This is a genomic window from Streptomyces sp. NPDC111516 (assembly GCF_055635345.1).
In genome coordinates this window covers 1-56903 of the sequence record NZ_JBVKBV010000017.1, presented here as the reverse complement: position 1 = coordinate 56903, position 56903 = coordinate 1, and the positions used below count along the sequence as shown (strand labels likewise).

The window sequence follows — 56903 nt, the reverse complement described above, 5'->3', positions numbered from 1 at the left end:
CGGCGACGGCGGCGCCGTGCTCCTCGATCTTCACGCCGTGAACCGGGTCCTCCAGGCGCGCTACGGGGCCGCCCTCGCGCCCACCGAGTGGTGGCTGCGGCCGGACTCGCGCGCGGCCAGCGCGGGCATCGCCACCGCTCTGCGCGCCCGGCCCGACCTCGATCCCGGGCAGATCGTCGTGCGCGACGAGATCGCCGCCGAGCTGCGCGACGACCCGTTCGGGGCGGGCCCGGAGGCCGCGTTCACCGCGGCGGCCGGGGTGGCGGCGGTGCTGGCCGCGCTCGGGTTCGCGGTGAGCGCGGCCGGGGCGCTGCGGGAGCGGGACGCCGAGTTCGCGATCCTGCGTGCCCTGGGCGCCCCACGCCGCCGGCTGGCCCGTGCCGTCGCGGCCGAGCAGGGCGTCCTGGTCGCGCTGGCGCTGGCCGTGGGCACGGGCCTGGGCATCGCCCTGACCCGCGCGGTGCTGCCGCTCATCGTCCTGACCGGCGAGGCCACCCGTCCGGTGCCGGAGCTGCTGGTGGAACTGCCGCCGCTGCGGGTGGCCGCCCTGCTGACGGCCGTGGCCGCCGTCCCGGTCGTCGTCGTGGCGCTGCTGGCGGTGCGCCAGGCCGATCCGGTGCAGGTGCTGCGGGAGGGGGAGTGACGTGGTGATCCCGTTCAGGCCTGTGGAACGTGCCGTTGCCCCCTGGGTCCGCACCCGTCTGCGGTCGGCCCCCGGTGCCGCTCTCGCCCTCGCGCTGCTGGTGGCGGTGACCGCCTGCCTGACCGCCGCGTTCCCGCGCGCGGTGGAACGGTACGAGGACGCGGGCCTGCGCCGATCCGTCGAACAGACGCCGCATTTCCGGAGCGTCGTCCGTCTGTCCGCCCCGGCGCCCCTGACGGTGGACCTGTCGCAGGACCAGCGCGAGCAAGTACTGCGCCCCGCCACCGTGAAGCACGACTACGACAGCATCCTCGGCACGGTCCGGCGCCCCTTCGTCCCCGACCTCAGCCAGTCGTCGTACGGTGTGACCACTTCCGTGAACCAGGAGGTGCCCGACCCCTGGCTGCCCCGGCCGAGCGGGCTGCCTGCCCGGGTCGCCCTCGTCGCGCAGGCGGGCCTGGCCGACCACGCCCGGCTGAGCGAGGGCCGTCTGCCACGAGCGTCCGGCACGGTCACCGCGATGACGCCCGAGGTGGAGGCGGCGGTCAGCGCGGACACCGCCAAGAGCCTGCACATCAAGGTCGGGTCGGTCCTGCACATCCCGGGCGCGGGCCGGGGCACGCTCGCCGTCCGGGTCACCGGCATCGTCGCCCCGCGCGACCGGGACGGCGCCTACTGGGCGACGGACACCCTGCTGCGCACGCCCGCGCTGATGCGGATATCGCCGGCCGACCCGGACTCGCCCCGGTACTGGCTCGGCGCCCTGCTGCTGGCACCCGAGGCCGCCCCCGTGCTCCTGCGCGTCGAGGAGCTGCCCAAGCGCTACTGGCGACTGGCCCCCGCCCCGAACACCCTGCACCACCGTGACCTGGGCGCGCTCGAATCCGCGATCGCCGCCCTGGAGTCGGGGCCCAGCCTCCAGCAGGTCCGCACGGCCGTCGAGCCCCGCACGGACGCCCAAACCGACCTCGACGACGTGCTCGCCTCCTACTCCCGCCTGCACTCCGGCGTCTCTGCGCCGATCTCGCTCGCGGCGTTCGGCAGCGGTACGGTCGCCGCCGTCGTCCTGGCGATGGCGGGCGGCCTGGCCGCCGAGCGCCGCCGCACCGAACTGGCCCTGCTGCGCGCCCGCGGCGCCTCGCTGCCGGGCCTCGCCGCCCGCCTGCTCGCGGAGACGGCGGTGGTCGCCGTCCCGGCCGGGGCGCTCGGCCTGGCCGTGGCGGTGTGGGCCCTCCCCGGCGCCCGGGCCCTGCCCGCCGTACTGGCCGCCCTCGCGGTCACGGTCGTCGCCTGCGCCGCCCTCCCCCTGCGCGCGGCGGCCGCCCACCGGCTCGTCCACATCCCCACGCTCCGCCAGGACGTGACGTCCGTACGACCGTCCCGGCGACGTATGGTCGCGGAGCTGACGCTGGTGACGGTGGCCGCCGGCGCGGTGGTGACCCTGCGTCGGCAGGGCACGTCCGGCGGGTCCGGCGATCAGCTGATCTCGGCGGCGCCCGTGCTGGTGGGGGTGATCGCCGCGCTGCTGCTGGTCCGCCTCTACCCCCTTCCCCTGCGTGGCATGGCCGGCCCGGCCGCGCGGCTGCGCGGTGTGGTGGGCCATCTGTCCCTGGCCCGGGCCGGCCGCAGCTCCGCGTCCGCGGTGCTGCCGCTGCTCGCCCTGCTCACCGCCCTCACCACGGCCTCGTTCGGCGGCTCGGTCCTGGCGGGCATCGGCGAGGCCCGGGACCACTCGGCGCTCCTCGCCGTCGGGGCCGACGCCCGACTGGAGTCGATGGTGGATTCCCTGCCCGCGGGGCTGACCGACCGGGTGCGCCGGGTCTCCGGCGTGCGGGACGTGGCGGCGGTGAGCGTCGCGTACCAGGCGAAGCCGAACGACGGGCGGCAGGAGGTGCCACTGGTGGGCGTGGATCCCGCCGGCTACGCGGAGCTGACGAGGCGGACGGGGCTCGGTGCCTTCTCCGAAGGAGTGTTGAAGAAGGGCCGGGGCGAACTGGGGGGCGGCGCCGTGCTGCCCGCCGTGGCATCGCCGAGCGTGGCGGACGCCCACGGCTCGGCTCCGTTCCCCGTCAGCATGGAGGACGGCAGCAGTGTCACCGTCCGCATCGTCCTCGTCCGGGACACCACTCCGGCCGTGACGGGCGCCGACTTCCTGGTGGTGGACCGCGCCGGCCTCGGCGCCACGGCGGCCAGGCCGACGACGCTGCTGGTGACGGGCCCGGAAGCGGACGGCCGTGCCCTGCGCGAGGCGGCCGGGGACGCGGTGTCGGTCCGCCTCCGCGCCGACGAGAGAGCCCGGTACGTCGACTCCCCCCTCCAGTCCGGCGTGGAGCACCTCTACACGGCGGCGGTGGCGGCAGGCGCCGGCTACGCCGTGCTCGCGCTGCTCCTGTCACTCCTGCGCGTCGCTCCCGAGCGCATCGCACTGCTCGCCCGCCTGCGCACCATGGGCCTCACCCGTTCGCAGGGCCGCCGCCTGCTCGTCCTGGAGTCCCTGCCCCAAGCCGTGCTCGCCGCCGCGGGCGGCGTCCTGACCGGCTGGGCCGCGATCCGCCTGCTTTCCCCCGGCATGGACCTGACCGCGGTGGCCCTGCCGCCCTCGGTCGCTTCCCTGAAGCAGACCCCGCTGCACACCGACGCCTGGTCGCTGACGGTGCCGGCGCTGGCCGTGGTGGCGGTGACGGTGGGAATCGCCGGCGTACAGGCGTGGTGGGCGGGGAGGAGAGGAGCGGTGCGGGAGTTGAGAGCAGGTGACACGAGGTGAGAAGGACACGCACCCCGTCCCCCGGCGGCCTCGGCGCCGGCCCTTGGGGGCTCCGGCGACTCCGGCCCCTGACCCCGGCGGGCTCGGCGGCCCCGGTCGCAGGCCTCGGCGCCCCCGGCCCCCACCGTGGCGGCCTCGCCCGCACGCGGCAGCCCCGGCGCGCATCCGGCCGGCCGCGGACCCCCATTGACCAAGGAGCCCGATGACGACGAATCCCACGCTCGCCGAACTGGCCGACAAGGCGACCGCCACCCGCGCTCGGCCCGCCTACGGCCACGACGCCCTCATCACCTGCGACCGTCTGGTCCGTATCTTCTCGGCGGACGGCGTGGAGGTGCAGGCACTCCAGGGCCTCGACCTGCTCGTCCGCGAGGGCGAACTCATGGCCCTGGTGGGCGCCTCGGGCAGCGGCAAGTCCACGCTGATGAACATCCTGGCCGGCCTGGACACCCCCACCGCCGGGGCGGCCCAGGTGGCCGGCCACAACCTGCTGGCCATGACCGCGAAGGACCGCCTGCACTACCGGCGCAAGGTGGTCGGCTTCATCTGGCAGCAGACCTCCCGCAACCTGCTGCCGTATCTCACCGCGGCCCAGAACGTCACCCTGCCCCTCCAGCTGGCGGGCGGGCGACGCCGCTCCCGGGCCCGTGCCGAACGTGCCCTGGAACTGATGGAGTTGCTCCAGGTCGCCGACTGCCGGGACCGCCGCCCGCATGAGATGTCCGGCGGTCAGCAGCAGCGGGTCGCGATCGCCGTGGCCCTCGCCTGCGACCCGGCGGTGCTGTTCGCCGACGAACCCACCGGCGAGCTCGACTCCCACACCGCCGAGCAGATCTTCGCCGCCTTCCGCACGGCGAACGAGGAGCTGGGCACCACAATCGTCATCGTCACCCACGACCGCGCCGTGGCCGGCGAGGTCCGCCGCACGGTCGCCATCCGCGACGGCCGCACCTCCACGGAGGTCCTGCGCCGCAGCGAGGTCGACGAGACCACTGGCCACGAGACGCTGGTGGCCCGCGAGTACGCAATGCTCGACCGGGCCGGCCGCCTCCAGCTGCCCGCCGAGTACACGAGGTCGCTGGGCATGCGCGACCGGGTGGCGCTGGATCTGGAGGAGGACCACATCACCGTATGGCCGGACGACAGCGGGCGCAGATGATCGCCGGCCGTGACCGAACAGCAGGTGCGCGGGCCGCTCGCCACATCAACACGCCTTGGCGGCCGGGCCTGCGGTGAACCCTGACCAACGATCCCGACCTATGTGACGAGGAGCAGGTCGGGGGACGTCATTGACGCAATCCTGACAGGCGACGGCTTGGCCTACTCCCCCGTCTCGTCCCGTATCTCCCCGTCGCGCAGTTCCAGCACCCGGTCGGCCAGGTCGAGCAGCGTCGCGTCATGCGTGGCCACCAGGGCGGTGACCTGTTCGCTGCGCACGACCGCCCGCAGCAGTTCCATCACGGCATGGCCGGTCTCCGCGTCCAGCTGGCCGGTTGGCTCGTCGGCGATCAGCAACGAGGGGTTGTTGGCCAGGGCGCGGGCGATGGCGACCCGCTGCTGCTGGCCGCCGGAGAGCTCGCCGGGCCGCTGGGCCGCGTGGTCGGCGAGGCCCACCAGGGACAGCAGCAGCTCGACCCGCTCCTCGCGCTCCCGTACGTCTGCCCGGCGCATGCGCATCGGCACGCCCACGTTCTCCGCGGCCGTCAGGATCGGAATGAGACCGAAGGACTGGAAGACGAAGCCGATCCGGTCCCGGCGCAGCGCCAGCAGGCCGTCCTCGCCGAGCTCCGACAGGTCCAGGCCGTCCACGGTGACCCGGCCCCGGTCCGGTGCATCGAGCCCTCCGACGACGTTCAGCAGGGTGGTCTTCCCGGAGCCCGAGCGCCCCTTGAGCGCAACGAGCTCACCGCGGGGGATGTCGAAGGAGACGCCGCGCAGGGCATGGACGGCGGCGGCTCCCTGGCCGTACGACTTGTGGACGTTCTCGACGCGCACCATGGTCCCCGCGACAACCTGGCTCATGTGTCCTCCCTTGATCCCCCGTGGGCCGGTCGCCAGTATCGCGGTCTTCCGCCCGGCCCTCAATGCTTCTACGACCCTTCACCCAAGGCGGAACCGATCTTTGGCGGAAGATACATCGGCCGAGGCCACAAAGTTCCGTCGGTGCTCCATGCCCTCCGAAGGACCCCATGCCGCGGGCGAGCTGTCGGGTCACGCAGGATTCGCACCGGCCACCCGGCGAATTCCCTGACGCATCGCCAGTTTCCCACCGGTCTGCATCTGCCTTCTGAGTCGCCCTCTCTCAGCGTAAAGTTCAGGTCAATGATGTCGATCATTGCGCTGACACCGGGGGATATCAGTGATTCGAGTACTGCTCGCGGAAGACATGCTCATGCTTCGCAGAGCCCTGGCCTCACTCATGGAGCTGGAGGCCGACATCAAGGTGGTGGCCGAGACGGACAACGGCGACCAGGTACTGCCGCTGGCCCTCGAGTTCCGGCCCGACGTGGCGGTGCTCGACATCGACATGCCGGGAATCGACGGCATCGAGGCCGCGGCGCTGCTCCACAGGGAACTCCCCGAGTGCCGGACCGCCATCCTGACCACCCTCGGCCGCCCCGGCAATCTGCGCCGTGCGCTCGCGGCGCATGCCTCAGGGTTCCTGCTCAAGGACACCGAGCCGGCTCGTCTCGCGGCGGCGATCCGCGAGGTGGCCGCCGGCGGCAAGGTGGTCGATCCGGAGTTGGCTCTCAGCGCACTACAGGGTGATGAGAGTCCGATCAGCGCCCGGGAGACCGAGGTCCTGCGGCTGGCCGCACAGGGCGAGGAGGTGCCGGAGATCGCCCGAGCGCTGTTTCTCTCCCCCGGCACCGTGCGCAATTACCTGACCGCCGCAGTGACCCGGCTCAATGCCCGGAACCGGATGGATGCTGTCCGGATCGCCCGGGATGCCGGCTGGCTGTGACCGTGCCCTCGAAGTTGTTCGCGCCGGCCTGCGCGGGGAGCACGACGGCCAGCTCGAACCAGCCGTCGGCACGCTCACCGGAGTCGAGCCGGCCACCGAGGGCCGCGGTCCTCGCCGCCAGACTGCTCAGCCCGTTCCCTCCTGCCGCGGCCGCACCGGGTGCCTCGGCGAAGGGAGCGGACCGCGCGTCCCTGAGACCGTCGTTGGCGATCGTGAGGCACACGGATCCCGCATCGGTGTCGGCTTTTATCACGCACTTCTGGGCCTTGCTGTGGCGCAGCATGTTGGTGACGCCTTCGCGCAGCACCGTGGCCAGGACCGAGTCCACCGCCGGCGACACCCGACCCACATCCACCTGCACCTCGGCATGTATACCCACGGCACGCAACAGCGAGGAGGCAGCCGGAAGTTCCCGGTCCAGGCTCATCCGCAGATAGCTGCCGGCCACCGAGCGCACCTCGGCGGAAGCCTGACGGGCCGCCTGCACGATCTCCATGATCTCGCTCTCAGCACGTTCGGGGTCGACACGCACCAGGCGGTGCACGAGTTCGCACTTGAGCGTGATGGTGGAGAGGCTGAAACCGAGCAGGTCATGCAGGTCGCGGGCGAATCGAACCCGCTCCTGGGCGAGGGTCACGCGCACCAACTCGTCACGGGCGGCCTGCACTTCACCGATGAGTCCCGTCAGTCGGCTCAGCCCGTACACCACGAGGCCGGTGAGAGCCGTGGCCACGGTGTTGTACGCCAGCTCGGCCGCCCCGTAGCCGACCAGGAACTGCACGGCCCCCGTCGCCGCCACGACCAGTGTGAAGGCGGCCCAGGCGAGCGCCGGGCGCAGCACCAACAGGCAGGAGGAGCTGAGGAATCCGGGCATGCCCAGCCAGGCCGCACCGAAGAAGGCGAACGGGCCGAATGTGAGCACCGCCTGGACGCCCAGGGTCACCCGGTGACGGGCGGCCCACCGGGGTGCCCGGGCCGGAAAAGAGTGGCAGAACTGGAGGCCGAGCAGCATCAGCATCAGGGCGCAGAACGCCGTGAGCCCCAGGACTCCGAAGTCACCGCTCACCGCATAGGTGAGAGCGACTCCGAGGAAGCAGAGGATGACCACGGAGGTGATGGCATAAGCCATCCTGGGTGCCAATTCGACGTTGCTGACCGGTCTTTGGCGCATCAGGCCAGCTGAAATCCACAGGCGGAACCATCGCACTGAAACCCCCCACTCGCATGCGATTTCGCTCGTGCTACAGCATAGGCCGGAACCGTCAACCGTGGCTGAATACCGACGAGCGCGCGCTCCGCAAGGCTCGCACCTGTCACATCATGGTCGTCCCTGCGTCAGGACCGGGGAGGGCTGAGACCACGAACTCGCCCACCCCCGGCTCGGCACGCCAGTCGAGGCCGAATGCGCGGGCAGCGGTCTCGGTGTCGCCGAAGGCCAGAGCACAAGGTCCGAGGCCCATGGCTGTGGCCACCAGGTACAGGGTCTGCTGCAGCGCCCCCACCTCCTTGAGCATCGCGCTGTAGGCGGTGCCTCGATAGGAGCCGGCCATTCGCTTGACGCGCGCCGTCATGCTGATCAACACCGACGGTTCCTGGCTCAGCCCGGCGTTCGCGGCGGCTTCGCCGAGCAGGCCGTCCACCAGCTCCGGCGCCGTGTCCAGCGAGAACAGCAGATGGTCGTGCGGGTCGTAGTGGTACACCCCGCGCCGGAGATCACCGCCGCCGGCGACGGTGAGGTGCAACTCCAGCGGATAGCACGAGCCGAGGCTCGGGTAGGGCCGGCCGCCGGTCGGGCGCACCGCGGCGGACCGGTGCAGCAGCTCCCCCAACTGATCGAGGGACAACGGCCCTCCGTCGTCCGGGCGCTCGGACCGTCGGGCCGCGAGGACCTCACTGAGGCTCGGCGCCCGCTCACCCGCCCCCTCACGGTCGGGTACCGGCAGTGCGATGGCCGTACCGCTGCCGACCGGGCCGACGCGCCCGCCCCCGACGTCGACGAACCTGCCGGCCTTCCCCACCGGTTCGTCGTGCGCCCCCGGTCGGCTGCGCTGGTGGACGAGCAGTTCCCGCGGCGACCAGTGCGCGAGGGCGGCGTCCTGGTCCTCGCCGAAGAGGAAGGCGACCGCGCTGTCGTCACGCGGAGTACCGGGCACCAGCATGCCGGCGGCCTCCAGATAGCCGACCGCGAGGGCCACCTCGGCAACCGGCAGCCCGAGCAGCCCGGACACTTCACGTACCGTCGTGGGCCGCGCGTAGCAGCTCACCAACCACCCTGCCTGCGGGGTGTGCAGAACCACGCGGTGGACGGCCAGCGGTGACTCCGCCACCCATCCCTCGGCCCCGGCCCGCAGGGTGACGTACCGGGACAACCGGTGCACGGCGTTCGCAGCGGGGCGGCCGGGCGTGAACCGGGCCCGCCGGGCAATGGGTACCACGGTCAGCTGGTGGGTTCCCTCCGCCCGGGCGAGCGTGCGCACCACCACGTGTTGCAGCCGATCGAGTACGTCATCCAGAGCGTCATGGTGGCTGCGGTCCTCGGCCGGTCCGGTGCCCTCGGTGAAGCCGGGCAGCACATTGTCGAGGGATACCGGGCCGTACGTCATGCGCTCGAGCGCCCGGCCGACCACGGGAGTGCCCGGGCCGAGGCGAATCTCTCCCCAGGGGGTGCTGACGACGCCGGCGCCCGGATCGCCCGGTACGGGCCGGAATCCGCAGTCCTCACGCAGCGACCACAGCGGCATGAGGGACGGGGTGGGGGGATTCATGAGCGAGACCTCGGGGGACGGCATGACGGTGTCACAGGAAGAGCGGGACCGGGTTGAGATCCTCGTATCGGATCGGGGTGGACCGGCGGCCCAGGCGGACCGGGACGTCGTAGAGGCGCCCCGGGGCGAAGCGGGCCCAGAAGGGGCGCAGGCCGGGCACCACCACCTTGACCACCGGAAGGCCTGTGTCGGCCCGGGTCTGGTCGAGCACCAGGAGTTCGCTGCCGAGGCCGCGGGCGAGTTGCTCGGCGGCCGCCACGTCGTCGGCCAGGTCGGTGCGCGGAGCATAAGGGAAGTCCCTGGGCGTGCGGCGCTCCACGGTCCGGCTGGGCAGCAGATACGGCTGGTTGTCGGTGGTAGCGGTCTGCCACCAGGACAGCACGGCGGCGTCGTCGCAGCTGTATCCGGTGTCGTCGGCCTTTGCCTGCGCGACCGGCGGCAGCATCTGGTTGAGCTCCGCCACGGCCCGGCGCAGGGCGATCCCTGGGTCGAAGTGTGCGCCGAAGCCGAGGGTGATGTCCTGGGCCCGCTTGTCGGTCCGCGCGGACAAGGCGGCGAAGACCGGGATGCCGAGGTCGCTGGTGAGGTCGAGGACCCACAGTCGCCGGCCGAGACCCTGATGTTCCTCGCGTACCCGCTGGACCCAGTGGTCGCCGAAGGCGTCGAGGTCCACGCCGGGCTGCTGGGTGCGGTTGTACCACCACAGGGCCACCGCGTCGCGTTCGACGAGTTCCAGGAAACCCTGGACGACGGCGTCCTCGCGGGAGCTGCCGGCCGCCGAGCCGTTGGACGTGGCGGCGAACGGGCCTTTGGCGCCCGGTGCGTTGTAGTAGAGCATCGCGGTGGGCACCAAGCGGTGCCGGTTGCCGGACAGGGACCACATCGGCGTCCAGTCGACCGGCAAGCCCTCGTCGAAGGGGTCGCAGACGCGGTGCGCCGATCCGTGCGTGGCGTTCCACCGGTCACGCTCGGCGTACTGGCGGGGGTGGAAGAGCTGGACGGTGTCCGGGTGCACGGCACGGTCGGCGATGTCCCGGTAGGCGGCCCGCACCGTGGGCTCGTCGCCCTGGAAGTAGCCGCTGTGCCGCTCGACGGCCTCGCAAAGTGCGCTCACCTTCGCCTGGGTTTCGGTGATGCCCTTGCCCGAGCTGTGGCTGCGCAGTCCGCTGCGCACCGCGGCGAGACCGGTGGGCGCGACCGCCGGGTTGTGGCCGGAATGGAAGCAGTTGAGGAAGTCGGGGCCGCGTCCGTCCCGGCGGATCTCCTTGACCACCCCGGTCAGATCGTCGACCAGATGTCCGTACCGTTCCAGCATCTGCTGCGGGGACAGCGACCGCTCGCCCGTTCCGGTGCCGGTCTTGGGGCGGCCGACGCAGACGAACGGTGATCTGACCTGGCGATCCATCAGATCGGGATCGCCGCAGGACGGGCATTGCGGGCGGCGCCGTACCGGATGATGACGGCTTGTCAGGTCCAGTGGGTTCAGGACCCACAGTGCGGACTGGCCGGGGTGCCGCTGCCCGGCCAGCCACTTCACGGCCTCCAGGCAGGCCAGGTGCAGGCCGGCCGCGCGGCCGGCCGCCAGAGCGGAGGGCGGAGTACGGACGGGCCGGCCGAGAGCCTGTCCCAGAAAGACCTCGGCGGGACGGTTGCGACGCAGCGGCTCGGCCAGGCAGTGCCAGCAGGGGCCGCTGTCCGGCGTGAACACGGGCCCGATCCACGGATGTTCGCCCATGAGCCGGACGAGCAGCCAGGGCGTACCCGTGGACCGGTACTCGGCGTCCAGGGCCTCCAGTCCGGCATCCAGGTAGCTGTCGCAGAGCACTACGGCGAGACCGGGAGGGTCGGTGTCCTGGCCCGCGCGGTACGGGCGGAGGCCGTCGGCGGCGAGCGCGGCGGCCATCTCGGCGACGGCCGCTCGAGCGTGTGCGCCGACCGAGGCGATCGCGACGGTGGTCCCCGCGGTACGGCGGGTGACGGCGGGCCCGTCCATGCCCGCCAGGTCCCAGAACGCCTCGTCGGCGGTGGCGGTGGCGTCCGGCGGCCGGTGGGTCAGCAGCCCGGAGTCGAGGAGTCTGCCGACGACGCGCCGTACCTGCCCCGGGGCCAGTCCGGCAGGCGCCTCGTCGGCCAGTTGATCCAGCGTCCGACTGCCGTCGAGGAGCGGGGCGAGCTCGGTGACACCGGCGCCCCGCAGCACGGTCACGCCACGTTCGGACACCAGGAACACCCCCTCTCCCGGCAGCACTTCGGCGGTCAGATGGTTCTTGAAGGCCAGCCGCGGTCCCGCACTCCGCTGGTTCGTCATCGCCTTGCCCCCGTTCCCCCTGTGATCGGATGTGGTCTCCTCTTAGAGGAGCTCACAAAATGGGAGTCCGATCAGCTCGCGGCGTCTGGTGCGTGCGATCGCAAGGCGCCGGAAGGTCCTCGTAGCGGAGCTACTAGGGCATTTCGGCAACGCAGCGAGCGTGCGTGCCAGGCGTCGCGAGCCGGGCGCCCATTTTGTGGTCTCCTCCTACTCGGCGAGCGCTGCGGCCTCCGTCCAGCAGATGCAGGTACCCGGCTGGAACGGCTCGGCGGCCGACGCGACGAGGTCCTCGATGACCAGGCCGTCCTCGGCAGAGGCGTCGGTGACGGGGCAGGCGGTGCTGGCGACGGTCAGGTTCATGTCGGCCCTTCCTCGGGAGGCGGTGTTCGATCGATGAGAGAAGTCTTCCGGGACGCGGGCCGGGCCGACAGTGCCGGCGTCACCGGTTCGACATGACGTTCTCATGATCGACCGGGGTGGTCGTCACACCTCTTCCGTGATGTCGGGGGTGTCGGCCATGCCCGCGGTGAGGGTGCTGCCGTCGTCCGGGTCGATGAGCAGGAACGAGCCGGTGCGGCGCAGTTCGGCGTAGCCGTCGAGGGCGATCGGTTCGGCCGTGCGCACCACGATCCGGCCGATGTCATTGGCGTGGAGCGTTCCTGGCCCCGGACGTTCGGTGAGATCGTGCAGGTCCAGCCGGGAGCCGATCTCCTCGACCAGTGCCCGGACGGTGCGCGTGGTGTGCCTCAGGAGTACCCGCTGACCGGGACGCAATGGCCGTTCGGTCAGATGACAGACGATGGCGTGCAGCCGCCGGGTGGTGCGGGGCGGGGCGGCGGCCGGGACCAACAGGTCACCGCGGGCGACGTCGATGTCGTCGGCCAGGCGTACCGTCACCGACTGCGGCGCCCATGCGGCCCGGGCCGCCCCCGCCGGGGTGTCGATGGCCTCGATGACACTGTTGCGGCCGGACGGCAGGACAGTGACCGGGTCGCCGACCCGCAGCAGTCCGGAGGCGAGCTGCCCCGCGTAGCCGCGGTAGTCGGGGTGCGCGTCGGTCTGCGGGCGGATGACGTACTGGACCGGGAGACGGGCCGGTTCGGTGCGCGGGTCGGTACCCGTGGGCGCCGTTTCCAGGTGTTCGAGCACCGTGGGTCCCGCGTACCAGTCCATCCGGTCCGAGGGACGTACGACATTGTCGCCGTCGAGCGCGGAGACCGGGACGGCGGTCACCTGGGAGACACCGAGGGCTGTGGCACACTCGGCGAACGCGGTGGCGATCTCCGCGAAGACCTGTTCCGAACAGCCCGCCAGATCCATCTTGTTGACGACGAGCGTCACCTGCGGGATGCGCAGCAGTGCCGCCACGGCGAGATGGCGGCGGGTCTGCTCCACGATCCCGTGTCGAGCGTCCACCAGGATCAGGGCGAGGTCGGCGGTGGAGGCGCCGGTGACCATGTTGCGGGTGTACTGCACATGACCGGGGGTGTCGGCGAGGATGAACCGGCGCCGGGCCGTGGCGAAGTAGCGGTAGGCGACATCGATGGTGATGCCCTGCTCCCGCTCGGCGCGCAGACCGTCGGTGAGCAGCGCCAGATCGGGCGCTTCCTGGCCGCGCAGCAGCGATGCCGCCTCGACGGCCGCCAGTTGGTCGGACAGGACCGACTTGGAGTCGTGCAGCAGTCGGCCGACCAGGGTGGACTTGCCGTCGTCCACCGAGCCGGCGGTGGCGAACCGTAGTGTTCCGGTGGTGTCCATGGCTAGAAGTAGCCCTCCCTCTTGCGGTCTTCCATGGCGGCCTCGGAGAGCTTGTCGTCGGCGCGGGTGGCGCCCCGCTCGGTGAGGTGGGAGGCGGCGATCTCCGCGATGACCGCCGCCACGGTGTCGGCCGTCGACTCCACGGCTCCGGTGCAGGACATGTCCCCGACGGTGCGGTAGCGGACGCGCTTGAGCCGGAGGCGTTCGTCACCGCGCGGTCCGCCCCAGTCGCCCGGCGCCAGCCACATGCCGCCCCGTACGAAGACCTCACGGTCGTGCGCGTAGTAGATCGCGGGCAGTTCGATGTGCTCGCGCTGGATGTACTGCCACACGTCGAGTTCGGTCCAGTTGGAGAGCGGGAAGACCCGGACGTGTTCACCGGGGGCGTGCCTGCCGTTGTAGAGGGACCACAGTTCGGGGCGCTGGCGGCGCGGGTCCCAGGCGCCGAATTCGTCGCGCAGCGAGAACACCCGCTCCTTGGCGCGGGCCTTCTCCTCGTCGCGCCGCCCGCCGCCGAACACCGCGTCGTACCGCTCGTTGGAGATGGCGTCGAGCAGCGGGACGGTCTGCAGGGGATTGCGGGTGCCGTCCGGGCGCTCGCGCAGCCGGCCGTCGTCGATGAAGTCCTGTACGCGGGCGACGTGCAGCCTCAGGTTGCGTTGTGCGACCACACGGTCCCGGTAGTCGATGACCTCCGGGAAGTTGTGCCCGGTGTCGACGTGCAGCAGCGAGAAGGGAACCGCGGCGGGGGCGAACGCCTTCAGCGCCAGGTGCAGCATGACGATCGAGTCCTTGCCCCCGGAGAACAGGAGCACCGGACGCTCGAACTCGCCCGCCACCTCACGAAAGATGTGGATGGCCTCCGACTCGACGGTGTCGAGGTGGGAGAGGGCATACGGGTCGGCCGGCGGCACGACGACCGGTGCGGTGGTGAGGGCGGTCATGCCAGCCCCCGCTCGGTGAGCAGGGCGAGCAGGGCGGCCACGGACCGGTCCACGGGCTCGGTGTGCGAATCGATCCTCAGGTCGGGGGCCAGGGGCTCCTCGTACGGGTCGTCCACGCCGGTCAGCCCGCTGATCCCACCCGCGGCACGACGGGCGTACAGGCCCTTGACATCGCGGGCGGCGCAGACCTCCACCGGGGCGGCGAGATGGACTTCGAGGAACGGGGCGCCGCTCTCGCGGTGCATGGCACGCACCAGTTCGCGGGAGTCGGCGTACGGGGCGATGACCGGCACCAGCGCCGTAACGCCGTTGCGGGCGAGGACCTGGGCGACGCGGCCGATGCGCTCCACATTGCGATGCCGGTCCTCGCGGGAGTAGCCAAGGTCTCCCGAGAGCGTACGGCGTAGTTCGTCGCCGTCGAGCACCTCGACCCGGCGGCCGCCGCGACGCAGTACGTCGGCGGCGGCCCGCGCGACGGTGGTCTTGCCGGAACTGGGCAGCCCGGTCAGCCACACGGTCGCTCCGGGATAGCAGGTGCAGTAGGGCGAGGCGGAAGGGGCGGTGAGGCCGGGATCCGGGGCGATCGTCTGCAAGGTCACATCATGCTCCATTCTCGGACGGCTGCGGTCAGCAGACGCCGGGCCTGCCGGAACTCGGCCGCGGGCAGGTGCTCGGCGGGGGTGTGGTCCAGGCTCGCGTCACCGGGGCCGTAGGCGACCATGGGGATGTCCTGCCAGGTGGTGGCAAGCGTGTTCATGTCGCTGCTGCCCTTCTTCATCAGGTAGCGCGGCTTCAACTCCTCGGCGTGAAAAGCACGTTGGAACGACCTGACGAGTTGGCTCGTGCGCGGTGTGGCGACCCCGGGGGTGGCGCGCAGTACCTCGATGCGGACCGGTTCGATCACCGCGGCCCGCAGCGTGTTCACGATCGTCTCGACGGCATGGCCCGGGGGCAGCCGCACATCGACCACGGCTTCCCCCTCCTGCACATCGCCCTGGTTGAGGGCGCGTACGCCCAGAGTCGCGGTGAGGGCGGCGGGCGCGGCTTCGGCGACCGCCGCGCGCACCGCGGTGAGTGCCTCGACCAGTCGGTCACCGGCCGTCCGTACGCCCTCGCCCGCGGTGTGCCGGACGCATTCACGGGTGTGCATGCGGACCTTGATCAGGCCGTAGTAGCCGAGGGTGAGTGCGGACGCGCCGCTGGGCTCGCCCACGATCACCGCGTCGGCCGGATAGGTGTCGCGGACATGGAAGGCGCCGGCGCCGGTGATCTCCTCCTCCACGGCGCCGACCACCCGCAGTTCGACGCCCTCGGGGGGTTCGTAGGCGACCAGGGTCTCCAGGAAGGTCACCAGGCTCGCTTTGGCGTCGACCGAGCCGCGGCCCGAGAGCACCTCGCCGTCCCAGCGGACCGGCCACCGGTAGGGCACCGTGTCCAGGTGGCCGAGCATCATCAGGCGCCGGTCTCCCGCGCCCTTGGTGACGACAAGGTTTCCGACGGCGTCGATCTCGCTCTTGAGCCCGTTGTCCGCGCACCATTCGGCGAGGAAGACGGCGAGCTCCCGTTCGTCCCGGGAGACCGAGGACAGGTGGACGGCGCGGGAGAGCAGGTTCAGGTCGGCGGCCGGTGCGGTGGCCCGCCAGAACCGGGTGGCGCCCGTCGCCGACACCGTGTGCGGGCCGGTGATCGCCGTGTCGCAGGTGCCGGTCATGGCGATCTCGGCGGCCCGCACCTTCTGCCGCATCCGGCCCCGCGCGTACTGGCCGCCTTCCCCCGGGGCGACGTGGCGCACGGTGCTGGTCGGGTCCGCGGGGTCTGCGAGCAGGCCGGCGGTTCCGGTCACCAGGCGCAGATGGTCGGCGTCCAGGGCGCGGGCCAAGGCGGCGGCGAGGACGTCGGCGTCGACGTTGAACGGCGTACCGCCCTCGGTGTCGGCGACCGGCGGGGAGAGACAGACCACGTCGAAGGCATCGAGCAGGGCGTTGATCCGGGGCGCGTCCACGGCGGCGACGGATCCGGCGCGGTGGTCTCGGACAATCCGGACGCGCCCGTTGTCGTCCCGCACTCTCAGCGGTCCGTTGGCCTTCGCCGTCACCAGGGACCCGGACCGGGCCACCGAGGTGAAGACCGACAGACCGCGCCGGGTGAGTTCCTTCTCCACCAGGGGAAGGGTCACTTCTTCGTACGCGGCGACGATGTGCCGCATCTCCTCGGGCGGGCAGTATCGGATCTCGTCACCGTTGCGGGAGACCAGGGTGCGGATCCCGCGTCCGGTGCGCCGGTAGTACTCGGCGATTCCGGCCGCTCCCCCGGCGACGACGAGCAGCCGCGCGCCGCCGCCGCGCAGGGCGAGCAGTTCGTCGAAGACACGGTTGTGGTTCAGGGTGGCGCTGCCCAGCTTGACCACGTGGAGTGCCGGCCGGCGCGCGCCGGCGACTTCTCCCAGGGCCGGGGCCGTTCCCGGGGTCATGCGCGTACTCCTTCGGCTGTCGGTGCGGACGGACGTGCGTGCAGCGCGGGTGACGGGGTGTCAGCCGATGCCGCGGGTATTGCCGCCGTCCGCCACCAGCACGCTGCCGGTGACGAAAGCGGCCTGTTCACTGGCGAGAAAGGCGACCAGGGCTCCCAGGTCCTCGGCCCGGCCGATCCGGCCGAGCGGCAGAGCGGCCGCGACTTCGGCGAGCCGCTCCTCGATCCGATCGCCGTACTGGACGTCGAGGATCGGGGTGCGGTGGAAACCGGGTGCCAGCACATTGACCGTCACCCCGGACGGGCCGAAGGCGTCGACGAGCCCCTTGGCGAATCCCAGGACACCGAGCCTGGCCACCGAGGACAGTCCACTGCCCGGGTGGGGCTGGCGCACCGACTCGGAGGTGATCATGACGATCCGGCCCCAGCCGGCCCGTCGCAGATGGGGCGCGGCCGCCAACGACAGGGAGACATGCGGCAGCAGGTTGTCGTTCACCGCCTCGCGGTACTGGGCGACTTCGAAGTCCTGTACGGGTCCGAAGGGCACACCTCCGGAGTTGGTGACCACGACGTGCAGGGCTCCGAACGTCTCGGCGGTGTGCCGTACCCATGCGGCGGCGATGTCCTCGTCGCGCAGGTCCACGACCTGGCTCAGCACGCGGCCCGGGCCGCAGGCGTCCACCTCCTTGTGGGCCGCGGCAAGCCGCACGGGGTCGCGGCCGCAGATCGACACATCGGCGCCCTCCGCGGCAAGCACCCGGGCCACCGCGAGTCCGATGCCGCTGCTGGAGGCCGCCACGAGCGCGGCCCGACCGGCCAGTCCCAGATTCATCAGTGCTCACCCGGCCACAAATGGGAGACCGGCCGCTCGTAGCGGCTGTCGGGGCGGGCCGTGCTCCCTGACCGGCCGCTCGGTGACAGCCCGTCGGCGCGACGGGGCTCCGCGGCGCGGTCCGCGTGGGTGTACGGCGCATCGGCCGGGCCTGCGGTGGCGTCCGGGCCGCCGCCGGCCGGGCGGGCGGGCGCCATCGGGTAGCCGTACCGACCGAGAAGCGGCAGCGCCGGTACGGTGGCCGCCGCGATATCGGCGGCGGACAGTGCGGTGCGCCAGCGGTCGTCGGGGCGGATCCGCGTCACACCGCGCCGCAGCCGGTCCGGGTTGCCGGTGACAGTGTGGTTGACGCCGAGCCGGATACGGCCGGCCTCGTCGACCGGCACCTCGTCGTCCAGTCCGGCGAAGCGCAGCACCTCGGCCAGCGTCTGCCGGGGCCGGGCGGACAGGTCCTCGTGCCGGATCCGCAAGTAGCGGTCGCGCGCCGTGCCCACGAGTTCGGAGGCGAGATTGAAGGCCGTCCAGTAACCGCTGGAGCGGGCCGGGGACATCGGGTCGATGTATTCCTTCGCGCTGCGGTAGGACAGGGCGGTGGCCCGGGGGTCGCGCACGATGTGCAGCACCCGGACGTCGAGGTCGCCCCGGCCCAGCAGAGCCGCGCCTTCCGCCGGGCATTTGGAGCCGTCCACCACCAGGCGGTCACCGCCGCTCGCGGCCAACTTCCGGTATATGGAGGCGGATTGGTCGAGCAGCTCGGTGACGCCGGCGGCGGGCCGGGCGCCGCGCGCCTCGACGAGTCTGGCCCGGGTGTGCCGGGTGCGCATCAACTTCCGCTGGAGGGCCAGCATCCGGCGTGCCGTCGCCTCGGCGCCTCGGGCGGGAAGGTCCGCGAGCGCCTCGGACCACAGCGGGCACGCCGTCAGCGGCCGTCCACAGCCGCAGGTCGAGTTGGTCCCGGCGCCGAGGACGCCGTTCTTCCACAGGAAGTGCAGCTCACCGATGTGCCGTACGCCGGGCAGCTCGTTGAGGACGTTGCCGAGCAGCGTGCTGCCGCTGCGCATCCATCCGGTGATGTAGAGGACACGGGCGGGAGGGTCGGACATGGCTTGGGTTCCCTTCGTCGGCTGTCGCGGGGTCAGTCGCGGGTCAGAAGCAGGAAGTGCTGGGGCAGATGGACGGCGAGACCAATGCGACTGGTCGCCTCGACGACATCGGACCCGTCCGGCCCCCGGCCCCGTAGCAGGGCCAGCGAGGCGACCCGCGGCACCAGCAGGGTGACCGCGGCCCGGAAGTCGCCGAGCAGGACCTGGCCGCGCGGGATCATGCGCGTGCGGGAGACGGTGATGCCCGCCTCCCCGAGCCTGCCGAGCACTCCGGCACGGACCAACTCCCAGTAGGTGAAGGGGTGGACGACGATGCCGTCGCAGGAGCCGCCGGTCTCCTCCACCTCGGCGGCCGCCTCGGTGATGGACGCGTACACGTCGTGGCCCAGGCTGCCCCGGCGGATCCCTGGAAGGTCGAGCAGGCCGCTGATGGCCTTGTCGTCGCTGCCGTGCAGGAGGGTCTGGTTCTCCACGACCGACAGCCGGACCAGGACCCGGTAGTCGATGAACGAGGCGAGCAGCGCGGGCTCGTCGAGAAGCCCGGCGGGCAGTGGCACCCGTACCTTCAGGTCGGTGAGCTCGGCGTGCTCCACGCGGGCGGTGAAGGACTCTTCCGGGGTGGTCCGGTACGAGGTACCGGAGGCGGCAAGGTGCGCGGCCGGCTCATGCACGAAGGGCACCGGGGCGTCGGCAACCGACGCCGTCTTCAGCAGGTGACGGACGGCATAACGGGGGCGGGTGGCGAACAGCGGGAAAACGGCCGGGAGATGGGCGCGGAACGGCACGACACGATCCTCTTCGGCCGCGGCACCGCGCACGGACCAGGCGAATTCCTCACCGGGGCTCCGCTCGGCGAGGTCCGGGTCGGCGAGCTGTATCCGGACTCCCTGCTGTACTGCTGAAGAGGCGGCTGCTGCCAGCATTTTTTTTCTCCCTGAGTAGCTCTGGAACGGCCTCGGGTCGGGATTGACATTAGGCCGCCTTCAGAAATTTGAGGGATGAATCCAGCACCCGTTTTTTATGATCTGGATAAGTCGCGGTGATTCATGTTCAGGAAATCTGCACGCACCGGACATGAAGATCTCATACGCATCCCGTGAGCGGCGCCGTGGCAACGCCGAACCGGCTCGCTCTAAGCTGCCCACGGCTCCAAAGAATGCCGATCGGAAGACGGGGTGGGAGAATGCGACATGACTTGCAGATAAATCGTCTGAGGGCGCTGGTGGCCGTGGTCGAGCACGGCGGATTCCGGCGGGCCGCAGAGGCGCTGCACATCACCCAGCCCGCGGTCAGTCAGCAGATCCGCCAGTTGAGCGGCCTCATCAAGAGGCCGGTCTTCGCCTCCACGGGGCGGGAGATGCAGCTCAGCCCACAGGGTGAGGAGCTGCTCGAATACGCCCGCCGCATGGTGGCGCTCAACGACGAGGCGGTCGCCCGTTTCGTGCCCGAGGCCGGCCAGGTGCTCCTCTCGGTCGGCGTGACCAGCCAGCTCGCCGAGGTCCTTCCCGAGTTCCTGCGCCGGGTCAACCGAGGGCTGCCCCACGTGCAGCTCCGGGTCCGGACGGGGACGAGCGAGGCACTGGCCGAGCAGCTCGGCACGGGTCAGCTCGATGCGGCCCTGCTGCTCCACGCCGGCCCGCCGGTCGCGGGCACGAACACCCTCGAACTCGGCAGGATGCGCGTGGCCTGGTTCGGCCGTCCTGCCACCGGCGAACGGGATGCCCTGCCGCTGGCACTGTTTCCCGCGCCGTGCACCTTGCGCGGACTGGTCGGCGAGGTCCTCGACGATGCGGGCATCCCCTGGCGGATCGCGTACGAAGGGCCCGAGCTGATCGGCCTGCGCTCGGCTGCCAAGGCGGGCCTCGGTATGGCCTGCCTGGTCGCCAACGGTGACGAGTTGTGGGGGCTGGCCCCGACCGCGCATCCGGGGCTTCCGCAACCGCCGGCCCCGCTGCCGGTGACGCTCGCACTGGCCCCCGGCGCCGTCCCGCAGGGCTTCGCCCGGATCGCGGAGAAGGCGTTCCGGCAGGCCCTGCAGGGATATCCGCTCGACCCCGCGGACCCCGGCCGCCCCATGACGGCCTCCCTGAGTACATCGGCGGCCTGATCCCGAGCGCCCCTGTACTCCCTCGTGCATAAGCAGCCGCGTTCACTCCCATTCGAGCCGCTCATGAAACCCGGCCGAACGGAAGAAATTCCGGGGATAAAGTAAATCTCGTTTCATCTGTTTCAACCGATTGAGGGGAATGTCATGTCTCAGACCCTGATGGCCACCGAATGCCTCGAATGCGATGCCGAAGTCGCCTGGGAGAGCGATACCCGGATAGGCGAAATACTCGAGTGCCGCGAATGCCGAACGGAGCTGGAAGTCGAATCCATCGAGCCGCCCCGGCTCGTGCTCGCGCCCGAGGTCGAGGAGGACTGGGGCGAATAGGCAGAGCCGACTCCGACACGAGGGAAGGAGAACAAGGCGATGATTTCCGCGGCACTGCGGCTCGGTGTGCTCGCCTCACGAGTCCGCTTCGAGGAGAAACTCATCCTGGCAGCGCTGGAGAGGCGTGGCGCCGCATGCGAACAGATCGACCCCCGCGCGCTGTCGGTCCGGGCGGGCGCGCCCTGGACCGGCCCGCCGACCGTCCTCAACCGGGAGGTCGGCCACTACCGGGCGCTGTATGCGGCCGGCGCCCTGGAGTCGACGGGCACGAAGGTACTCAACACCGCTGCAGCCACGGCGGTGTGCGGTGACAAGTGGCAGACCTCGGCGGCGCTGATCGCCCGCGGCCTGCCGACACCCGAGACCGCCCTCGCGCTGACCCCGGAAGCGGCGCTCGAGACCCTCGAGCAGTTCGGCTACCCCGCCGTGATCAAGCCCCTGGTCGGATCCTGGGGGCGTCTGGTGACCCGGGTCAGCGACCGGGCGATGGCCGCGGCCGTCCTGGAGCACCTGGCCGCACTGCCCTCTCCGCAGTCGCACATCGTCTACCTGCAGCGCGAAGTCGCCAAGGCCGACCGGGACATCCGGGTCCTCGTGGTGGGCGGCCGGGCCATCGCAGCGACGTACCGCAGAAGCGATCAGTGGCGCACGAACGTCGCCCGCGGGGCAGTCAGCGAGCCCTGCCCGCTCGACGCCGGTCTGACCGATCTCGCCGTGGCCGCGGCGGACACCGTCGGCGCACACATCGGAGGGGTGGACCTGCTCCAGGACCCCGACGGCCGGCTCACGGTGCTCGAGGTCAACGACCGGGTGGAGTTCCGGGGGCTGCAACAGAGCCATGGGACGGACATCGACGTGGCGGACGCCATCGCCACCCTGCTCATCGAGGAGGCACAGGCGTGATCCGGGCAGCCGTCGTGGGCGCGGCCGGCTACATCGGCGGCGAACTTCTCCGCCTGCTGGTCAACCACCCACAGGTAGAACTCGCAGGCGCCGTGTCCCGTACCCTGCGCGGGCGCCCCGTCGACAGTGTCCATCCCAACTTGCGCGGGCGCACCCGGCTGACGTTCGCCTCCTACGACCAGATCGGCCACCCCGACGTGCTGTTCCTGGCCACCCCGCACCGGGAGACCATGCAACGCATGCCGGAGTACCTCGCCACCGCGAGGGTGGTCATCGATCTTTCCGGGGACTTCCGGCTGCGGGACACCGACGTCTACGAGGACTACTACGGCACCCAGCACGAGGCGCCCGGCCTGCTCGACACCTTCACCCCGGGGATCCCCGAGTTCCACCGGGAGCGGCTGCGCACCGCCGACCGAATCTCCGTGCCCGGCTGCATGGCCACGGCCGGCATCCTCTCGCTGGCCCCGCTCACCAGCGCCGGGCTGGTCCAGGGCGACATCACAGTGGACGCCCGTACCGGGTCCAGCGGCTCCGGAGCCAAGGCCGGATCGGAGAACCTGCACGCCGAACGCAGCGGGGCGCTCCGGGTGTTCGCGCCCACCAGGCACCGACACGAAGCCGAGATCGCGCAGGTGACCGGGCACACCGTACGGATGACGGCGACCGGAATCGAGGCGGTGCGCGGTGTGCAGCTGCTGTGCCGGGCGGCGCTGGCCGACGGAGTGGACGAGCGCGCCATCCGTGCCACCTACCGGTCCCGGTACGCCGACGAACCCTTCGTCCGGGTCGTCGCCGCCCGGCGCGGGATGCACCGGTTCCCGGACGCCAAGATCCTGTCCGGCTCCAACTTCTGCGACGTCGGCTTCGCCCTGGACCGCGGCGCCTCCACCGTCACCGTGATCGCGGCGCTGGACAACCTCGTCAAGGGCGGCGCGGGCAATGCCGTGCAGTGCATGAACGTGCGCTTCGGCGAACCGGAGGAGCGCGGCCTCGAGTTCACCGGGCTGCACCCCAACTGACCTGCCGCCACCGTTGTACGCCCATCCCGCAGCAACGCACCGAAAGGACCAGGCATGAGCAGCCCTCCCCTGCTGCGCGGCACCCCGCCGCCGGCCACAACGGCCGTCGACCACCCCGTCGTCGGCCCGCACAGGGGTGACGATCTGCCCGAGATCACCACCCGGATCAGGGAGCACATCGTGACGATGTGCGCGTCTCCCGAGGGCGGTCACCTGGGCGGTTCGATGTCCCTGGTGGAGATCCTGGCCGTGCTCTACTTCCGGGTGCTGCGCCATGACCCCGGCTTTCCGGGCCTGCCCGAGCGCGATGTGCTGCTGCTCAGCAAGGGGCACGGCGGCATCGGCCTGTTCGCGACGCTCTGCGAGGCCGGCTACTTCCCGGCCGAGGAGCTCGCCTCGTACGCCAGGCCGGGCAGCCACTTCACGGCCCACCCGCATCCCGGGATCCCCGGCGTGGAGATGCCCTCCGGATCCCTCGGGCACGGGCTGGCCGTCGGCGTCGGTCACGCCCTGGCGCACCGGCTCGAACGGTCGGACCGTCGCTGCTTCGTCGTGCTGGGGGATGGCGAGCTCCAGGAGGGGTCGGTGTGGGAGGCCGCCTCGGTCGCCTCCGCACAGCGGCTCGGCGCGCTCACCGCGATCGTGGACCGCAACGGCCTGCAGATCAGCGGCCCGACCGAGTCGGTCGGCGCCCTCGAACCTCTGGCCGACCGCTGGCGTGCCTTCGGCTGGCGGGTCCTCGAGGCCGACGGCCACGACACCGAGGCGCTCACCGCCGCGCTCTCCCTGGCACCCGATCCACACCGGCCCACCGTCCTGATCGCGCACACCGTCAAGGGCAAGGGACTCGCCCGGATCGAGGGCCAGGCCCGCAGCCACTATGCCCGGCTCGGCCGACGACAGCAGCTGCAGCTCCTCAAGGCTCTGCGCGCCGACGCGGAGGCCCGCCGATGACCACGACCACCGCCCCCGCCCCGGCCGGTTCCCGTTCCGTCGCGCAGCGGCCCGCACCCCCCGTGCCCGACCGCTCCGCCCGCGAGGTCTACCGCGACACCGTCGTCGAACTCCTGCCCCGTGAGGACCGGTTGGTTGTCCTGGACAGCGACACCGGCCTGTTCGGCGGCGTCGACTTCGGCGCCGGTGCGGAGCGCTATCTCAACCTCGGTATCGCCGAGCACACGCTGATGGGTGCGGCCGCGGGGCTCGCCCGCGAGGGCCGCATCCCGCTGGTCAACACCATGGCGGCGTTCGCCTCGTCCCGAGCCCTGGAGGCCGTGAAGCTCGACATCGCCCTGGGCAATCTGCCGGTACTGATCGCGGCCACCCACTCCGGCGTGTCGGCCGGTCATCTCGGCCCCACGCATCACGCCCTGGAGGACCTGGCGTCGATCCGGGTGCTGCCCCACATGACCGTAGTGGTGCCCGGCGACCCCGCCCAGACCGCCCAGCTGCTGCGCCAGGCACTCGCGTCGGGCGGACCGGTCTACTTCCGCCTCGGCCGGGGCGCCACCCCGGCCCTGCCGGCCGACGCCGAACCGCCACGGCTCGGCAAGGCCCAGATCCTGCGCCGCGGTACGGACCTCACTGTGGCCGCCTGCGGGCCCTACCCGGTCCTGGCGGCCCTGGAAGCGGCGCAACTCCTCGCAGCGGACGGCATTTCGGCGAACGTCCTGCACCTGCACACCGTCAAGCCGCTCGACACCCCGGCGCTGCTCGATGCCCTGGGTGACCAGCGGACCGTGATCACGGTGGAGGAGCACTGGGCGGCCGGCGGATTCGGCTCCGCGGTCGCCGAGGAGCTCAGCGCGCTGCGCCCGGTCCAGGTCCACCGGGTCGCGATGCCGGACGCCTTCGTCCCGGTCGCCGGAAGCCAGCGCCTGCTCCTCGAACAGGGCGGTGTCAGCGCCCGGTCCATCGCCGACCGTGCCCGCCGGGCGCTCGGCATTCCCCAGGGAGGCACCCGATGACCACGACGACACAACACGAGCCGGGCGCGCTTCAACTGCCCGAGTCCAACTGGCGCGCGGCCGGATGGTGGCGTGACGAGACGATCCTGCACGACCTGCGCCGCTGGGCCGCGCTCCGGCCGGACAAGCCCGCTCTGGTCTGCTACTCCGGCACCGAGGCCGAGACCGTGAACTATGCCGAGCTCGCCCGCCGGGTCGACCGACTCGCGGTCGCACTGCTCCGCCTCGGCGTGCGTCGTGGCGACGTGGTGACACTGCAACTGCCCAACTCCTGGCAGCTGGTGGCACTCTGCCTGGCGGCAGCGCGGATCGGTGCGGTCGCCGGTCCCGTGGTGCCGACCATGCGCCGCCGCGAGGTGGAGTTCATGACCCGGCTCACCGCCAGCCCGGTCTACATCGCGGCCGCAGAGATACGTGACTTCTCCTATGCCCGGATGAGCGCCGAGGTCGCCGCTGCCGTGCCCACCCTGCGCCATCGGGTCCTTCTCGGCGGGGACGGCCAACAGGACAGCGACGCATGGGACTTCACACGCGACCTCTACGCTCCCGAACCCGACCCGGACCTGCTCGCCTCCCTCGACGGTCTCGAGGCCGGGCCCGACGACGCCGCTCAGATCATGTTCACCTCCGGCACCACCGGGGAACCCAAGGGCGTCGTACACAGCCACAACACCCTGTACGCGATGAACAAGGCCCAGGCCGACGTCCTCGGCCTCACCAACGACGAGATCACCGCGATGGGCTCACCCACCACCCATCAGGCCGGTTTCACCTGGAACTTCGTGATGCCGCTGCTGCTCGGCGCCACCGCGGTGCAGGTGGACCGGTGGGACGCGGAGCGGATGCTGCGCATCCTCCAGGAGCAGCGGGTGACGTTCTTCATGGGTGCGCCCACCTTCCTCTCCGACCTGATCGACGCCCAGCGCCGCAAGCCCCATGACCTGTCCGCGCTGGGCAGCTTCGCCACCGGCAGCGCACCGATAGCGCCGCTGCTCGTGGAGGACGCCGATGCGGTGCTCGGCTGCCGGGTGTACGCACTGTGGGGCATGACGGAGAACGGCTGTGTGACCGTCACCCGGCCCGGACAGCCGGCGCTGCGGGCCGCCGAGAGCGACGGCACCGTGGTCCCGGGCATGGAGATCCGCATCACCGGCCGGGACGGCGGCAGGGTGCTGCGGCCCGGAGAAAGCGGACGGCTCCAGGTGCGCGGCGCCGGACAGTGCCTGGGTTACTTCCGGCGGCAGGAGACCTACGCCGCGTCGGTCACCGCCGACGGCTGGTTCGACACCGGTGACCTGGCCCGGGACGACGGCCACGGCGGTATCCGCATCGCCGGACGGATCAAGGACATGATCGTGCGCGGCGCCGAGAACATTCCGGTCGTCGAGGTCGAGGGCGCACTCCTGCGCCACCCCGCGATCAAGGACGTCGCAGTGGTCGGATACCCGGACGAGCGGCTCGGCGAGCGCGCCTGCGCCTTCCTGGTCACCACCGGTCCGGCCCCGGGGCTGCCCGAACTGCGGGACCACTTGGCCGCGCTCGGTATGACCAGGACGTACTGGCCGGAGCGGGTGGAAAAGCTGCCGGAACTACCCCGCACCCCCTCCGGAAAGATCCAGAAATTCGCGCTGCGCGACCTGCTGCACGCACAGAGCTCCTCGGCCTGACGCCCGGAACCCAAGAGAAGGAAGCACGGCTTCATGGACTTCACGTTCACCCCCTCGCAGAACGAACTGGCCAAGCGAATGGCCGAGTTCGCGGCCGACAGGATTGCCCCGCACCGCCGGGAGCAAGACCGCGACGGCACCTACCGCCCGGGGCTGATCGCGGACATGGCCGCCGCGGACCTGTTCGCGCTGCGGCTCCCCGAGCAGTACGGCGGTCTCGGTCTCGACGCCGTCAGTGCGGGCATCGCGCTGGAGCAACTGGCGGCGGCCGACCTGTCGGTGTGTTTCCCGGTGCTCAACGCCGCGCTCGTCGGCGGCGTGCTCGCCGACAACGGCGACCCGGAGCAGCGGGCGGCCTGGCTGCCACCGATCGCCCGCGGCGAGGCCGTGGTCGCCCTCGCACTGACCGAGCCCGACCACGGCACGGACGCCGCGGGCATCCAGCTCAGCGCGCGGCCGGACCGCGACGGCTGGCTGCTCACCGGCGAGAAGACCTCGATCATGATCTCGGCCTACGCCACCCATGCGCTGGTGTTCGCCCGCACCGGTGACGAGGGCTCCCGCGGTATCAGCGCCTTCTACATCCGGCTGGACGACGCACGGGTCCGCCGGGAAGGGCTGACCGATCTCGGCTGCAAGGCCGGCGGCCGTGGCCGACTCGTCCTCGACGGTCTGCGCGTCGGCCCTCGTGACCTGGTCGGCGAACCGGGCGGCGGCTTCCAGGCGGTGATGCGCGGTTTCGGCGTCTCCCGGGCGCTGATCGCGCTGATGGCGATCGCGGTCGGCAACGCCGCCCTGGACGAGGCGTATGCCCATGCCGCCCGGCGGACCGCCTTCGGCCGGCCCATCGGCCGGTTCCAGTCGGTGTCGTTCCCACTCGTGGAGCACACCACCCTGCTGCACGCGGCGCGCCTGGTCGCCTACGAGGCACTGTGCAAGGCGGATCGCGGCGAAGACCCCCGTATCCCGTCGAACATGGCCAAGTGGTGGGCGCCCAAGGCGGCCGTGGAAGCCACCCACCAGGCTCTGCTGACGATGGGTCATCTCGGCTGGAGCGAGGACGGCCCCGTGGCCCAGCGGCTCCGCGATGTCATCGGCCTCCAGCTCGCGGACGGCACCGCCGCGGCCACCAAACTGACCGTGGCGCGCCTGGTCCTGGGCAAGGAGTACGCGCCGTGACCGCGTCAGCCACCCGCTGCGGCCTTCACCCGTTGCCGGTACACCTGCATCTTGGAGCGGGTGCCGCATACCGCCATGGCGCACCAGCGGCCGGACCCATTGCGCGCACGGTCGTAAAAGGCCCACTCGCAGCGATGGTCGCGACAGGACTTCAGTCGCTGCCAGGTGCCTTCGCGGGCCGCCTCGACGACGATGCCGAGCACCTGCCCCATCAACCCGCGAACCCCCTCGTGGGCGGGCCGCAGTCCGGGCAGGCCGGATTCGTCGAAGCCGAGGACCAGTGGGCAGTGCGCGGCGACACGCTCGATGTCGGCGCGGGCCTCCGGCTCGGGGGCGCCGCCGTTGTTCTCCCGCAGCAACCCCCTGAGTGCCTCCCGCAGTTCGACCGCGCGCCTGCGGTCGGCCTCGGTGACCCGGCAGGCAGCGCCGGGCGGGCCGAACTCCTCAAGCCAGCGCGTGAGCCCCCCGACCGTGGCGAACTCATCCGGTCCGAACTCGACATTGACGCTGTTGACGAAGGACTGCACCAGGGCGAGCCGACCGGGCGCCACCTCACGGTCCCCCGGTTGCCGCACGCGTGATTTCCCTCTCATTCCACACACATTACCGGGCACTTGAGTTGACCGGTATCCATCTCCCCCCACGGAAGGAATCCCATGGCCGGCAACACCAGCGGGCGACCGCCGCTTCTCCTGCTGTGCACCGCACAGTTCATGCTCGCCCTCGACTTCGCCATCGTGAATGTCGCGCTCGGCGGGATGCAGCGCGACCTCGGCTTCACCGACAGCGGACTGCAGTGGGTCGTGGGCGCCTACGCGCTCTTCTACGGCGGGTTCCTGCTGCTGGGCGGCCGGGCAGGTGACGCCATCGGCCGCAAGCGGCTGTTCGTGACCGGACTGGCCGTCTTCACCCTCGCCTCACTGGTCGGCGGTCTCGCCACCGAACCGTTCGTCCTGGTCGCCGCGCGCGCGCTGCAGGGCCTGTCGGCCGCAGCGGTCTCGCCCGCCGTCCTCGCGCTGATCGCCGCCGGTTTTCCGGAGGGCAAGGAACGCGTGAAGGCTATGGGCGTCTTCGGCGCGGTCTCCTCGGCCGGCTTCTCCGGCGGTGTGGCGGCCGGCGGTCTGCTCACCGAGTACATCAGCTGGCGCGCGGTGATGCTGGTCAACCTCCCGGTCGGCATCGTCCTGGTGGCCCTTGCCGTCCGGAAGCTCGTGGCCGACCACCTCAGCACCCGTGCCGCCCGGCTCGACGTGCCCGGCGCGGTCCTGGTCACCTCGGCGATGTGCGCGTTCAGCTACGGCCTGACCGTCGCCTCCGACGAGGGCTGGGGGTCGAGGCCCGTGATCATCGCGCTGACGGCCGGTGCCGTGCTTCTGATCGCCTTCCTGGTCGTGCAGACCCGGGTGTCCGCGCCACTCGTGCCGCTGTCGGTCTTCCGCAACCGCAGTCTTTCCTCCGGTAACGGCATCGCATTCCTGTCGGGTGGCGTGATGTCCGTGTCGACGTTCTTCATCACCCTGTATCTGCAGCAGGTGCTCGGCTACTCCGACGTCAAGACCGGACTTGCCTTCTTCCCGCAGGCGTTCGTGGTCTTCCTCGCCAGCGTCCCGGTGATCCGTCTCACCGAGAAGCTGGGCGCCCGCAACACACTCACCATCGGCGGTGTGTTCCTCGCCGCCGGTTCGGTACTGCTCGCCCAGGTCACGGCCGACAGTTCGTATCTGCTCGTGGTGCTGCCCGGCGGTGTCCTGCTCGGTCTGGGGGTGACGGTCATGATGATCACCACCGCCGTTGCCGCCACCAGCGGGGTGGACGGGCCGCAGATGGGCCTCGCCTCCGGCCTGTACAACTCCGCGCGCCAGCTGGGCGTCGGCCTCTGCCTCGCGCTGGGTGTGGCAATCGCGGGCATCGCTCACGGCGCCGTCCGGGCCATCCCGATCGACGGCTTCCAGGCGGCGTTCTGGTTCACCGGCGCGCTCTCCGTCGGCATCGTCGCGGTGTCGGTCCTCGGCCTGCGCGGCACGGCCGTCGCCGCGGCGGCGCGCCCCGGGGCCGAGCCCACCCCGGCCGCGTCCACCTCCACGGACGGCATCGAGGCGCCTGCAGCAGCCAAGTAGCGCCGGTGGTGCGCCGCCGCCCCCGCGCGCGGCCGGCTCTCTCCCCCCGGGAGCCGGCCGCCGCACCATCCCTGCACACGTGTGCGGAGAGGACCAGGAAAGAGCCATGACTCATATACTCGTCGCGGGCGGCGGCATCGGCGGACTGTCGGCCGCGCTGGGCCAGGCCCGCAGTGGACACCGGGTGACCGTCCTGGAGAGCCGCCCCGAGTACACCGAGATCGGGGCCGGAATCCAGCTGGCGCCCAACGCCTTTCACGCCCTGGACGCCCTGGGCGTCCGCGCCGACGTGACCGACCGCGCCGACTTCATCGACGAACTCCGCTTCATGGACGGCACATCGGGACAGCAGGTCGCCGCCATGCCACTGACCGGCGGCTACCGGAACCGGTTCGGCAACCCCTACGCGGTGGTGCACCGCGCGGATCTGCACCGGGCGCTGCTCGACGGCTGCCGGGACGCCGGCGTCGAGCTGCTCGCCGGACAACGTGTCACCGGCTACGAGCAGTCGGGCGGGCACGTGACCGCGTCGACCGCCACGGGTGACCGCTTCCGGGCACAGGTGCTCGTCGGCGCCGACGGCCTGCGCTCCGCGGTGCGCGATCAGCTGGTCGGTGACGGTCCGCCACGGATCTCGGGCCACACCATTTACCGCTCCGTCATCCCGATGTCCCAGGTTCCCGAGCGGCTCAGGGCCCGGGCCGTGACCCTGTGGGCGGGTCCGAAGTGGCATTTCGTGCACTATCCGATCGGTGGCGGCGCCTTCCTCAACCTCGCCGCCACCCGCGACGACGACGCCCGTCACGAGATCACCGGAGTGCCCGTCCCCCGCGACCATGTCATGGCGGAGTTCGACGAAATGGCGGATGCCGCAAGCCAGTTGCTGGAACTGGGCCGCGACTGGCGCGTCTGGGTGTTGTGCGACCGCGACCCGGTGGAGACGTGGGTGGACGGCCGGGTGGCACTGGCCGGTGACGCCGCGCACCCGATGCTGCAGTACGCGGCCCAAGGGGCCTGCATGGCCCTGGAGGACGCAGTGGTGCTCGGCGCGTTGCTGCGCTGCGACTCGGCCGACGCGCCGCAGCGTCTGGAGAAGTACAACAGCGTACGGCGCGAGCGCACGGCCCGGACCACGCTCGCAGCCCGCTGGATGGGCGGCGAGCTGTACCACCCCGCCGGAGCCCGCGCATCGGAGCGCAACGCGCTGCTCGCCGGACACTCCACCGAAGACCTGCACGATGTGGTGTCCTGGCTGCACGGCGCCACCGATTTCATCAGCGCATGAACTGGAAGGGCAGATTTCCCGTATGGCTTCGACGGACGATGCCGAAGTAATTCACTTTCCCAGCGAGAACGATCTGGAGAACTGGATCGAAACGAATCATCAAAAATCTGCCGGGGTGTGGCTAAAAATCGCCAAGAAGGGGTCAGGGATCCCGTCGGTAAATTCAGCACAAGCCCTCGATGTGGCCTTGTGCTACGGCTGGATCCCGGGCCAGCGGAAATCGCTCGACGAGAGTTTCTTTCTACAGAAGCTCACCCCGCGGCGGGCCCACAGCGTCTGGTCGATGGTCAACATCCGCAAGGTCGAGGCGCTGATCGCGGCCGGGCGCATGCGCGAGCCGGGACTGGCGGAGATCCGCGCCGCGCAGGGCGACGGCCGCTGGGCGGCCGCCTATGAATCACAGGCCCTCGCCGAGGTGCCGGCGGACCTGGCGGCAGCCCTGGGCGACCACCCGCAGGTCGCCGAGCGGTTCGGTCGGCTCGACCGCACCAGCCGCTACAACCTGATGCTGCCGCTCCTCAAAGCGGTCGGTGAGCAGAACCGGACCACTCAACTGAAGAAGATCATGAACCATTTGGAGACCGCCGACCTCTGAACCCGGGACATCCAAAGGAGTCGTCGCCCTGCAGTGCACAGCGGGCGACGGCTTCTCCTTTCTCGTTTCTATAATGATCCGTCACCTCGCCCACCGACCGCCCGGAATTCCGGCCACTATTCTTCCCGGCATGACACTTCACATACGCGAGTGGGGCACGGGCGACCGCGTCGCGGTACTCGTCCACGGAATGCTGAGCAACTCGGAATGCTGGTGGGAGATCGGCCCGGCGATGGCCGCCCGCGGCTACCGGGTGGTCGCCGTCGACCTGCCCGGCCACGGGCTCTCCCCCGCGGACCCCGGCGCCGACCTGGACAGCTTCGTCGCCGCACTTATCGAGACCGTACCGGCGACTCCGGAGCTGGCCGTCGGCCACTCGATGGGCGCCTTCGTCCTCGCCTCCGCCCTGGACCGGATCGCCCCGCGGCGGGTGGTCTACGTGGACACCCCGTTCGGCCCCAGCCGCGGCGACGTGGATCCGCAGACGCTCACCGAGGTGTACGCGAAGGCGAAGGCGCGTCGGACGCTCGATGCCCTCCACCAGCAGGAACCCGGCTGGCGGCAGCAGGACCGGTGCGTCGAGGCGCGGGCGGCCGAACAATTCGACGTGGCCACCACGGTGAGCCTGTTCGGCTCGGTGGCGGGGATGGACTTCGCCCCGCCGGCGCACATCCCCTCGCTGATGATCCGCCCCGATCCCAGCCGCTTCGTCCCGCCGGAGGCGGTCGAGCGACTCAGGGCCGGGGGTGTGGAGGTCCGCTCCGTCGAGGGGGCCGGTCACCTCACCTGGTACGGCCACCACACGGCCTTCATGGCAGCGCTCGACGGCTGGCTGGCAAAACCGCTGCAGAACGCCGCATGACGCCTCCCGTACGCAGGTGCCCCGCCGGTCGATCCGGCGGGGCACCTGCGTACGGCGTCCAGGGTCAGGCGGCGGCTGCCGGGGCCCGGTCGGCGATCAGTGCCGCCATCTTCACCACAGTCGCTTCGTCGAAGAGGTCGACGATCTCGAGGTCCACCGCGAACCGCCGACGGACCAGTTCGGTCAGCTTGGCGGCACGCAGCGAATCCCCGCCCAGTTCGAAGAAGTTGTCCTGCGTGCCCACCCCGTCGAGTTCCAGCACCTTGGTCCACAACCCGAGGAGCGACTCCTCCAGGTCCCCGGCAGGGGGCTGGTAGGCGACGTCGAGTTCGGGGCGCGAACGCGGCGGCTCCGGCAGCGCTGCGCGGTCGATCTTCCCGTTGGTGCTGGTGGGCAGCCCGCCGATGACGTAGACCGCCGGCACCATGAAGGACGGCAGCCGCTGGGCCAGGCCACGGCGGATGTCTCGTACCGAAGGGGCCTGCTCGGCTCCCGGCTCGATGTAGGCGGTCAACTGGACATCTCCCTGGTCGTCCTGACGGGCGAGCACCGCAGCCTGGCTGACCCCCGGCAGCGTGGTGAGGACCACCTCGATCTCGCCGAGATGGACACGGTTTCCGCGCACCTTGACCTGGTTGTCGGTCCGGCCGACGATCTCGATGCTGCCGTCCGGCCAGTACCTGGCCAGATCGCTGGTGCGGTACATGACGGGGTGGCGGGCGGGGTCGATGGGGTTGGTGATCCATTTCTCGGCGGTGGCCTCCGGGCGGCCCAGATAGCCGGCCGAGAGGCTGACGCCGGCGATGCACAGTTCACCGACGAGACCCGGCGGCAGCGGGCGCAGCTCCTCGTCGAGTACATACGTGGTGACGTTGGTGGTGGGACGGCCGATCGGCGGCAGTCGACGGGCACGGCCCTGCTCGCCGAACCGTTCGGCGAGTTCGGTGATGTCGCAGCTGGCGACGACGGTGGCCTCCGCGGACCCGTACAGGTTGATCAGCCGGAACGGCAGGCCGGCCGGGGGCCAGGACTGGATGCGCTCGCCGCAGACCCGGATGTTCTCCAACGGCGTGCCCTCGGGCCACTCCAGGCGCCACAGCCGCTCGGCCATCGGCTTCATCAGCAGGGTGGTGGTGATGCCCTCGCGCAGGAACCACTCCTGGAGGCGGTGCTCGGAAGCGACCACCGACACGTCGGGGATGTGCACGGTGCCGCCGCGGGCGAGCACCGGGAAGCACTCGACCTCGATCATGCCGTAGCCGGGGGCGGCCAGCCAGGTGCCCTGGGAGTCGCCGGTCATGCCACACAGTTCGGCCATGCTGTGGATCAGGTTGCGGGCGGCCCCGAAGCGGACCATGACCGCCTTGGGGGCTCCGGTGGATCCGGAGGTGTAGCAGATGTGGATCAGGTCGTCCGCGTCGACCGGCTCGCTGACCTCGGTGGCCGGCTCGGTCCGCCAGTCGTCGGTGTCCAGCGCGATCACCGGGGCGAGGCCGCTGACCTTCTCCTCGTGGGCGGCGAGCGTCAGTACGACGGCGGCCGAGGCGTCCTCGATCATGTAGCGGACGCGGTCGGCGGGGAAGTCGCTGTCGAGCAGGATCGCCGCACTGGCCAGCTTGAAGCAGGCCAGTTGGGCGATGAGGCTCTCCGCGCTGCGCGGGAAGCAGACCCCGACCCGGTCGCCGGGCCGCACGCCCCGGGCGGCGAGCCGATGGGCGAGCTGATTGGCCTGCCCGTCGAGTTCGCGGTATGTGAGCCGGGTGCCGGGCAGGATCACCGCCACCGCGTCGGGGGTGTGCCGCGCGGTCTCGGCGACCAGCTCGTGGAAGTAGGCCGGGCCCACCGGTCCCTCGGTGTCGTTCCACTCCACCAGGGTGCGGTGCAACTCCTCGTCGGTGAGCAGCGCGATGTCCCGGACCGTCCCGTCCGGCCCAGCTGCCAGCGCGGCGAGGATCAGCTCCAGGTGGCGGGCGTACTGATCGGCCGCCACGGCGTCGAACTCGTCGCTGTCCATGGCGAGTTCGAAACCCTGCCCAGTCACCGAAAGAGTCAGTGCGGCGAGTGCCCGGGACGCGGGTCCCGTGCTGTCGACCGCGGCGTGCGCCGGTCGCCCGGTGCCGTCCTCGGCCACCACGGGGGCCTCGGGCACGGCCCGCAGCAGTTCCCCGGCGGTGGTCGGGCCGTCCACGCGGATCGCGAGCGGCTCGTCGACGCCCGGCTGCCGTCGGCGGCCTATCAGGAGATCGGTCTCTCCGGTGTAGCGGTGTACGAGCGCCGCCAGGGCAGCCGTCGCGTAATGCTCGGGCCGGTCGGCGACGGCCGCGGGTACCGCGATGACGCGCCGGTGCAGTGCGCCGGTCCGTGCGCCGTCCAGGACGCGCGCCAGGGGCAGGGACGAACTCGTGGTGACAGCCACGGCATTGTTTCCTCTCGGGTGGTGTTCCGGGTGCGATGGAATGCGTGCGGGTCGGGTGCCCAGGTCCTGTCCTGTCGATCTTCGTGGATCAGGCCGGGGTGTCTGGTGCGGTGCATCGCAAGGCGGAGGATCGTCCTCGTACCGGACGTACTCGGGCGACTGACGACAACGCGGCGAGGTGCCGTGCCAGGCGTTCCGGGCCCGCGAAGACCGGCAGGAGGGCCTAGGGCCTCTCGTTCGGATCACGCCGGGTTCGCGTGCCCCGGCGGGCGTCGACCGCTGCGGCCAGTTCGTCGGCCATGCGAACCGTGGTCGCCCAGTCCACGCAGGCGTCGGTCACGCTCTGACCGTGGACGAGTTGGTCGGTGCGACCCAGTTCGAGGTCCTGGCGGCCGCCGGCGAGGAAGCTCTCGATCATGACGCCGGCGATCCCCCGCTCGCCGCCTGCGATCCGGCGTGCTATGTCGCCGACAACGACCGGCTGCCGCTCGTGATCCTTGTTGCTGTTGCCGTGGCTGGCGTCGACGATCAACTGCTGCGGCAGTCCGGCGGCAGCGATCTCCTCCAGTGCTGCGGCGACCTGCGCGGGACCGTAGTTGGGTCCTTCGGAGCCGCCGCGCAGCACCACATGGCCGTGGGGATTGCCCCGGGTCGTGATGACGACCGCCCGGCCGTCACCGCCGATGCCCGGGTGGACATGGGTGCGCGAGGCCGAGACGACGGCGTCCACGGCGTCCCGGACACCGCCGTCGGTCGTGTTCTTGAACCCGATCGGCATGGCGAGGCCGCTGGAGAGCTGGCGGTGCACCTGGCTCTGCACGGTGCGGGCCCCGATCGCCCCCCAGGAGACGGCGTCGGCCAGGTAGGGCGGAACGAGCGGGTCGAGGAACTCGCAGGCCACCGGCAGTCCGATGTCGGCGATCCGGGCCATGAGGCCCCGGGCCAGACCGAGCCCGCTGGGCAGGTCGTGCGAGCCGTCCAGGCGGGGATCGCTGAGCAGCCCCTTCCAGCCGACCCGGGTGCGCGGCTTTTCCACGTACACCCGCATGACCACGATCAGTCGGTCCAGGGTCTCGGCGGCGAGCGCGGACAGCCGCTCGGCGTAGCCGAGGGCGGCGTCCGGGTCGTGCACGGAGCACGGACCCGTGATGACGACCATGCGGTCGTCGCGGCCCGCGAGCACCCGTGCTATGTCGCGACGGGCCAGCGCGGTGGTCTTCTTCGCGAGAGGGGACAGCGGTATCTGCGCGCGCAGCGCGTCCGGGGTGGGCAGCTGTGCGGAGCCGGGAGCCGGAGCGGCCAGGGACTCCGGGGCGATGCTCTCGGTACGAAAAGGGCTCATGGACGTGATCCGTTTCCTTGGGCGAAGGGTGCGGGGTGAGCTGCGGGACCGACCCGGGACGCTCGGACGCCGTCGGCGGTGAGTACCGCGGCCGAGAAGGTGAAGCCCATGCCGGTGCCGATCACGAGGATCCGGTCGCCGGGGTGGAGCAGGTCGTTCCTGAGCAGGTGGTCGAGGCCGTACATCTGGTCACACGGTCCGAGATGGCCGATGGTCAGGCCGAGTTCGTGCACGGTGTCGCGCGGGGTGATGCCGAGGGGACGTACGAAGCTCTCGCGGTACAGGGTCCGGCCCACGAAGGGCGTCAGGAACCAGTCGATCTCGTCGGCGGTGATGCCGGCCTCGGTCAGGGCACGGCCGACCACACGCCGGGTGCAGTCTGCGGTGCGGGTGTGCACATCCTTGAGCGAGACCTCACCGGACGCGAGGAACTCCCGGGTCCTTCGGCGCATGTCCGGCTGCCCCTCGGGCGCGGTACGGAAGGCCTCGGTGCCTCGGGAGAGTCCCTCCAGAACGGTGTCGGTCCGGCTCACCAGCGAGCGCAGCCGCAGCCGTCCGGTGTCGCGTGTGACGACTCCGGCCGCGGCGCCGTCGCCGAAGACCATGCCGGGAGAGGTGTGGAATCGGTCGGTGGGGGGTGCGAAACGGTCGGCCAGGGTGATCAGCGCTGACGGTACGTCCGGACGGGCGATCAGGGTGGACGCCGCGACGTCGAGCGCGGCCAGGGAGCCGTTCGACCAGGCGCCCACCGTCGTCGGTGTGGAGTCGACCTGCTCGCCGAGCAGTTGCCCGGCGATCCAGCAGGCGGCGGGCCACAGGTCGATGCCCTGGAAGTGGCCGTGGCTGTGCAGCAGCACGGTGTCCGCGTCGACCCTCGCGCCCGTCTCCGCCGCCGCCTTGACGGCTTGCCGGCCGGCGGTCACCGCCATCTCGGGCGGCGACTGCGTGGACCGCGCGTAGCTGACCATTCCGGTGCTCTCGGCGGCGTCGGCCGAGTACCGGCCGTCGGCGACCGCCGCGGCCACCGGCTCGAACTCGCCGAGGGTGCCTCCGGTGCCGGCGATCCAGACGTTGTCGAAGCGCATCGGACGATTCCTTCCATGGTGGGGCGGCGGAAATAGGCGGAACGGACGAGGCTGCCGCGGCCCGGACGACACCGGGCCCGCTACCATCAAAAAAGCTATGCAGGTATCGCAGTTGCGACAACATCCCGTTGATAAGGACCTGTTACCTCTCCGAGCAGGTCGCTGATCAGCTCTCCGAGCAACTCGGGACCGCGCCGCGTCAGCACCGACGCGGGGTGGAACTGGACCGAGGCGAAACCCGGCCCGCGCAGGGCGTGCACCTCTCCGTCCGCCTCTCGGAACACCCGGACCGGCCCGTCCCGGTCGGGGCAGGTGATCAGGTCCGCCGCGCTGTGGGCGGCGAAGGTGTTGTAGAAGCCCACGGGTTCACTGCGGCCGAAGCAGTCGATCGTGCGCTGCACCCCTTGGCCGGGCACCTCGCGGCGGACCAGCGGGAGTCCGAGCAGGGTGCTGAGCACCTGGTGTCCCAGACAGACGGAGAGGAACGGGAGACCGCGCCGCAGGAGCCGCGAGGTCACCCCGCGCAGCCGGGCGATCTTGGGATCGGTGCTGTCCCGGGGATCGCCCGGTCCGGGTCCGACGATGACCAGGTCGTAGGTGCTGAGCGGGAGTTCCTCGTCGTGACGACGAACGTCGACGCGCAGCCCCTGCGCCTGTAGCAGGTGGCGCGCCATGGCGGTGAAGGTGTCCTCGGCGTCGATCACCAGGATCCGGCGGCCGACCAGGGCGGCCGTCGGCCGGGCCCGCGCCCCCGGCTCCTGGAACCAGAATCCGGCCAGCGGCCGGTTGCGCTCGGCCAGTGCCGCGCGCACCGCCGGGTGAGTGGCGACCGGATCGGGCCGGGCAGGTGCGGGGCCGGGCCGTCCGCCGACCGGGGCGCGCAGGGCCTCGATCAGGCCCGCGGCCTTGGCCCGGGTCTCCGCGGCCTCGGCCACGGGGTCGGAGTCGCGGACCAGGGTGGCGCCCACCGGGATCCGTACCCGGCCCCCCGCGTCGATCTCGGCCGTGCGGATGAGGATGGCCGAGTCCATGGCTCGCTCGCCAGCAGCATCGCGGCCGATCAGGGCCGCGACACCGGCGTAGTGCCCGCGTCCTTCCGGCTCATGACGACTGATCACTTCGCACGCGCTCTCCAGCGGGCCACCGGTGACGGTCGGCGCGAGCAGCGTCTCGCGCAGGATCTCCCGTACGTCCAGTGAGCTGTGCCCCTCGATGAGGTACTCGGTGTGGGCGAGCCGGCCCATCTCCTTCAGGAAGGGCCCGGTGACCCGGCCGCCGAGGTCGCAGACCCGTCCCATCATCTTCAGCTCCTCGTCGAGGACCATGTACAGCTCGCCCGCCTCCTTCGGGTCGGCGAGAAAGGCGAGCACCTCGGCCGGGTCGGGGCCGCCCGGCGGATAGCGGTACGTACCACTGATGGGGTTCATGACGATCCGGCCGGCGTCCAGACTCACATGACGCTCCGGTGAGGCACCCACGAAGGTGCGGTCCCCGGTGTGCACGACGAAGGACCAGTAGCTGCCCGGGTCGCGGCCGGCCAGCCGGCGGAAGAACGACAGCGCGGTCCGCGCGGACCAGCCCTCGATCCGCGCTGTGAAGGAACGCCTGAGGACGAAGTTGGCGCCGGCGCCCCGGCCGATCTCCTCGGCGAGCACCCGGCGGACCCGGGCGGCGTACTCCTCGTCGTCGGCGTCGAAGCGGCCCTCGTCCATGGCGATCGGCAGGTCGGGCAGCCGGTCGAGGACGTCTTCCAGGGGCAGCACAGCCTGGTCGTCCACGGCCAGCGTGAGCAGTGGCGCTCCGTCGTCGGGGCAGGGGAAGCCGCGCTCGCGGATCTGCCGGTAGGGCAGCAGGGCCAGCACCTCGTGTGTCGGCTGCTGCCGGTTCCCGGCTACCGTGTCCGTTGGTGTGAGCGGGATGTCCGCGATCCGTTCACGTTCGGTGATCTGCCCGGTGAGTACGTCGATCCGGTCGGGCCCGGTGGTACCGGGCCGGTGCAGCAGGGCGAACGGCGGCGGGTCGGTGGCGAGTATCCGATCCAGGATCGGATGGGCGGTCATGACCGTCCCCCGTCCAGGGCGGCCAGCACGGCCCGGGTGGGCAGGGTGACCGAGCAGCGGGTGGCGAGGTAGTCCAGCGTCTCCCGGTGGCGCCGGGCGGAGAAGTCCGCGATCGCATCGCTCACCACGAAGGTCTGGATGTCGTGCGAGAAGCCCTCGTGCGCGGTCATCAGGATCCCGACATGGGCGTACACCCCGCAGATCACCAGCTGGTCGCGGCCGGTCCGGCGCAGCAGGCCGAGCAGCTCGGTGCGGCAGAAGGCGCTGGGGCGCCACTTGGTGAACACCTCGTCGCCGGGGGCCGGGGCGATCCGCTCGGGGATGGCACGGTGCTCCTCGTCCTCGCCCATCCCGGCGCCCCAGAAGTCCTTGAGCAGTCCGCGCTGCTCGTCGCTCATGCCGCCGGGCTGGGCGGTGTAGACGACGGGGGCACCGGCCGCCGTGAATGCCCGGCGCAGAGCATCGGTGTGGTCGAGCAGGTCGGTCAGCGGTTGCCGGCCGGTGTCCGGGCTGCCGTATCCGAAGGGACTCAGGAAGTAGTTCTGCAGATCGTGCACGAGCAGCACCGCGCGGGCCGGATCGACGCTCCACGAGGCCGTGTTGCGCGGGAGCTCGTCCTCGGTCGGCATGGGATAGGGGTCGATGAGCGGGATCGCCATGTTGGCTCCAGGGTCGAATGCGAAGGCCGGCCGGACCGGCCCGTTGTGTCAGGCGCCGAGTGCGGCGCCGCCGTCCACCACGAGGTCCTGCAGGGTGATGTGGGAGGCGTGCTCGGAGAGGAGGAAGAGCACGGCATGGGCGATGTCCTCGGGCTGAGCGAGCTTGCCGAGCGGGATCCCGACCCGATAGGTGGCGGCCGAGCCCTCGACGGACGGCCGGGCGAAGTCGCCCTCCGGGTGCATCGAGGTGAGCATCGGCGTCTCGGTGGAGCCGGGTGCGACGGTGTTGCAGCGGATCCCGTACCGGGCCACCTCCAGGCCCAGGGTCCTGGTGAAACTGGTCGCTGCGGCCTTCGACGCCGCGTAGGCCGCCATGTTCCAACGCGGGACGTTCGCCGAGTTGGAGGCGACGGTCACCACGGCGCCGGAGCGGCGGGGCACCATCCGCGCGACGACCGCCCGGCTGACGTGGAAGACGCCGGTGATGTTGACCGCGAAGGTGAACTCCCAGTCCTCGTCGCTGTATCCGGTGACCTCTCCGGTCCGCAGCACGCCTGCGGCGTTCACCAGGTGGTCCAGCGGTCCGAGTTCGGACTCCGCGCGGTCCACCGCGGCCTCCACCTCGGCGCTGGACCGTACGTCGGCGTCGAGCGCCAGCACGGTCGCTCCGTCGGCCTCGAGTTCCTTCACCAGGGGCTCCAGGGCCGCCGCGTCGGCGTCGAGCAGTGCGACCCGGTGGCCGGCGGCGGCGAGCCCGCGGGCCACCGCCGCTCCGATGCCGCCCGCCGCTCCCGTGACGAGAGCCGTCCTGCGGTGCGGGGCCGCACCGAAGTGGGCCGCGGTACCGTCCGTCCGTGCCTCGCTCATCGCCGTTCCTTCCATCCCGTGTGATGTGCGGCGGCCGCCCGGCGGCGCCGGTCGATCGCTTCGGTACGCGAGCGCAGCGTCGCCGCGACCGTGTCGGCGTCGACGCCCAGGCACCGCACCGTGAAGGAGGACAGGGCCTCCAGGTACTCCGCTTCCAGGGCCTCCTCGTCGAGCGCCGTGGAGCGGCCGTCCTCGATCAGGACCCGGCCCGCGACGATCACGGTCTCCACGTCCATGGAGCCGCCGAGCGAGAGGAAGCTCTCCAGGGGGCGGGGGTTGAGCAGATAGCGCCAGTCGCCGGCGGGGACGAGGATCAGATCGGCCTGCTTGCCGGGTTCCAGGCTGCCGATCCGGTCCCCCTGGTCCAGGCCCCTGGCGGGCAGCCGGGTGGCCATCGCCAAGGCGTCGGTGGGCAGCACCTCGGTGGGGTCGGCGTACATCTCGTTGTAGAGCTGCCACACCGCACGCATCGCCTCCGGCATGCCGCCGAGGGGTACCGCCGCGCCGTCGGTGGAGACCGACACGTCCAGGCCGGACCGCCGGAACTCCGGGATCGCCCGGGTTTCGGAGATGGTGGACTCGCCGGCCTGGCCGTACTTTGCGGGCGAGTGGCTGATGTGCGCGCCCGCGTCGATGAGCAGCGCCCGCTCGCCCGGGTCCGCGAAGCCGCAGTGCACCGCCATGAAGCGGTTCGAGAGCAGTCCGGCCTCGGCGAACCGCCGCACCGGAGTGGCTCCGTAGTAGGCCAGCATCACGTCGGCCTCGTTGCGCAGCGCGCCCACGTGGGTGGCGAACGGTACGTCATATCGGGCGATCAAGTCGGCGAATCCCGCCGCGAGTTCATCGCTCATGTTGGTGCCGTAGACGGAGGTGGGCCAGGCCCGCACGAGACCGTCGGGCTGCGCCGCGCAGTCGTCGAGGAGCTCCTCGATGCGCTGGAGTTCGAGGTCCGTGTCGCGGGTGCGCCGGAATCGGCTGTCGCCGGGGGCGCAGACCGCGTCGGCGGCCCATGTGCTCACCGTCACCCGCATCCCCAGGTCCCGGGCGGCCCGAGCCAACGCCTGTGGCTTGTTCAGGGAGCCGATGTCGCCCAATGCGGTGACGCCGGAGCGCAGCTGGGTCCACATCGAGTAGCGGGCGATGGCTAGGGCCTCGTCGAAGGTGAGCCGGTCGACGTGGTCGTGAAAGGCGTCGAAGACCAGGGAGATCTGGGGTACGTCGCCGCCCAGGGCCATGAACACCGGCTTGTCGTCCCGGTCCGAGGCGGAGCGCAGCGCCCCCTTGAAGGGAAAGCGCATCGCGAACATCTCGTGCCAGTGCGCGTTGACGAAGCCGGGCAGGATCATCCGGTCCTGGGCGTCGATGGTCCGCAGACCGGCCCGGTGGTGCGGCTCGATCGCCGCCTCGACCTCGGCGCGCGGACCGGCGGCGACCACCACTCCGTCCGCGGCGAGCACCGCGCCGTCCGGGACGACCCGGTCAGTGGCGTCAGCGGGGTAGAGCACCCCGCCCCGGATCAGCAGGGCGCCCATCACGCCGCCTCCGTGTCGCGTGCGGCCCAGGCCTCGGTGAGGTGCTGGTGCCAGGCGTCGAGGGTGGGAGCGCCGGTGAGGGCGGCGTACTCGACGGGGATGCCCTGCCGGCGCCAGCGGGTGACCAGGAGCATCGTCTCCAGGGAGCCGAGCCCGAGATGGACGAGATGGGCGTCGCCGCTGAGCTCGTCGGGCGACTGGCCGATCGTCTTGGCCACATCCCGCCGCAGCTCATCGGCCGAGAGGGGGGTCGTACGGCGCTGGGTGCGGGCCCGCGCGGGGGAAGGAGTGGGTACGGTCATGGCGTTCACCTCGTCGGTATCGGTGCGGCGGCAACGGAGGCCGGGGCGGGCCGGGCAGGCCCCCACTCACGGGGGCGCGCCGGGTCGGCGGCAGCCGCCGACAGGACCTTCTTGTCGATCTTTCCGAGCGGTGTGAGCGGCAGGTCCGCCACGTACTCGGCACGGTCCGGCAGCTTGAAATCAGCGAGCCCACGCTGCTGCAGGGCAGCCTTGAGCAGGGTCAGCGGCGGCGCTTCGCCGTTCTCTTCGCGGGCGACGAGGAAGGCGTAGATCCGTTCGCCGAGAAACTCGTCGGGCACGGGCACCACCGCGGCGGCGGCGATGCCGGGGACCGCGAGGAGATGGGCCTCCACCTCACCGGCCGCGATCTTGTCGCCGCCCCGGATGACCACGTCCTTGATCCGCCCCTCGACCACGAGGCGGCCCTCGGGGGTGATTCTGGCCAGGTCGCCGGTGCGGTAGAAGCCGTCCTCGGTGAAGGCCCGGGCGTTGTGTTCGGGGGCGCGGTAGTAGCCGCGCAGGGTGTACGGGCCGCGGGTCAGCAGTTCCCCGGTGGTGCCGGACGGGACCGGGGAGCCGGACGACGGATCGACGACCAGCACCTCGTCGGCGTCCGACACAGGACGTCCCTGGGTGTGCAGCACGGAGTGCGGATCGTCGTCCGGGCGGGACATGGTGAGCAGCCCCTCGGCCATGCCGAACACCTGCTGCAGACGGCAGCCGAGTTCGGGCGTGATTCGCGCGGCCAGCTCCGGTTCCAGCCGGGCACCGCCGATCTGCAGGACCTGAAGACTGGACAGATCCGCGTCCGACCATTGGCGTTCCTCCAGCCAGAGCCGGGCCACGGTGGGCACCACGGAGGTCAGCGTGACGCGTTCCTCCTCGATCAGCCGGAAGCAGTCGTCGGCGGTGGGGTCGGGGGCGAGCACGACGGTGCCGCCGGACGACAGTGTGCCGATCACCCCGGGGCAGCCCCAGGTGAAGTTGAACTCCACCGGGAGCGCGGCCAGATAGACCGAGCCGGGGCCGAGACCGGCGAGCTGTGCGACCGTGCGGGTCTGGTACGCGTAGTCGTCGTGGGTGCGCGGGATGAGTTTCGGCAGTGCGGTCGTGCCGCCCGACAGCAGGAAGAAGGCGACGTCGGACGGGTCGTTCGCGGGCAGCGGCAGCGGCTCGGCATCGACCCGCTCCAGCGGTACGACGCCCTCGGCGTCCGAGCTGTCGGTGTCGTCCATGACGAACACCCGCCGCAACCCGGGCAGTTCGGCGGCGATCTGCCGGGCGAGCGCGATGTGGTCGAAGCCGCGGAAGACCCCGGGCACCACGTATCCGGACGCTCCCGACAGTTCGCACAGGTGCCGCACCTCCTGGGCCCGGTGCGAGGTGAGCGAGAACACCGGCTTGGCACCTGCCCGGAACAGGGCGAAGGCCACCTCCACGAACTGCGCGGCATTGGGCAGCTGCAGCACGATCCGGTCCCCGGGCCGTACCCCCTCGCGAACGAGCCCGGCGGCCCTGCGGTCCACCCGGTCCGCCAGCTCGGTGTAGCTGATCCGCTCCGCGCCGGCGACGAGGGCCGTGGCGGAGCCGTACACATCCGCCCACGCGCGGGGCAGCGAGCCCAGGTCGGTGCCCCGCCACAGTCCGGTGCGGCGGTAGCGCGCGGCGGTCGCGGCCGGCCAGGGCGTACAGCCGTCGAGCATCATCGGTCGTCCTCCTTCGGTGTGCCGCCGTGCGGCTGGTCAGGTGTGTGGCCGTCGGAGCAGCCGGCCGTGATCTCCACGACCGCGCAGGCGACTTCCATGCCGGGACCGGCCGCGAGCAGCAGCACGCGGTCTCCCGGCACCACCTCGCCGCGCGTCCACAGGCGCTCCAGGCCGATGAAGGGATCGGCCGCACCCACATGCCCGATGTCGCGGGTGAACTCCCAGGTTCCGATGGACGGTTCGATGTCCAGCGGGGCCAGGTAGATGCTGTGCAGCGCTCCTTCGGCGTACCCGGTGTGGCAGATCCTGGCCACCTTGTCGAGGCTGGTACCGGCTTCTTCCAGGACGCGGTCGACCGTGTCGGCGACCACCTCACCGAAGTGCACGGTCGGCGCGGCCGTCCCCTGCTCCCATTGGCGCCGCAGGTGGGCACTGCGCTCCTCGAAGTTGAGCGAGCGACCGACCGTGATGCCGGGCGGGAAGAGCTGTTCACCGGCGCGGTGCAGTTCCTCCAGCGCCGGCGCGGAGGCGGAGCCGAGGGACAGCAACCGGGCGAATCCGTCCCGCCGCGAGACCACGGCGGCCGCGCCGCCGTCCGCCAGCAGGAACAGCTTCGAGGAGTTCCAGCGGTCCACCATCGGAGCGGAGAAGTTGTCGGCGGAGGTGATCAGTACGGCGTCCCTGGACGGGTCGGCGGCCAGCCGGTGGGCGGCGAGTTCCAGGGCGGCGAGCATGCCGAGGCAGCCGGGCCCGATCTGGGCGGCGGTGACCGGGCGGTCGAGGGTGTGCCGCAGCACGTAGTGCGGCGCGGACCAGCCGTCGGGACCCTGGTGGTACGTGGCGCAGTGCAGCAGCGCTCCGAAGTCGTCCGGTGTGAGCCCTGTGGCGGTGCTGCGGTAAAGCGCGGCACGGGCGGCGCGTACCGCCATCTCGGGGGCGGGCAGCTCGCCGGCGACCCGTACCGCCCGCATGCCCGACGCTTCCCGGTCGGCGCGCGTGTACCAACCCTGGGCCACCGCCTCCCCGGTGCTGACCGCGTTCGGCAACCAGCTGCCGATGCCCGCCAGTTGGATGTCCGCGGCGATCCTCATCGCTCCGCCCCGGGGTCCTCCGGCACCAGGAACCGGGCGACACTGTCGAGCTTCTCGCAGGTCTCCTCGAACTCCCGGTCGGGCGTGGAGTGTCCGACGATGCCGGCGCCGGCGCGCAGCCAGGTGCGTCCGCCCTGCCGGTAGGCGCTGCGCAGCACCAGAGCCGCGTCCATGGCGCCGGAATGATCCACGGTGAGCACCGCCCCGCTGTACAGGCCGCGGGCCTCGGGCTCGTACCGGCGGATCGAGTCGTAGGCCGCCTCCTTGGGCACACCGGAGGCGGTGACGGCGGGGAAGACGGCCCCGAATGCGTCCCAGGCGTGCCGGCCCGGGGCGAGCTTCCCGGCGACTCGGGAGGCGAGGTGCTGCACACTGCCCCGCTCGCGTACGGTCATGAACTCCGGGACTTCCACGGACCCCTCGACGCAGACGTCGATCAGCTCGTCCGCCCCGACCTTGACCGAGATGGCATGCTCGTACACCTCCTTCGGGGAGCCGAAGAGGTCGGCCCGCAGACTCTCGTTGACCAGGACGTCCTCGGTGAGGGCCCGGGTCCCGGCCAGCGGCTGGCTCACCACCCGCCCGTCCTCGGAGACCCGCACGACGATTTCCGGGCTGAAGCCGATCGCCTCGGTGCCACCGAGGTTGAGCATGAACGAGCGTGCCGGATTGTTGCCGCGTCGGCCCGCCACGTACGTCGCGGTCAGGTCTGTCCGGCCGGGCACCTCGACGACCCTGGAGAGGATCACCTTGTGCAGCTCACCGGCGTTGATGTCGTCGACCGCGTGCTGCACCGCCGCCCGGTAGCGAATGCCGTCCGTGGCGTACACGTCCAGCGGCTGCGGATCTCCAACGCCGGCCGGTGCGCCGGCCGTGACGGTCTCCATCAGCGCGTCCAGCGTGGCCTGGTCCACGGCGCGCAACAGGGCGTGTCCCTCGCCGAAGCGGACCTCGGCCCGCGGCACCACGAGGTGCATCAGGCGCTGGTCGCCGAGATGCTCACGGGCGCCGTCCTTGGCGTAGGACAGTTCGAAGGCTGCCCAGCCGTAGGCCCGCCAGTGCGGGACCTCCACCTGGGCGAGCAGCTCGGAAACCAGTTGCAGCGGCGGTCCGCTCCACGGCAACACGACCATGGGCAGCCCTTCCTGGGTGAGCCGGGCGCCGTCGCGGTCCAGGGTCAGCTCGGCGCGCACCCCGCCCGCGTAGGCCCAGCTTCCCCCGTTCTCGTAGACGACGTACGACGTGTGCAGTCCGGAGTCGGCGAGCCGGGCTGCGACCAGCAACGGGTCCTCGGACAGTGGCAGTTGAGTCTCGTAGTAGTGGCGCGAGGCGGTGGCGATCATGGGATGTCCCTCCCGTTGGACTGTTACCCTCTAAAGGATTACGGAGGTAACGACTCCCGGGCTACATCCCGCCGATCACCCCTGCTGATCGGAATGCCAAACACGAACACCCCAGCCGACGGGGTTAACTGCAGGTATGGATAGAAATATGGCAGTATCAGCGCCAATGTCGCGATGAGTCGGCGCCGTTCACCGAAGGAGCACAGATGCTGCGAGGCCTCACCACCGTCAGGTTCCACTCCACGGACCTGGCGGCCGCGAAGCAGTGGTACACCGAACTGCTCGGCATCGAGCCCTACTTCGTTCGCCCGGGGTACGCGGAGTTCCGGATCGGGGACTACCAGCACGAGTTGGGGCTGCTCGACAGCGAGTACGTCCAGGACCTCGGAGTAGCTGAGGGCGACTCGCCCACGGTCCCTTCCGGCACCGTCGTCTACTGGCACGTCGACGATGTGCGAGCCGCGCTGGACCGGCTACTGCTCCTGGGAGCCAAAACACACGAACCGGTCCGCGAGTTCGGCGAGGGATTCGTCGGCGCCTCGGTCATCGACCCCTTCGGCAACATCCTCGGCATCATGCAGAACCGCCACTATCTGGAGATCCTCGCCGCCCGGGGAGAATAGGCGGCCACGCGATCAATCCGTTCGCACATTTGAGCCGGAGCCCCGGAGCGCATAAGCAGCGGAACCGGTTTCGATCAGGAGGACTGATTCGAAGGACGCCTGGAGGACCGGGGCAGCGAGCTACTTTTCCTTCGCCCGAACGGAACGAACGAAGGAGAAGGACTGTTGTCCAGGACATGGATTTCCCGAGTCGTCACCACATGTGCGGCAATCGGCCTGGTAGTCGGCGTCGCCAACACCGCCCAGGCGGCGGACGCCGTCCTCAGCATCGACGGCGGATACATGAAGCACCACGACGCCGAACCGGACTCGTTCTCGGTCTGCGACAACAAGGTGGACGGCTACGGAGTCACGGGGAAGCTCTACGCATTCATCAACACCGACTGGTTCCTGTTGGCGTCGGAAGACGACGGCGGGGACGCAGGATGCGATTCGTTCACCTGGGACCTCAAGTCGGGAACTCAGTACATGTGGTCGATAGAGCGCCACGGCGGCGGCCCCTCGAAGATGGGTTACCTCAAGGAGTAGTCGTGCTGTGGGCTCCGGCTCTGCAGCACTGCCGCGAAGTTCGGTTGATCCGGTGAAGCCGCTGATCGCGGCGGGGTGACGGCGCCTGCGGGCCGTCACCCGACGGGACGAAGCTCCGGTTGTGGACGGAAGATCCATCAAGTCGCCGTCGACGACCGGAGCTTCGACGTGTTGTCAGTCCGTGATTCCGGCGACGGGTGGCGAGGACCGGGATCCGCCACCCGTCGCGGTCATCGCCCAACCCCACCATTGGTTTCGTCCGGCGGAAGCGTGGAGTCGTTCGACAGGGGCGTCAAGGCTTTCGTCAGAGATGAAAAAACCTTGTTCGCGCGGACCTGCGGCATCACCGTCGCCCCCCCTCGGCAGCACCCCCCGACGCGTGCTCCCCGGAACGACTCACCCCCGGCCCGCGAAGCCGACCGGATCCTCCACTTCCGGCTTTTGTATACCAATGAGTACAATGAAATGGTTCAAACGAGACAACTTCGACCATACCGTGCTCGACCAAATGAAGGATCTTGCCTCGATTCTCGACTTCGTATACAAACGAGATCCTGGTTGTGCGTCGAGTGCCGAGGAGCCTTTATGTGTGTCGAATCCGCCCCGCCGCCGCCCGGCCGAGTCACTCGCCGCGGCGTCCTCGCCGGGGCGGCCGCCCTGGCCGGCACCGGTGTCGCCGTGTCCGCGGGAGCACAGTCCGCCCGGGCCGATTCCCGGAGTCTGCCGCGCGACGCGGTGGTCTTCCGTGATGTGCGGCCCTTGGGCGCGACAAATCCGGTGGATCTCACCGTCGTCGACGGCCGCATCACACGCGACCGGGCTCCCAGGGGTGCCAAGGTGATCGACGGCGGCGGCCGCATCGCCCTGCCGGCTCTGATCGACGCGCACATCCACCCCGACAAGACGACCTGGGGCGGCTCATGGGTCTCACGCCAACCGGCTGACACCATCGCCGACTTCGCCGCCCAGGACGCGGAGTTGTTCCGCAGTCAGAGTCGGCCGGTGGCCGAGCGGGCGTACGGGCTCATGGCGCACGCCGTGACCCGCGGGACACGGGCCATGCGTGCCCACGCCGACATCGCCCCGGCCTATGGCCTGGCCTGCCTGGAGGGGGTCCGGCAGGCGAGCGAACGGCTCCGGCATGCACTCGACGTGCAGGTCGTGGCCTTTCCGCAGCACGGCGTCGTTCGCGCTCCCGGCACGGCGGAGCTGCTCAAGGAGGCGGCCCGCAGCGGGCTCGTGGACATGATCGGCGGGATCGATCCGATCAGCTTCGACCGGGCCATGGACGAGCAGCTGGACCTCGTCTTCGACCTCGCGGATCGATACGGAGTCGGCCTGGACATCCACCTCCACGACAGGGGCGAGACCGGCCTGACGGTGCTGCGCGCCATCATCGAGCGCACCCGGGCCCTCTCCCTGCAGGGCAAGGTCACCGTCAGCCACGTCTTCTGCCTTCCCGGCCTCTCCGACACCGAACTGGCCAGGATGGCCGAGGACCTCGGCGACCTGGACATCTCCCTGACCACCGTGGCACCCAACGAATCGCTCGTCCTGCCGATCGCGAAGCTGCGGGAGCACGGCGTGCGGGTCGGGCTCGGTTCGGACGGGGTACGCGACTCCTGGAGCCCCTTCGGCGACGCGGACATGCTCCACCGGGCGCACCTGCTCGGCTGGATCACGGACGTGCGCCTCGACAAGGAACTGGCAGCCTGTTACGACGTCGGCGCGCACGGTGGCGCCGACGTCATGCGGCTGCCCCGCGCCGACCTCTCCCCGGGCTCCCCCGCCGACTTCGTCCTGCTGCGCGCCGAGTGCCTGCCGCAGGTCGTGGTGGACATGCCCGCACGTGACATGGTGGTGCATGGCGGCCGAGTGGTGGCCCGCGACGGCAAACTGATCTGACGGCCCCTTCCCGCCTTCCTGTGCCCCGGCCGCGCCCCGTCACCTCACCACACACATAAGGTGACGGCATGCCCCGTGGCCCGCGAGACCTCACTGACTCCCGAGCTCCGGGACAGGTCGGCGAGGACACAGGAAGGGCAGCACACATGACGGCAGGCACCAGTCGGAAGGGAGACGGAGAACAGCCGTCGGCCCCGGCATCGCGTACGCCACTGAGCGAGCTCGCGCGCGAGGCCATCAGAGAACGCATCATCGACGGCAGCTACGCCCAGGGAACCCGCGTGGTGGAACGCGAAATCGCCCAGGAACTCCAGATGTCGCGGGTACCGGTGCGAGAGGCACTGCGGGCGCTGGTGGAAGAGGGTTTGCTGGACCTGCTGCCGCACAGCGGCGTGCGGGTACGCCGACTGGAGCGCTCCGACGTGGAACACCTGTACGACGTGTGGGAACCGCTGGCCATCCAGGCATCACGCCTTGCGGCCCGCCGAGTGGCCCTCGCCGCCCCCGAGGAGTCCTCCGTCGTCCTCGGGGGCCTGCGGGCCGTACTGGACCGGGCGGAGGCCGCAGCCGCCGCAGGCGAACGAACACAGGAGAACAACGCCGGCACCGCCTTCCACGACCGGATCGTGGCCCTGGCGGACAACCCGTTGCTGGCCCAGCTGATGCAGCGGCTGAACGGACAACTGCGCCTGCTGTTCGGCCTGAACACGGAACCCGCCCCCATGCGTGCACAGCACAGCGAAATGTACGAACGCATCGCCGCGGGAGACGCCGACGCCGCAGCGGCGATCACCCTCCTGCACGTCCGCAGGAGCCGGGAACTCGCGCTGCAGGCAGTGACGGCCCCAACCTCCTCCTGAGCAGCCTGCGTTCGCGGCCGTGGGCCCTCAGTCGGCCCGGTCGAGCAGGTGGGCAGCTCCGGTCCCGAGTTGCGTGAACGCACGGGCCGCAGCTTCGGTGCACAACGTCAACGCTCTCGGCCCGCAGGACAGCGTATAGATGTCATCAATGGCAGCCATGGATATCAAGTCTTGGACTCTATAGGCACGGGTCATGCATGGTGAATGACGTCAGCCCGTTGGGGGCGGACAGCCACGATGGGAGTGACGAATGAACAACTTCTCGGACGGCATCGCGCAATTCCGCCGTGACGTCTTTCCCGCCAAGGAAAAGCTCTTCGCTCACCTGGCCACGCATCACCGTCCCGAGACGCTGTTCATCGGTTGCTCCGATGCCCGGGTGACTCCCGAGCTCATCACGCAGAGCGAACCCGGCGAGCTGTTCGTCGTCCGGACCGCAGGCAATCTGGTTCCCGCCTACGTACCCGGTGCGGACGGCATCGCGGCGAGCATCGAGTACGCCGTTGCCGTACTCGGCGTTACGGACATCGTGGTCTGTGGCCATTCGGCCTGCGGCGCGATGACCGCCCTGGCCGAGGACCAGGACCTGAGCGCGGCACCGATGATCGCGGACTGGCTGCGGCACGCGGATGCCGCCCGGGCCCGGGCGGCCGCGGCTCCCGCCGCATCGGCCGAGACCCGGGTGACCACTCTCGTACGCGCGAATGTGGTCGCTCAGCTGAAGAACCTGAGCACCCACCCCTCGGTGGCCCGTGCTCTCGCCGATCAGCGGCTCTCCCTGCACGGCTGGTTCTTCGACATCGCCTCCGGGGCCATCGAGACACTCGACGACGCCGTCGCACCCGGCGTCTCCGCGGCCTGACCCTGCCGCTTCTCCCCCTCACCTGCAGAGCCTCTCTCGGCCTGCGCACAAGAAAGGAAACCCTCGTGATTCACGCCCAGTTCTCCCCCGCCGCCCGTGCGGCCGTGACCGCTGCCGCCGTCCAGGCCAAGATGCACAAGGACCTGACGTGGCAGGAGATCGCCGACGCCGCAGGGCTGTCGGTCGCCTTCGTCACCGCCGCGGTTCTCGGCCAGCACGCGCTGCCGGAGGACTCCGCCAAGGCTGTCGGGCAGCTGCTGGAACTGGACGAGGACGCGGTGCTGCTGCTGCAGACCATCCCGACTCGCGGCTCCATCGAGGGCGGCATCCCGACCGACCCGACGATCTACCGCTTCTACGAGATGCTCCAGGTCTACGGCACCACCCTCAAGGCCCTGGTCCACGAGCAGTTCGGTGACGGCATCATCAGCGCCATCAACTTCAAGCTCGACGTCAAGAAGGTCGCCGACCCCGAGGGCGGCGAGCGCGCCGTCATCACCCTCGACGGCAAGTACCTGCCCACCAAGCCCTTCTGACGATACGTCACCGCGCTTCAGCGGCCCACAACACGGCGGGCCGGAACGGAATTCCCGGCCCGCCGCCGTTGTCCCTGACGCAACACACCAGCAGAACACCCCATTCCGGAGGACTTCCCATGGACTTCGTGCAGCGCACCATCGATCTCGCCCGCAAGAATGTCGAAGAGGGCGGACGCCCCTTCGCCACCGTCATCGCCAAGGACGGAATGATCCTCGCCGAGAGTGCCAACAAGGTCGCGCAGACCACCGACCCCACCGCCCACGCCGAGATCCTCGCCATCCGCGAGGCCTGCACCAAGCTCGGCACCGAGCACCTGGTCGGCACCACCATCTATGTACTCGCCCATCCGTGCCCCATGTGCTTGGGCTCGCTGTACTACTGCTCCCCCGACGAGGTCGTCTTCCTCACCACCCGCGACGCATACAAGCCGCACTACGTGGACGACCGCAAGTACTTCGAACTCGACAGCTTCTACGGCGAGTTCGCCAAGGACTACGGGCAGCGCCGGCTGCCTATGCGCTACGACCCGCAGGACTCCGCCGTCGACGTCTACCGGCTGTGGCAGAAGCACAACGGCGGCAACCGGCGAATCGAAGGAGCGCCGACCGTCTGAGTGTCCGGGGTACCGGCTCCCCTTCCGCCGGGGCGGCCACCGCTCCTCACCGGCGCGAGCCGCGACACGGTGCCGTTGTACGGGCAAGGCGGCTGCGGGTCGCGCACATCGCCCGCGGGCCCGCCGCGTGAGCGTGCCGGACCGGCCGTCCGCGGCCCGGCCCACGGTCGGTCCGACACCCGCCACGCACCGTGATGGAGCCATCCGACGCAAGCGCGGCAGCGGTACGGGACGGCGACGATTCCCGTAATCCGTGCGCCGTCGGCCGTTCGCCGACCACGGCCTCGCGGGCGGCTGGTCGCGTACTTCTGCCGTGGGTGGGGAACAACTCCTCTACGAGAGGTCGGCAGAACCTCGTGACCGCGCGAGCCGACACGCTCGGGACATGTCCATCGCACGCCGCGTCCCACCGGCTCATGCGATGCCATGCCGGGCACGCCGTACGGCAGCAGGAGGTTCCGCCCTCCGCAGAGCCGCCCCTCGGAGGAGTTCTCCGATGACCACCACATTCAAAGTCACGTCCCTGTCGCCCGTACACCGCGACCATCTCCTGAGCCTTGCCGACAACGTCTATTTCCCTGCCGGACACCGGCTCTTCGAGGAACACACGGCTGCCGACCACTTCTGGATCATGAAGACGGGCAGCGTGACCCTCGATTCACAGCTTCCGCACCGGCGCCGGGCGGAAATCGAGTCACTGGGGCCGGGCGAGCTGATCGGGCTGTCCTGGCTCTTCCCGCCCTTCGAGTGGGAGCTCGGAGCCGAGACGGTGAGCCCCGTCCGCGCGTACCAATTCGACGCGTCCCAGATCCGCGCACTCTGCCGGTCGGACCCCGAGTTCGGATTCGCGATCAGCCAATGGGTCGGTCTGGTACTCACCCAACGGCTGCACGCAACACGCGGCCGACTGCTCGACCTCTACGAATCCGCCGCGCGGGCCTGAGTGTCTCGATCCTGAAGGGCTCGGTCCACTCTGCCGGTGGTCGCGTCGGGGCACCGCGGGAGTACGCCGGACGGCCGTCCGGGATCGGGACCGGGAGTCGGTTTCCCGCCCCGTCAGTCGTCGGACACGGTGAAGAGGCTGCCGTCCGGGTCGCGGATGACGAAGGCGTCCTTCGCGGAACCGGCGAGTGAGGGAACCGGTGAGGAATCGCCCCCGGCGTCGATGGCGGCCGCGGCGGCCTTTTTGCTGTCCTGGACGTGGAAGTCGACGATCCACCGGGGCCTGATCTTCGGGTCCGGGGCGGTTTCGATGCCTCCGCCGCGCAGGGTGGCGACGGTGTGTCCCGCGAGCTGGACGAGGACATGGTCCTCTGCGTAGTCGACCGTGCAGCCGCAGGGCGGTTGGGCCCAGTCGAAGACCTCGGCATAGAAGATGGCGGCCTCGAACGCGTGGCGGGTCTGCAGGTCGAGCCGGGCGGGGGCGCTGCCCCGGCCCACCGACCAGGCCAGGGCGGGGCCCTCCCAGAAACCGAAGATGGCCCCATCACGGTCGGCGGCGAAAGCGGCGCGCCCCGCGCCGAGCTTCAGCGGACCGATCGCGAGCGTGGCGCCGCGTTCCCGGACCCGGGCGGCGGTCTCGTCGGCGTCGCGGACGGCGAAGTACGGGGTCCAGACGGCGGGAGGGCCGCCGGGTGAACAGGCTCCGATTCCGGCGACGGGTTCGCCGTGCGCCATGGCGACCGAGAAGTTGCTCCCGAGGGTACTGGCACGGAATTCCCAGTCCATGACCTCGGTGTAGAAGGACTGCGCCGCGTGCAGATCGCGTGCCATCAGGTGCACCCAGCAGGGCGCCCCGGCGACCGGCATGATCCGTTCGAGGGCCGGCATTCGATGCTCCTTCCGGTGGACCAGTCGTCCGGGTGATGGGTGGCGAGGCGTGGCCGGGTCTTCAGGCTTTGGTGGTGCGGCCGCTCAGCAGGTCGCGTACGCGGTCCACCAGCCCTGCGCCGGGTGCGAGCAGTTTGTTGGCGGGCGGGGTGTCGGGGAGCAGGGGGTGCGGGCGTGTGGGGGCCGTCTCCTTGGACCGGCGCACCAGCTCTCCCAGCTCGTCCAGCTTCTCGGGGGAACAGGACGCCGCGAGCTTCGGGAACAGATCGTGCTCCTCTTCGTCGATGTGGGAGGCGACCTCGGACTTCAGCTTCGCGACGGTGTCGTCGAACTGCGGATCATTGGCATGCATGCCTTCGAGATCCTTGAGCAGCTGCTCGACCTGGGCGTGTTCGGCGAGTTCCTCTGCCGCCAGCCCCTTCCCGTCGCGAACGTTTTTACGAACAGTCGGAATCAGGTGCATCTCCTCGGCCACCGAGTGCCGCACCAGCTCCGCCGTCAGCCGGTTCGCCAGCACACGCCGCTGCGGATGATCGACGGGCTGTGCCTCGATCCGGGCGAAGATCTCCTCCAACTCACGGTGATCGGCCGTGAGCTCAGCGATCACGTTGCCGCCGTGAACCATGACGGTCCCATCTCAGGTCGGGTTCGTCGCGCCCCGGCGCGGGGTGCGGGTGCTTCAGTCCTTCCCGTAACCGACCGTGCACCTTCGCCACTCGGCCGACGAGGGCCTGTCGAGGACGATCGGCAGGTCGGGCTCATGCCGTCAGCGTGTACCCGGCGGAACATCACCGCACTCCGGAGCCGCTGCGTCCACGCCCGATCCCGCATTGCCCGCCCGCACGCCGGAGCCACCGGCTCGACACCCTGTCGACGTCAACCGAACAGGAGGAGCTCGTCCAAGAAAGCCGCCCGCCGCCTCGCCCGCGCCGAGAACATCGTCACCTCCTCGATCTGCCCATGCGCTTCAGCTCCATCCGGTTGTAAAATGTCGTCCAAAGGATGACAAATGCGATGTCATGCGGACGATGACGCGCAAAGGAGGCAACGATGGCGCGGCCAGTGGGCATTGACCTGGGAACGACCAACTCCGTGGTGTCCGCGCTCGAGGCAGGCGAGCCGACGGTCATCGCGAACACCGAGGGCGCGCGGACCACTCCGTCGGTGGTCGCCTTCGCGAAGAACGGCGAGGTGCTGGTCGGCGAGGTCGCCAAGCGGCAGGCGGTGACGAACGTCGAGCGCACGGCGCGGTCGGTCAAGCGGCATATGGGGGACGCTCATTGGCGTTTCCCCGAGTCCGGCGACATCGACGGCAAGCGGTACACCGCGCAGGAAATCTCCGCTCGGGTGCTGCAGAAGTTGAAGCGGGATGCCGAGGCGCATCTCGGGGAGGACGTCACCGACGCGGTGATCACCGTCCCGGCGTACTTCAACGACGCTCAGCGCACCGCGACCAAGGAGGCGGGACAGATCGCGGGCCTGAAGGTGCTACGGATCATCAACGAGCCGACGTCCGCGGCGCTGGCCTACGGCCTGGACAAGGAGAACGATCAGACGATCCTTGTGTTCGACCTCGGTGGCGGCACGTTCGACGTATCGCTGCTGGAGATCGGCGAAGGCCTGGTGGAGGTGAAGGCGACCAACGGTGACACCCACCTCGGTGGTGACGACTGGGACCAGCAGGTCGTCGACCACCTGGTGAAGCAGTTCAAGAACGGCTACGGCGTGGACCTGTCCAAGGACAAGATGGCGCTCCAGCGTCTGCGCGAGACCGCGGAGAAGGCGAAGATCGAGCTGTCGTCCGCGACCGAGACCACGATCAACCTGCCCTACATCTCGGCGTCGGCCGAGGGCCCACTGCATCTGGACGAGAAGCTGACGCGTGCACAGTTCGAGCAGCTCACGGCGCCTCTGCTGGAGCGCTGCAAGGGTCCGTTCCACAATGCGATCAAGGATGCCGGGATCAAGGTGTCGGACATCGATCACGTGATTCTGGTGGGCGGTTCGACGCGGATGCCGGCGGTGACCGAGCTGGTGAGGGGGCTGACCGGCAAGGACCCGCACAAGGGTGTGAACCCGGACGAGGTCGTCGCCATCGGTGCCTCGCTCCAGGCCGGTGTCCTCAAGGGCGAGGTCAAGGACGTCCTGCTGCTCGAC

51 protein-coding genes (1 of these 51 running past the window's edge) are annotated in these 56903 nt (G+C 70.7%); 25 read left to right on the top strand and 26 right to left on the bottom strand.

Going from position 1 to position 56903, the window contains the following annotated elements; translation table 11 throughout:
* From ACZ7L9_RS27095 to ACZ7L9_RS27085, 3 genes are all read left to right on the top strand, one after another.
* A protein-coding gene (locus ACZ7L9_RS27095; protein ID WP_471419077.1) for an FtsX-like permease family protein crosses the window boundary here: on the top strand, positions 1–643 show its 3' end. Its footprint begins 2666 nt before the window's first position; the window shows 643 of its 3309 coding nt (coding positions 2667–3309); its start codon lies off the left edge, out of view; the stop codon is at positions 641–643.
* A gap of 22 nt (positions 644–665) precedes the next feature.
* Positions 666–3407, top strand: a complete 2742-nt coding sequence (locus ACZ7L9_RS27090) for an FtsX-like permease family protein (protein ID WP_471419075.1) — start codon at positions 666–668, stop codon at positions 3405–3407.
* Between the two features lie 202 nt (positions 3408–3609).
* On the top strand, positions 3610–4566 hold the full coding sequence (locus ACZ7L9_RS27085; RefSeq protein ID WP_471419073.1) for an ABC transporter ATP-binding protein: 957 nt from the start codon (positions 3610–3612) through the stop codon (positions 4564–4566).
* A 161-nt stretch (positions 4567–4727) separates the two neighbouring features.
* Here ACZ7L9_RS27085 and ACZ7L9_RS27080 read toward each other — a convergent pair whose 3' ends face one another.
* Complete coding sequence (locus ACZ7L9_RS27080) at positions 4728–5429, bottom strand: ABC transporter ATP-binding protein (protein ID WP_471419072.1); 702 nt, start codon at positions 5427–5429, stop codon at positions 4728–4730.
* Positions 5430–5766: 337 nt separating this feature from the next.
* Between ACZ7L9_RS27080 and ACZ7L9_RS27075 the strand changes: the two genes are divergently transcribed.
* Positions 5767–6372 carry a response regulator transcription factor gene (locus tag ACZ7L9_RS27075; protein WP_471419070.1) on the top strand — a complete coding sequence of 202 codons (606 nt, stop codon included), beginning with the start codon at positions 5767–5769 and terminating at the stop codon, positions 6370–6372.
* Here ACZ7L9_RS27075 and ACZ7L9_RS27070 read toward each other — a convergent pair.
* From ACZ7L9_RS27070 to ACZ7L9_RS27020, 11 genes are all read right to left on the bottom strand, one after another.
* Entirely contained in the window at positions 6314–7543 is a 1230-nt protein-coding gene (locus ACZ7L9_RS27070) for a sensor histidine kinase (protein WP_471419068.1), read from the bottom strand. The genes ACZ7L9_RS27075 and ACZ7L9_RS27070 overlap by 59 nt on opposite strands.
* Positions 7544–7685: 142 nt before the next feature.
* Positions 7686–9137, bottom strand: coding sequence for a SagB family peptide dehydrogenase (locus ACZ7L9_RS27065; protein WP_471419066.1), 1452 nt, complete (start codon positions 9135–9137; stop codon positions 7686–7688).
* Between the two features lie 31 nt (positions 9138–9168).
* Positions 9169–11445 carry a TOMM precursor leader peptide-binding protein gene (locus ACZ7L9_RS27060; protein ID WP_471419065.1) on the bottom strand — a complete coding sequence of 759 codons (2277 nt, stop codon included), beginning with the start codon at positions 11443–11445 and terminating at the stop codon, positions 9169–9171.
* A 207-nt stretch (positions 11446–11652) separates the two neighbouring features.
* The gene (locus ACZ7L9_RS27055) at positions 11653–11805 is read right to left on the bottom strand and encodes a hypothetical protein (protein ID WP_471419063.1); all 153 of its coding nucleotides are present in this window, start codon (positions 11803–11805) and stop codon (positions 11653–11655) included.
* A gap of 123 nt (positions 11806–11928) precedes the next feature.
* A complete protein-coding gene (locus tag ACZ7L9_RS27050) occupies positions 11929–13203 on the bottom strand; it encodes a sulfate adenylyltransferase subunit 1 (protein WP_471419061.1) in 1275 nt (424 codons plus the stop codon).
* 2 nt (positions 13204–13205) lie between these two features.
* Positions 13206–14147, bottom strand: a complete 942-nt coding sequence (gene cysD, locus ACZ7L9_RS27045) for a sulfate adenylyltransferase subunit CysD (RefSeq protein WP_471419059.1) — start codon at positions 14145–14147, stop codon at positions 13206–13208.
* Positions 14144–14746, bottom strand: coding sequence for an adenylyl-sulfate kinase (cysC, locus tag ACZ7L9_RS27040; RefSeq protein ID WP_471419058.1), 603 nt, complete (start codon positions 14744–14746; stop codon positions 14144–14146). The genes cysD and cysC overlap by 4 nt, the downstream gene beginning before the upstream one ends.
* On the bottom strand, positions 14743–16617 hold the full coding sequence (locus tag ACZ7L9_RS27035) for a M20/M25/M40 family metallo-hydrolase (RefSeq protein ID WP_471419055.1): 1875 nt from the start codon (positions 16615–16617) through the stop codon (positions 14743–14745). The genes cysC and ACZ7L9_RS27035 overlap by 4 nt, the downstream gene beginning before the upstream one ends.
* Before the next feature lie 60 nt (positions 16618–16677).
* Entirely contained in the window at positions 16678–17448 is a 771-nt protein-coding gene (locus tag ACZ7L9_RS27030; RefSeq protein ID WP_471419053.1) for an SDR family NAD(P)-dependent oxidoreductase, read from the bottom strand.
* Positions 17448–18551 (bottom strand): sulfotransferase, encoded by a 1104-nt coding sequence (locus ACZ7L9_RS27025; protein WP_471419051.1) that lies wholly within the window; start codon positions 18549–18551, stop codon positions 17448–17450. The genes ACZ7L9_RS27030 and ACZ7L9_RS27025 overlap by 1 nt, the downstream gene beginning before the upstream one ends.
* Before the next feature lie 32 nt (positions 18552–18583).
* Positions 18584–19474: a family 3 encapsulin nanocompartment shell protein gene (locus tag ACZ7L9_RS27020; RefSeq protein WP_471419049.1), complete on the bottom strand. Its 891-nt coding sequence runs from the start codon at positions 19472–19474 to the stop codon at positions 18584–18586.
* Positions 19475–19746: 272 nt separating this feature from the next.
* Here ACZ7L9_RS27020 and ACZ7L9_RS27015 point away from each other — a divergent pair, with 272 nt between their 5' ends.
* From ACZ7L9_RS27015 to ACZ7L9_RS26980, 8 genes are all read left to right on the top strand, one after another.
* Positions 19747–20658, top strand: a complete 912-nt coding sequence (locus ACZ7L9_RS27015; RefSeq protein ID WP_471419047.1) for a LysR family transcriptional regulator — start codon at positions 19747–19749, stop codon at positions 20656–20658.
* 144 nt (positions 20659–20802) lie between these two features.
* Positions 20803–20985: a lysine biosynthesis protein LysW gene (locus ACZ7L9_RS27010; RefSeq protein ID WP_471419045.1), complete on the top strand. Its 183-nt coding sequence runs from the start codon at positions 20803–20805 to the stop codon at positions 20983–20985.
* 39 nt (positions 20986–21024) lie between these two features.
* Entirely contained in the window at positions 21025–21888 is an 864-nt protein-coding gene (locus ACZ7L9_RS27005; RefSeq protein ID WP_471419043.1) for a RimK family alpha-L-glutamate ligase, read from the top strand.
* On the top strand, positions 21885–22910 hold the full coding sequence (argC, locus tag ACZ7L9_RS27000; RefSeq protein ID WP_471419041.1) for an N-acetyl-gamma-glutamyl-phosphate reductase: 1026 nt from the start codon (positions 21885–21887) through the stop codon (positions 22908–22910). The genes ACZ7L9_RS27005 and argC overlap by 4 nt, the downstream gene beginning before the upstream one ends.
* A 54-nt stretch (positions 22911–22964) precedes the next feature.
* A complete protein-coding gene (locus ACZ7L9_RS26995; RefSeq protein ID WP_471419039.1) occupies positions 22965–23864 on the top strand; it encodes a transketolase in 900 nt (299 codons plus the stop codon).
* Positions 23861–24877: a transketolase family protein gene (locus ACZ7L9_RS26990; RefSeq protein WP_471419037.1), complete on the top strand. Its 1017-nt coding sequence runs from the start codon at positions 23861–23863 to the stop codon at positions 24875–24877. Before ACZ7L9_RS26995 ends, ACZ7L9_RS26990 begins: the two co-directional genes overlap by 4 nt.
* Positions 24874–26544, top strand: a complete 1671-nt coding sequence (locus tag ACZ7L9_RS26985; RefSeq protein ID WP_471419035.1) for an AMP-binding protein — start codon at positions 24874–24876, stop codon at positions 26542–26544. The genes ACZ7L9_RS26990 and ACZ7L9_RS26985 overlap by 4 nt, the downstream gene beginning before the upstream one ends.
* A gap of 33 nt (positions 26545–26577) precedes the next feature.
* Entirely contained in the window at positions 26578–27723 is a 1146-nt protein-coding gene (locus ACZ7L9_RS26980) for an acyl-CoA dehydrogenase family protein (RefSeq protein WP_471419034.1), read from the top strand.
* Between the two features lie 5 nt (positions 27724–27728).
* Here the strand turns inward: ACZ7L9_RS26980 and ACZ7L9_RS26975 are convergent, their stop codons facing one another.
* Positions 27729–28298: a CGNR zinc finger domain-containing protein gene (locus ACZ7L9_RS26975; protein WP_471419032.1), complete on the bottom strand. Its 570-nt coding sequence runs from the start codon at positions 28296–28298 to the stop codon at positions 27729–27731.
* Between the two features lie 81 nt (positions 28299–28379).
* Here ACZ7L9_RS26975 and ACZ7L9_RS26970 point away from each other — a divergent pair, with 81 nt between their 5' ends.
* The 4 genes from ACZ7L9_RS26970 to ACZ7L9_RS26955 all read left to right on the top strand — a co-directional run bounded on the left by ACZ7L9_RS26970 (position 28380) and on the right by ACZ7L9_RS26955 (position 32582).
* Positions 28380–29840, top strand: a complete 1461-nt coding sequence (locus tag ACZ7L9_RS26970) for an MFS transporter (RefSeq protein WP_471419030.1) — start codon at positions 28380–28382, stop codon at positions 29838–29840.
* A 106-nt stretch (positions 29841–29946) separates the two neighbouring features.
* On the top strand, positions 29947–31125 hold the full coding sequence (locus ACZ7L9_RS26965) for a 3-hydroxybenzoate 6-monooxygenase (RefSeq protein ID WP_471419028.1): 1179 nt from the start codon (positions 29947–29949) through the stop codon (positions 31123–31125).
* 22 nt (positions 31126–31147) lie between these two features.
* Complete coding sequence (locus ACZ7L9_RS26960) at positions 31148–31720, top strand: YdeI/OmpD-associated family protein (protein WP_471419026.1); 573 nt, start codon at positions 31148–31150, stop codon at positions 31718–31720.
* Positions 31721–31850: 130 nt separating this feature from the next.
* A complete protein-coding gene (locus ACZ7L9_RS26955) occupies positions 31851–32582 on the top strand; it encodes an alpha/beta fold hydrolase (RefSeq protein ID WP_471419024.1) in 732 nt (243 codons plus the stop codon).
* 64 nt (positions 32583–32646) lie between these two features.
* Here ACZ7L9_RS26955 and ACZ7L9_RS26950 read toward each other — a convergent pair whose 3' ends face one another.
* The 11 genes from ACZ7L9_RS26950 to ACZ7L9_RS26900 form a co-directional block, all read right to left on the bottom strand.
* Entirely contained in the window at positions 32647–34998 is a 2352-nt protein-coding gene (locus ACZ7L9_RS26950; protein ID WP_471419022.1) for a non-ribosomal peptide synthetase, read from the bottom strand.
* Positions 34999–35221: 223 nt separating this feature from the next.
* The gene (locus ACZ7L9_RS26945; RefSeq protein WP_471419020.1) at positions 35222–36340 is read right to left on the bottom strand and encodes a 3-deoxy-7-phosphoheptulonate synthase; all 1119 of its coding nucleotides are present in this window, start codon (positions 36338–36340) and stop codon (positions 35222–35224) included.
* Positions 36337–37425, bottom strand: coding sequence for a ketoacyl-ACP synthase III family protein (locus ACZ7L9_RS26940; RefSeq protein WP_471419018.1), 1089 nt, complete (start codon positions 37423–37425; stop codon positions 36337–36339). The genes ACZ7L9_RS26945 and ACZ7L9_RS26940 overlap by 4 nt, the downstream gene beginning before the upstream one ends.
* A 95-nt stretch (positions 37426–37520) precedes the next feature.
* Positions 37521–39485: an anthranilate synthase family protein gene (locus ACZ7L9_RS26935; protein ID WP_471419016.1), complete on the bottom strand. Its 1965-nt coding sequence runs from the start codon at positions 39483–39485 to the stop codon at positions 37521–37523.
* Positions 39482–40144 carry an isochorismatase family protein gene (locus ACZ7L9_RS26930; RefSeq protein WP_471419014.1) on the bottom strand — a complete coding sequence of 221 codons (663 nt, stop codon included), beginning with the start codon at positions 40142–40144 and terminating at the stop codon, positions 39482–39484. Before ACZ7L9_RS26930 ends, ACZ7L9_RS26935 begins: the two co-directional genes overlap by 4 nt.
* Before the next feature lie 48 nt (positions 40145–40192).
* The gene (locus ACZ7L9_RS26925; RefSeq protein ID WP_471419012.1) at positions 40193–41011 is read right to left on the bottom strand and encodes a 2,3-dihydro-2,3-dihydroxybenzoate dehydrogenase; all 819 of its coding nucleotides are present in this window, start codon (positions 41009–41011) and stop codon (positions 40193–40195) included.
* A complete protein-coding gene (locus ACZ7L9_RS26920; protein WP_471419010.1) occupies positions 41008–42543 on the bottom strand; it encodes an amidohydrolase family protein in 1536 nt (511 codons plus the stop codon). The genes ACZ7L9_RS26925 and ACZ7L9_RS26920 overlap by 4 nt, the downstream gene beginning before the upstream one ends.
* Complete coding sequence (locus tag ACZ7L9_RS26915) at positions 42543–42845, bottom strand: phosphopantetheine-binding protein (RefSeq protein ID WP_471419008.1); 303 nt, start codon at positions 42843–42845, stop codon at positions 42543–42545. Before ACZ7L9_RS26915 ends, ACZ7L9_RS26920 begins: the two co-directional genes overlap by 1 nt.
* Positions 42846–42850: 5 nt before the next feature.
* The gene (locus ACZ7L9_RS26910) at positions 42851–44551 is read right to left on the bottom strand and encodes a (2,3-dihydroxybenzoyl)adenylate synthase (protein ID WP_471419006.1); all 1701 of its coding nucleotides are present in this window, start codon (positions 44549–44551) and stop codon (positions 42851–42853) included.
* Positions 44548–45642: a ketoacyl-ACP synthase III family protein gene (locus ACZ7L9_RS26905; RefSeq protein WP_471419004.1), complete on the bottom strand. Its 1095-nt coding sequence runs from the start codon at positions 45640–45642 to the stop codon at positions 44548–44550. The genes ACZ7L9_RS26910 and ACZ7L9_RS26905 overlap by 4 nt, the downstream gene beginning before the upstream one ends.
* Positions 45639–46985 (bottom strand): salicylate synthase, encoded by a 1347-nt coding sequence (locus ACZ7L9_RS26900; protein WP_471419002.1) that lies wholly within the window; start codon positions 46983–46985, stop codon positions 45639–45641. The genes ACZ7L9_RS26905 and ACZ7L9_RS26900 overlap by 4 nt, the downstream gene beginning before the upstream one ends.
* Before the next feature lie 206 nt (positions 46986–47191).
* Here ACZ7L9_RS26900 and ACZ7L9_RS26895 point away from each other — a divergent pair, with 206 nt between their 5' ends.
* The 8 genes from ACZ7L9_RS26895 to ACZ7L9_RS26860 all read left to right on the top strand — a co-directional run bounded on the left by ACZ7L9_RS26895 (position 47192) and on the right by ACZ7L9_RS26860 (position 53859).
* A complete protein-coding gene (locus ACZ7L9_RS26895; protein WP_471419000.1) occupies positions 47192–47608 on the top strand; it encodes a VOC family protein in 417 nt (138 codons plus the stop codon).
* 165 nt (positions 47609–47773) lie between these two features.
* Positions 47774–48136: a hypothetical protein gene (locus ACZ7L9_RS26890; protein WP_471418998.1), complete on the top strand. Its 363-nt coding sequence runs from the start codon at positions 47774–47776 to the stop codon at positions 48134–48136.
* Between the two features lie 585 nt (positions 48137–48721).
* Complete coding sequence (locus ACZ7L9_RS26885; protein ID WP_471418996.1) at positions 48722–50041, top strand: amidohydrolase family protein; 1320 nt, start codon at positions 48722–48724, stop codon at positions 50039–50041.
* 146 nt (positions 50042–50187) lie between these two features.
* The gene (locus tag ACZ7L9_RS26880) at positions 50188–50901 is read left to right on the top strand and encodes a GntR family transcriptional regulator (RefSeq protein WP_471418994.1); all 714 of its coding nucleotides are present in this window, start codon (positions 50188–50190) and stop codon (positions 50899–50901) included.
* A 250-nt stretch (positions 50902–51151) separates the two neighbouring features.
* On the top strand, positions 51152–51763 hold the full coding sequence (locus tag ACZ7L9_RS26875; RefSeq protein ID WP_471418992.1) for a carbonic anhydrase: 612 nt from the start codon (positions 51152–51154) through the stop codon (positions 51761–51763).
* 65 nt (positions 51764–51828) lie between these two features.
* Positions 51829–52299, top strand: a complete 471-nt coding sequence (gene cynS / locus ACZ7L9_RS26870) for a cyanase (protein WP_471418990.1) — start codon at positions 51829–51831, stop codon at positions 52297–52299.
* Positions 52300–52418: 119 nt separating this feature from the next.
* Entirely contained in the window at positions 52419–52916 is a 498-nt protein-coding gene (locus tag ACZ7L9_RS26865) for a nucleoside deaminase (protein WP_471418988.1), read from the top strand.
* A gap of 496 nt (positions 52917–53412) precedes the next feature.
* The gene (locus tag ACZ7L9_RS26860) at positions 53413–53859 is read left to right on the top strand and encodes a Crp/Fnr family transcriptional regulator (protein ID WP_471418986.1); all 447 of its coding nucleotides are present in this window, start codon (positions 53413–53415) and stop codon (positions 53857–53859) included.
* 113 nt (positions 53860–53972) lie between these two features.
* Here the strand turns inward: ACZ7L9_RS26860 and ACZ7L9_RS26855 are convergent, their stop codons facing one another.
* Positions 53973–54746, bottom strand: a complete 774-nt coding sequence (locus ACZ7L9_RS26855; RefSeq protein WP_471418984.1) for a VOC family protein — start codon at positions 54744–54746, stop codon at positions 53973–53975.
* Between the two features lie 61 nt (positions 54747–54807).
* Entirely contained in the window at positions 54808–55371 is a 564-nt protein-coding gene (locus ACZ7L9_RS26850; RefSeq protein WP_471418982.1) for a hemerythrin domain-containing protein, read from the bottom strand.
* 425 nt (positions 55372–55796) lie between these two features.
* On the opposite strand from ACZ7L9_RS26850, the gene ACZ7L9_RS26845 reads away from it, so the two are divergent.
* On the top strand, positions 55797–56903 hold a 1107-nt coding region (locus ACZ7L9_RS26845), incomplete at its 3' end, for an Hsp70 family protein (RefSeq protein ID WP_471418980.1).

Bases quoted from the DNA above. Each gene is read 5' to 3' on its own strand.
- ACZ7L9_RS27085 (WP_471419073.1), top strand. From the start codon at position 3,610: ATGACGACGAATCCCACGCTCGCCGAACTGGCCGACAAGGCGACCGCC.
- ACZ7L9_RS27080 (WP_471419072.1), bottom strand. From the start codon at position 5,429: ATGAGCCAGGTTGTCGCGGGGACCATGGTGCGCGTCGAGAACGTCCAC.
- ACZ7L9_RS27070 (WP_471419068.1), bottom strand. From the start codon at position 7,543: ATGCGCCAAAGACCGGTCAGCAACGTCGAATTGGCACCCAGGATGGCT.
- ACZ7L9_RS27065 (WP_471419066.1), bottom strand. From the start codon at position 9,137: ATGAATCCCCCCACCCCGTCCCTCATGCCGCTGTGGTCGCTGCGTGAG.
- ACZ7L9_RS27060 (WP_471419065.1), bottom strand. From the start codon at position 11,445: ATGACGAACCAGCGGAGTGCGGGACCGCGGCTGGCCTTCAAGAACCAT.
- ACZ7L9_RS27055 (WP_471419063.1), bottom strand. From the start codon at position 11,805: ATGAACCTGACCGTCGCCAGCACCGCCTGCCCCGTCACCGACGCCTCT.
- ACZ7L9_RS27050 (WP_471419061.1), bottom strand. From the start codon at position 13,203: ATGGACACCACCGGAACACTACGGTTCGCCACCGCCGGCTCGGTGGAC.
- cysD (WP_471419059.1), bottom strand. From the start codon at position 14,147: ATGACCGCCCTCACCACCGCACCGGTCGTCGTGCCGCCGGCCGACCCG.
- ACZ7L9_RS27035 (WP_471419055.1), bottom strand. From the start codon at position 16,617: ATGACCCCGGGAACGGCCCCGGCCCTGGGAGAAGTCGCCGGCGCGCGC.
- ACZ7L9_RS27030 (WP_471419053.1), bottom strand. From the start codon at position 17,448: ATGAATCTGGGACTGGCCGGTCGGGCCGCGCTCGTGGCGGCCTCCAGC.
- ACZ7L9_RS27025 (WP_471419051.1), bottom strand. From the start codon at position 18,551: ATGTCCGACCCTCCCGCCCGTGTCCTCTACATCACCGGATGGATGCGC.
- ACZ7L9_RS27020 (WP_471419049.1), bottom strand. From the start codon at position 19,474: ATGCTGGCAGCAGCCGCCTCTTCAGCAGTACAGCAGGGAGTCCGGATA.
- ACZ7L9_RS27010 (WP_471419045.1), top strand. From the start codon at position 20,803: ATGTCTCAGACCCTGATGGCCACCGAATGCCTCGAATGCGATGCCGAA.
- ACZ7L9_RS27005 (WP_471419043.1), top strand. From the start codon at position 21,025: ATGATTTCCGCGGCACTGCGGCTCGGTGTGCTCGCCTCACGAGTCCGC.
- ACZ7L9_RS26995 (WP_471419039.1), top strand. From the start codon at position 22,965: ATGAGCAGCCCTCCCCTGCTGCGCGGCACCCCGCCGCCGGCCACAACG.
- ACZ7L9_RS26990 (WP_471419037.1), top strand. From the start codon at position 23,861: ATGACCACGACCACCGCCCCCGCCCCGGCCGGTTCCCGTTCCGTCGCG.
- ACZ7L9_RS26985 (WP_471419035.1), top strand. From the start codon at position 24,874: ATGACCACGACGACACAACACGAGCCGGGCGCGCTTCAACTGCCCGAG.
- ACZ7L9_RS26980 (WP_471419034.1), top strand. From the start codon at position 26,578: ATGGACTTCACGTTCACCCCCTCGCAGAACGAACTGGCCAAGCGAATG.
- ACZ7L9_RS26970 (WP_471419030.1), top strand. From the start codon at position 28,380: ATGGCCGGCAACACCAGCGGGCGACCGCCGCTTCTCCTGCTGTGCACC.
- ACZ7L9_RS26965 (WP_471419028.1), top strand. From the start codon at position 29,947: ATGACTCATATACTCGTCGCGGGCGGCGGCATCGGCGGACTGTCGGCC.
- ACZ7L9_RS26960 (WP_471419026.1), top strand. From the start codon at position 31,148: ATGGCTTCGACGGACGATGCCGAAGTAATTCACTTTCCCAGCGAGAAC.
- ACZ7L9_RS26955 (WP_471419024.1), top strand. From the start codon at position 31,851: ATGACACTTCACATACGCGAGTGGGGCACGGGCGACCGCGTCGCGGTA.
- ACZ7L9_RS26945 (WP_471419020.1), bottom strand. From the start codon at position 36,340: ATGAGCCCTTTTCGTACCGAGAGCATCGCCCCGGAGTCCCTGGCCGCT.
- ACZ7L9_RS26940 (WP_471419018.1), bottom strand. From the start codon at position 37,425: ATGCGCTTCGACAACGTCTGGATCGCCGGCACCGGAGGCACCCTCGGC.
- ACZ7L9_RS26935 (WP_471419016.1), bottom strand. From the start codon at position 39,485: ATGACCGCCCATCCGATCCTGGATCGGATACTCGCCACCGACCCGCCG.
- ACZ7L9_RS26930 (WP_471419014.1), bottom strand. From the start codon at position 40,144: ATGGCGATCCCGCTCATCGACCCCTATCCCATGCCGACCGAGGACGAG.
- ACZ7L9_RS26925 (WP_471419012.1), bottom strand. From the start codon at position 41,011: ATGAGCGAGGCACGGACGGACGGTACCGCGGCCCACTTCGGTGCGGCC.
- ACZ7L9_RS26920 (WP_471419010.1), bottom strand. From the start codon at position 42,543: ATGGGCGCCCTGCTGATCCGGGGCGGGGTGCTCTACCCCGCTGACGCC.
- ACZ7L9_RS26915 (WP_471419008.1), bottom strand. From the start codon at position 42,845: ATGACCGTACCCACTCCTTCCCCCGCGCGGGCCCGCACCCAGCGCCGT.
- ACZ7L9_RS26910 (WP_471419006.1), bottom strand. From the start codon at position 44,551: ATGATGCTCGACGGCTGTACGCCCTGGCCGGCCGCGACCGCCGCGCGC.
- ACZ7L9_RS26905 (WP_471419004.1), bottom strand. From the start codon at position 45,642: ATGAGGATCGCCGCGGACATCCAACTGGCGGGCATCGGCAGCTGGTTG.
- ACZ7L9_RS26900 (WP_471419002.1), bottom strand. From the start codon at position 46,985: ATGATCGCCACCGCCTCGCGCCACTACTACGAGACTCAACTGCCACTG.
- ACZ7L9_RS26895 (WP_471419000.1), top strand. From the start codon at position 47,192: ATGCTGCGAGGCCTCACCACCGTCAGGTTCCACTCCACGGACCTGGCG.
- ACZ7L9_RS26885 (WP_471418996.1), top strand. From the start codon at position 48,722: ATGTGTGTCGAATCCGCCCCGCCGCCGCCCGGCCGAGTCACTCGCCGC.
- ACZ7L9_RS26880 (WP_471418994.1), top strand. From the start codon at position 50,188: ATGACGGCAGGCACCAGTCGGAAGGGAGACGGAGAACAGCCGTCGGCC.
- ACZ7L9_RS26875 (WP_471418992.1), top strand. From the start codon at position 51,152: ATGAACAACTTCTCGGACGGCATCGCGCAATTCCGCCGTGACGTCTTT.
- ACZ7L9_RS26865 (WP_471418988.1), top strand. From the start codon at position 52,419: ATGGACTTCGTGCAGCGCACCATCGATCTCGCCCGCAAGAATGTCGAA.
- ACZ7L9_RS26860 (WP_471418986.1), top strand. From the start codon at position 53,413: ATGACCACCACATTCAAAGTCACGTCCCTGTCGCCCGTACACCGCGAC.
- ACZ7L9_RS26855 (WP_471418984.1), bottom strand. From the start codon at position 54,746: ATGCCGGCCCTCGAACGGATCATGCCGGTCGCCGGGGCGCCCTGCTGG.
- ACZ7L9_RS26850 (WP_471418982.1), bottom strand. From the start codon at position 55,371: ATGGTTCACGGCGGCAACGTGATCGCTGAGCTCACGGCCGATCACCGT.